Consider the following 57,671-nt stretch of genomic DNA (forward strand, 5'->3'; position numbering starts at 1 on the left):
TAGGGACCTTAAAGTCCGCCGAAACAGCAAAACCTGCCGATATTCGGCCGCTACAGGGTCGTTAAGGTCCCTAAGGGACCCTAACCTAGCGAAATAGCTGGCTAGGTAGGAGGATAAGGTCCCTAAGGGACCCTAACCATACCACTTTAAACGATAAGACCCTGCCAGGGTCTTATCCAACTCAAAAAGCCAACAGATAGCTGGATAGAGATCCCGCAGGGTCTTATTTCATGCGAAATTGGTGCAAGTGGGGATGTCTTAAGCCAGCTACATTTTCCCGAAGAAGCCGATCACAAAGTCGCGGAAATGAACAGCCGCCTGCGACAGGTAATGCTTGCGGTTCCAGGCGATGCCGAAGGTGCGGCGGCAGACCGGATCCGTGATCTTGAGCTGCACGGTTCCCGGGCTGGATGCCCGATTGCCCAGCGACAGCGGAAGCGTGAAGGTAATGCCAAGGCCCATCTCGACAAGCGTCTGAATGGAGCTGGCCTCCTCCAGTTCAAAGGCGACCCGTGGCTCGAAGCCGGCCTGTCGGCAGAAGCCGTCCGTTATTTCACGGAAGTTGGAGCGGGAGGAAAGCGCGATAAACGGCTCGTCCGCCGCTTCAATCAAGGAGATGCTCTCCCGCGCGGCAAAGCGATGTCCCTTCGGCACGGTCAAGCAAAGCTCTTCCTCCGCAAGAGTCAACCACACGATGTCCGGCCCGTTAATGTGAGTCGTGGAGATGCAAAAATCGATGTCGGCATTCTCCAGCTCGCTTCTCATCTCCGAGACGGAGCCTAACTGCTGTTGGATAATTCGAATATGCGGATGCATCGTCAGAAACTCCTTCAGCATCAGGGGCAGCACATAGGGCAGTGTAACGGAAATCGAAACGGTGCCGTACTCGAGCCCGGCCATATCCGTAATTTCGCGTTCGCCTTCTTCAAGCTCAAGAAAAGCCCGTTCGACGCGATTGAGATAGGTTTTGCCGAAGGCATTCAGCTTCACATGCCTGCCCTGCCGTTCAAAGAGCGGCACGCCGAGCCGCTTCTCCAACCGGTTGATGGAGTTGCTGAGCGACGGCTGCGAGACGTTGAGTTCCTTGGCGGCTTTCGTAATATGCTCATGCCGGGCGACGGCTTGAAAATATTTTAACTGGAGAAACTCCAAGCGGGTCACTCTCCTTATATAACTTTCATGTGATGATTTCATTATAAAATAAGTATTATACTTTATAAATTTGAGATTTTATAATGATTCAGCATATACAGAAAGTTTCAAACAGGGATTGGAGAGCGTTGACCTTGCTAAGAGATAAAATCTGGACGAGAAACTTCGTCACTATTTGCGTGAGCAGTTTTTTTATGTTCCTGACCTTCTACGTCCTGACGACGGCTTTTCCGCTGTATGTCCGGGATAGTCTGCACGGCGGCCAGCAGCAGATGGGTCTTGTCATTACGATTTATGTGATTGGCGGCGTGTTGATCCGGCCATTCTCCGGCCAGTGGGTCGACCGCTTCGGCAAACGGAAAATGGCGATTATCGGAATGGTTATTTTCCTGCTCGCCTGCCTTAGTTATTTCGGAACGAAAGGCATTATTCTGTTCCTTATTGTCCGCTTCATTCACGGCATGAGCTACGCGGTTGCCTCAACGGCGATGAGCACGGTTGCGGCAACGATCGTTCCCGTATCTCGGCAGGGTGAAGGAATGGGCTATTATACGATGTTTATGAGTATCGCTATGGTCGTGGGACCGGCGCTGGGGCTGTTCCTGTGGAAGGACCAGAATATTAACGTGCTGCTGCTTGCGATATGCATCATCGCGGCATTGTCGCTTGGCTTTGCTTTTGTCTTGAAGATGCCGGGCGAAAAAGGGCTGAGGACATCGGCCATTCCTGCCGCAGCCGCTGAGCCGATTGCCCAAGAACAGCCGGAGAAAAAAGGCTGGCGCCTAAACCATTTCCTCGAGCCTGCGGCACTGCCGATCTCGCTTGTCGGCTTTATTCTTTCATTTGCCTATAGCTCTTTATCCAGCTTTATGGCCTCGTTTACGGATGAGATTCACCAGTCGCAGGTAACGGGCACCTTCTTTATGGTGTTTGCCGTGATGATCGTCGTTTTCCGGCCGGTTATCGGCAAAGTGTTCGACCGTTACAAGGAGCATTATCTGTATTATCCGGGCATTGGCCTGTTTGCGGTGGGCATGTTTCTGCTGAGCCAAGCGCATTCCGCGGCAATGGTATTGTTCGCCGGCGTCATTATGGGAATCGGCTACGGCGCCTTGCTGCCGTGTTTCCAGACGCTTGCGATCAAGCTGTCGCCGGAGCACCGGCGGGGCAGCGCCAACGGCACGTTTTTCCTCATGTTTGACCTTGGCTACGGGCTCGGCTCGTATTTCATGGGGATGATCGCTTCCTTGACGGATTACCGGATGATGTACCTCGTGGCGGGTATTATAGCTGTTATTTGCGCCGGAGGTTACTACATTCTTCATCATCGTCCCCGGGCAAGAGAAGCTGTTCGCACTCAACAAGCAAATGTTGCGTAAGGCATTGGATAGACAAAAGAAGAGGCCATAACGGGCCCGATACAAACGGAAACGGACTAGCGTGATGCGAGCGCTAGTCCGTTTTTATTTCGTTTCGGCTTCCTCCAGCTTGCGGCCTTCGCCGTACAGCTCGCTTAAATGCTGAATATGCATGGTGCCCCACTTATTGATCTCTTCCAGGAGAGGCGTCATTTTCATCCCGTATTCCGTAATGGAGTATTCGACCTTCGGAGGGATCTGCATATAGATTTTCCGGTGCACAATGTCGTGGTATTCCAATTCTCTGAGCTGAGAGGTCAGCATTTTCTTCGTAATGTCCGGCAGCGCCCGTTGGAGCTCGCTGAACCGCATCGTACCGTTAGTGAAAAGCTGATATAGAATAACAGGCTTCCATTTGCCGACTAGAATTTCTAATGCGGTTTCCACCCGGCTGCAGTTTTCGTCTGTCATAATTCCTCCAATCCCATGCGGGGCTTAAGGTTTCTTTTTGGATACTAGGTTTATTTGATGTGCCTACTTCCGCCTTGTGACCCTTGGGTTTATTATATCGCTATAAACAACACGTAATCAAGGAGGGCGTATCTTATGAATATTGCATTGTGGATCGCGCAAGCATTGTTAGCATTAATGTTTATTCCGGCAGGTTTCATGAAAACCTTTCAGCCCCATAAAGTAAAAAGCACGATGCCGTGGGCAAAGGACGCTTCTACAGGCTATGTTGCTTTTATCGGCCTGTCCGAGCTGCTTGGCGGTTTGGGGTTGATTCTCCCGTGGGCAACCGGTATCGCGCCGGTGCTGACGCCAATCGCGGCAATCGGCATCGCGGTCATTATGCTGCTTGCCGCCGTATTCCATGCCAGACGCGCGGAATACAGCAGCATCGGCATGAATATCCTGATGCTGGCCGTGGCTTTGTTCGTGGCAATCGGCCGTTTCTAAACGCCGTGCCGAATGAAAGAGAAGGAGGGTACTGCCTCATGCAGTACCCTCCTTCCCTTTTTTAAATATAAGAAAGTATAAGTTTGCGCGGCCGTTTACGCTTGTCGCTACATCATAATGGAACGCACAACGCTGTAAATCTTCGCATCAAGCAGCTTGCCGTATGGCGCAAGTGCCGGCTGGTGGAGCGCGCCGAGAAACGAGGACGGCCGGTCAAACGATATGATCGCCCCGCGCGGGCCGCCGTTATCGTATAAAGTGACGCGGAAAGGAACGTAAAGGCTGGCCCTTCTGTCGATAGCAATAATGGGCTCCGCGATGAGCGGATTGCCAACCAGATAGAGGCGGCTTTGCTTGATGCCGTTATGAAGCGACAGGAGCGCGCCCTGATTCACTTCCGACAAGATCATCAGTCCATGCGGGCCTTCCAGCTGCTTCACAGCAGCCTCTACATGTTCCCAAGAAGCTTGCTGCAGAGCGAGCTGATCCCCGAGCTCAGGCTCCCATCTTCCCATTTGCCGTTCAAATGCGGCGACAAGCGCTTCATAAGAAAGCCCTGTCGGAATGTCTTCTCTTACGATCACCGCATAACCAGCTGTTATTGGCTCTCCGTGTCTCATCCGCGATCCTCCTTTTTGCCGGGATAAGCAGTCAGCAAATTGTATGAGAGGAAGCGGAAGCATATGACAGCAAATTACGAAAGTCCAAGCATCCGCAGGGCAAGCTTGACGCTGCCATGCTGCTGCTGGTCGGTCAAGTAGGTGGCGTATGCCCGGATGGACGGAGACTTGACGGCGCAAGGCAGCTCGAACAAAGCCTGCGAATCGAGATAAGGCTGCGCGATGGACCGGGGCAGGAAGCCAAAGAAATCCCCTTGCAGCAGAATCGTCAGCATGATGGAGGAATGATCGATCTCCAGAGAGGGAACATAACCCGTACCCGCGAATTCCGCGAACCACTCCGGAAAAGGGGTGCCCCAAGCAAGGTGGCAATAACCCGCCGAGCGGAAATCCTCTTGCTGTATAACGCCGAGTTTAGGCTGCTTGGACACGAGAAGGAGCTCATCCTCGAACAGCAGCTGCCTTGTCACCTTCGGATGCTCGGGCGGATCAAATCGGATGGAGAGATGCACCATACCATCCAGGAGCAGGTCCCGGACCATATAGCTGGGGTCAATATGACTGTAGAATTTCACGGCGACCTGCGGATTATCGTTTTTGAAGGCGAGAATCCGGGACAAATATCGGTAATGCCAGACCGAGCCGGGACCACTCATTACAACCGAATGCTCGAACGTATCCGACAGCGTCAGCTTGCTTTCCTCGAATAACCGCAGCATTCTTTCGGCATAAGGGTAAAAGGCGATGCCCCCCTGAGTTAGGCTTACGTTCCGGTTATCCCGCTGAAACAGCTCTTTGCCGACAGCGGCCTCAAGCGCCTTGATTCTTGCGGTTATGGCCGATTGCGAGATATGAAGATGCTCGGCCGCCTTCGTAAAGTTAAGGAGATGAGCGATTGCGATAAACGCTTCAAGCTGCGAGAAATCCATGCGAATGAGCTACGTCCTTTCATGATCGAAAATATGAATCATAATAACCTATATTATTCGTTATACAAATGATAATCATGCCATTATGATGGGGTATAGGCAAGCTTTGAAGAAGGATGGAGGGAAAGCAGCATGAGCAATAATATCGTTATCGAACGTTTAACTTCGCTAGAGACCTCGATAGAGGAACTGGCAAGCGTGCTGGTTCAAGTCGTGGAGGACGGTGCATCCGTCGGGTTCCTGCCGCCGCTCAGCCAAGAGGAAGCGATACGATACTGGAGGAGCGTACCGGATCCGGAGGTCCTGTTGTTTGTGGCCAGGCTTGACGGGCGAATCGCTGCTGCCGTGCAGCTTCAGCTTTGCGGCAAATTGAACGGCTCGCATCGCGCGGAGATTGCGAAGCTAATGACTCATCCGCAGTGCCGCCGCAGGGGGATTGCCCGGAAGCTGATGCTTGCGGCCGAGGAGGCGGCGCTTGAGGAGAATCGGTCGCTGCTTGTACTGGATACCAGGGAAGGAGATCCGTCGAATCTGCTGTACGCGTCTTTGGGTTATCAGCTGGCGGGCCGTATTCCGGGTTTCGCGAGATCGGCTGACGGAAGCCTGGACGCGACGATGATTTATTACAAGAATATCGGCCGCTGACGGAGGAAAAATCGAAACCCCGGATCTTATAAGGCCGGGGCTTTTCGTTTGCCGCCCGGCTTCCACACGGACAGCACATACATAACGATAAGGGATACCGTCTGCAAGGCGATGCCGATCATAAGCCAAGTATGATGGACGGTCAGGCTTCCATCGTCGTCGAGCCCCCGCAAGGTCCATTCGTATAAGCCGATGAACCCGATACCGATCGCAAGCAGGGTAAGGGCCTCTTTGGCGATCACCCAATAATAACGGAACAATCCCCAGGAGGTTAGCACCGACAGCGCAATGCCGGTTACCGTGGTGCCAATCGTGGAGGCGCGTACGCTGGAATCGGCCAACAGATGCATAATGCGGTAGCAAGACCTTAGCGTGTCGGGATCATCCGTAACGGATGCGGTTAAGGCCAGGATAATAAACACAACCTGCACGCCAAGCATAATTGCCGCAAAAAGAATATGAAGCAGGAGTAAGATTCGCCGCTGCTGCAACGTAATTTTTTTCAAGCGCTCCATTCCTCCCTCTTAAATATTGAACCGGTACCCGACTCCCCAGATCGTCTCGACATATTGAGGCTTCGACGGGTCGCGCTCGATCTTCTCACGCAGCTTGCTGATGTGAACGGTGACCGTTGCATGGTCGCTTCCGATTGCGTCCATTCCCCAAATCTGTTCGAACAGATCCTCTTTTCGGAAGACACGGTTCGGATGGGTGACGAGATAGAGGAGCAGATCGTATTCCTTGGCCGTAAAAGGCACTTCGCGCTCGTTCACGAACACCCGGCGGGACGGCTTCTCGATCCGGATCCCGTTCAGCCGCAGCTCATCCCTGCGCTGCTTGTTTTGACCTTGTCCGACCAGCCGCTCATAGCGCGACAGATGGGCTTTTACCCGGGCTACCAGCTCGCCAAGGCCAAACGGCTTGAGAATGTAATCATCCGCTCCAAGTCCAAAGCCGCGGATTTTATCGATCTCTTCCTTCTTCGCCGACACGATAAGAATCGGAACATTGCTTGCTTCGCGAATCCGGCGGCATACCTCGTAACCGTCCATGGACGGTAGCATCAGGTCCAGCAGGATGAGGTCATATTCGCCCTGAAGCGAAAGTTCCAGGCCCGAATCGCCGCGCTCGGCCATATCGACCTCAAAGCCGTGGGCAACCAAATAATCCTTCTGCACCTCGGCAATAACCGGATCGTCCTCAATTATCAAAATCCGCTTCATCTTGCGCCTCCATTCCCCGGCTTCGTTCCGTCCCGTTTCCATGCAGGGAACCGAAGCTGTATCGTTGTTCCTTCACCTGTCTTGCTGGCAGCCGATGCGGTTCCGCCATGCGCTTCTATAATTTGCTTCACAATGGCGAGCCCAAGTCCGCTGTTGCCTTTGCCGGGGCTTCGCGAGGACTGCGCCCGGAAGAACCGGTCAAATACGCGGGGCAGAGCATCGGCGGGAATACCTTCGCCGTTATCCCGTATTTGCAGGAGATAGATGCCGCCGGGCTCCTGATCAAGCGAGAATTGCAGCTTTTTCGTCTCGCCCTTCATATATTGAAGGCTGTTGTCGGCCAGATTCATAAGCGCGCGGTGAAGCTTTTGCCGGTCTGCTTGTATAAGGACCTGCTCCATGCCGGCGCTTGGCGTAAAGGTAACCTCCGTCCCGCTGAAGCGGGGATCAAGCTGCAACTCGTTAACGTACTGAATCATATAGGCCGTTAAATCAACCGTCTCCCACTGAAAAGGCAGCTTGCCCGTATCCAGCGTCGAATACAGCTGCAGCTCCTCGATCATCCGGTTCATCTCGGTTGTTTTGCCGGCAATCATCTGCACGTACTTCTGCCGCTTTTCTTCCGTATCGGCAATGCCGTCGCTGAGGCAATCCGTGCAGCCTTGAATCGCGGTGATTGGCGTCTTCAGATCATGGGAGATGTTCGCCAGCAGCTCCTTGCGGCCATGCTCCAGCTCAAGCTGGGCTCCCAGGGAGGCCTGCAGGCGAACGCGCATTTCTTCGAAAGCAGCCCCAAGCTGTCCGATCTCATCCTGCCTTCGCAGCCGAATGGGATGCTCCAGATCGCCTTCCCGGATATGGCCGGCTGCTTCCTTCAAGGCGTAAAGAGGCTTGACGATGCTTCGCGAGACGAGATAAGTAAGCAGACCGTTGGTGACGATAAGCGCCCCGAGCAGGGTGAGCAGCACCAGCGGAACCAGCCGCTTGAAGAAGTCCGCTACCGGCTTCATGTCGGAGACGATGACCAGCTTGCCTCTGCTGCCGTCGGGGCTTGAGAAGGCAATCGTATTCCATTGGGTGCCGCTTGGCGGACCGGGATTCTCCGCTTTCATGCGACCATTGGCCAAGTCGGTTGGAATTTGATCGGCGGACAGCCCGGGCGAGACATACGTTGCTTCGTCATCTCGGATGACGATCATCCCGGACTCCACCTCCCGGAGCCTTGCTCCCGTGTCGGTCAGAAATGCCGGATCGGCCAGCAGCTTGGGGTCATGCTCGGCGATGAACTTCAGGCCGGAGGCCAGCTCACTCCGTTCCGCGAACAGATCGCGTATAGAGCTGAGCGGGAACGAATGCCCGGATTTACCGCCTCCCCCGGCACCGGGAAGGGCGTCTTTTATAAGCAGATTCCCCAGCAGCGCGATGGTCAGCCCGAACAAAAGGATCGGAACGGCGATCATGGCCGCATAGGAGAGTATCAGTTTTTTTCGGATGGACATAACTCCATGCACCTCATTTCTCTATCATTGTAGCCTGCCCGTTCAAATTTTCTATAAAATAAACCTGAAAAAAGTATAAATTAGTGAGGTATACATTTGTTTCGCACCTCCGTTATACTACAGTCGAATGCATCCATTTACGCAAATACCATTGGCAATGGCCTTATATTTAGGAGGATTCTCATGAGCGAGTTGAAGTGGCGGATTTCGAACTGGACGTTTAAGAATAGCGAAGAGCAGGAGTGGAAGCCGGCTTTCGTACCGGGCTGCGTGCACACGGACCTGCTGAAGAACGGCCTTATTTCCGAGCCTTTTGCCCAGACCAACGAGAGGGACTTGCAGTGGATTGATAAAAAGACATGGGAATACGAAGCCGTATTCGACGCCCCGGGCGAACTGCTTGCGCATGCCAAGCTCGAGCTGGTGTTCGAGATGCTGGATACGTACGCGGACGTGTACTTGAACGATGCTTTAATCCTGTCGGCGGACAATATGTTCCGCACTTGGACGGTTGACGCGAAGCCTCATGTCCGGGAAAAGGGCAATCGCTTGTACATTCGCTTCCGTTCCCCCGTTGAAGAGGGGTTGGCTAAGCTGGAGTCTTACGGTCCCGGATTGCCGGCACCGAATGACGACTCCGTTACCGGAGGCCTTGAAGGCAAAAAAGTAAGCGTATTCTCGCGCAAAGCGCCGTATCATTACGGCTGGGACTGGGGTCCGCGCTTTGTAACGAGCGGGCTTGGCCGGCCGGTTTATTTGCGGGGCTGGAGCGGCGCGCGAATCACGGATCTGTACGTGGGGCAGGACGAAGTGACGGCTGCCGAGGCGAAGTTAACGGTTCAGCTCGCGGTGGAATCGGAGAACGGCGGCGAGTTTGAGCTTAAGCTGCATACCGATAACGGACGGGAATGGACGCGCAAGGTCGTTCTTGAGAGCGGTGCGCAGACCGTTGCCTGGCCGCTTACGATTGAGCAGCCGAAGCTGTGGTGGTCCCGCGGTCTTGGAGAGCCTCATTTGTATACGTTTACGGCAGCGCTCTCGCAAGGGCAGAAGGAGCTGGCTCAAGCCTCCGCAGTGACCGGACTTCGCTGCGTTAAGCTTATTCGCAAGCCGGACGAGCATGGATCGTCGTTCTACTTCGAGGTGAACGGCATTCCGGTCTTCGCGAAGGGCGCTAACCATATTCCAAACGACAGCTTTTTCGCCGAGGTGACCGAGGAACGCTACCGCCACGAGATTGCAAGCGCGGTGGAATCGAACTTTAATATGCTCCGCGTATGGGGCGGGGGCTTCTACGAACAGGATATTTTCTATCGGCTATGCGACGAAAACGGTCTCCTGGTCTGGCAGGACTTTATGTTCGCCTGCAGCATGTACCCGGGCGATGAAGCGTTCCTGAGCAGCGTTCGCGCGGAAGCGGAGGACAATGTGCGCCGTCTGCGCAACCATCCAAGCATCGCATTATGGTGCGGCAACAATGAGATTGATGCGGCTTGGTCGCAATTTGAGGAGGATAAGGGCTGGGGCTGGAAGCAGCTGTTTACCGCCGAGCAGCGGGAACGAATCTGGGCGGATTACGAGGCCGTCTTCCATCGGGTGCTGCCGGAGGTTGTGGCGGCGATGGCGCCGGATGTTGCATACTGGCCATCATCGCCGATGCAGCGTCTGACGGGCAATAGCGAGCAGCATGCGACAAACAACTCATCGCACGGCGATATCCATTATTGGGCGGTATGGCATGCGCAGGAGCCGTTCGAGCAGTACAACGAGAATATCGGACGCTTCATGAGCGAGTACGGCTTCCAGTCCTTCCCCGAATATAAGACCGTACGGGCTTACGCGGAAGAGAAGGATATGGCGCTGGATTCCGAGGTGATGCTGCATCACCAGAAGAATGGACGGGGCAACTTCCTGATCAAGGATTATGCGGACCGGTATATGAAGCAGCCGAAGGATTTCCCTTCCTTCCTCTATATCAGCCAGGTGCTGCAGGCCGAAGCGATGAAGCAGGCGATTGAAGCGCATCGCCGGAGCATGGACTATTGCATGGGTTCGTTATATTGGCAGATCAATGACTGCTGGCCGGTTGCGTCCTGGTCGAGCATGGATTACTACGGCAGATGGAAAGCCGCTCAATACCTGATCAAGAACAGCTTTGCCGATGTTCTTTTGTCCTTCGATCAGAAGGAAGACGTGACGAACCTCCATGTGGTGTCCGACCTTGGGCATTCCATTGACGCGGTGCTGGAGTGGAGCCTGCATGAGCTGGACGGCACGCTGCTGAAGTCCGGTTCCGAGACGGTTGCCATTGGCGCCCGTTCGGCTAAGCCGGTTCTCTCTTTGTCCGCCGAGCAGCTGGGCGAGTTTAATCCGGGCTGCGTGGTACTGGCCGGCCGTTTGATTCAAGCGGGCCGGGAGCTGGCAAGCTCCAAGCATTATTTTGTCTACGCGAAGGAGCTGGCGCTTACGGATCCCGAGATCGCGGTGGAAGAAGCAGCCGGCAGCGAGGGGACGGCCTTCGTATTAACGGCCAAGCGACTGGCCAAGCAAGTCTGGGTGCAAGCGGAGGAGGAAGGCATCTTTACGGATAACTTCTTCGATCTGATTCCGGGTATCCCCGTAACGGTTCAGTTCAAGAAAAAAGCGGCGGACCAAGCGTTGTTCGTCCCTGCGGCGCCGGGACAGGTAACGGTGCAGTCGATGTTTAACTACGCGAAATAAAGGATGAACGATAAGATACGATGCTCCATCGCTTTCGTTGGCGATGGGGCATCTTTTTTGTAGGCACAGGAGGAGGACGCGCATAAGACCCTGTCAGGGCCTTATGCGGCACGGGATCCGATGGAGCGCAAACCATGCATGGACGGCAGAAAGGCAACCGATAAGACCCTCGCAGGGGTCTTATTGGTTGCTGAAGTGGCGGTCCCGAGACGCCGAAGCGGGCGTAGTCATGGAAGTTAAGGTCCCTAAGGGACCTTAAGCAAGCGAAAGGAGTAGCTAGATAGACGGTTAAGGTTCCCTGAGGGGCATTAACATCACTGGAGTGGCGGTCTCGAGCGCCGAAGCGGGTGTAGGCATGAAAGTTAAGTCTTCTAACTCTTCTTTAAGGTTCATCCTGTACAATGGGGCAAGTCATTATGTTAGAAGAAGGGGCAGAGAGCCTTGCGGATACTCATTGTGGAAGACGAAAAACCGCTTCGCGACGCCGTTGCGACGGTTCTGAAGGAAGAAGCTTATCAGGTCGATGAAGCAGACAACGGACTGGAAGGTCTGTATTTGGCCGATCAACGCATTCATGATCTGATCATTCTGGATATTATGCTGCCTGGCATGGACGGGGTAGCCGTTCTTCGGGAGCTGCGCGGAAAAGGCCTGACCACGCCAATTCTGCTGCTCACCGCAAGGGATGGAGTAGAGGACCGGGTACTGGGGCTGGATGCGGGCGCCGATGATTATATGATTAAGCCTTTTGCGATGCGGGAGCTCTTGGCCCGTCTTCGCGTGCTTATGCGCCGCCAGCTGCGGGGAGCGAAGGACGGGGAGCTGAACTACGGCAGTCTTTCGGTAAAATGCCACGCGATGGAGGGCTATGCGAGCGGAGAACCTCTGAAGCTGACGGCCAAGGAATTCGAGCTGATGGAGTTTCTGCTGCTGAACCGGGAGCAGATTCTGACCAAGGAGCAGCTGCTTGACCGCGTCTGGGGAATCGATTCGGATGCTAGCCCCGGCGTGGTGGATGTATACGTCCATTATTTGCGCAAAAAGCTTACGCCCTCGGGCTGCGACCGTTATATCCATACCATCCGCGGTGTTGGTTATATGCTGAAGGAGAAGACGTCATGATCAAGCGCACCCGAATGCAGCTGACGATCCGCAACGCCGCTGTTTTATCCATCATACTTATATCGCTGAACGCGCTTGTGTACTTCGTGATGAAGGATATGCTGTTCTCGCAGATCGACAAGTCCCTGACGGGAGTAAGCAATCAGTTGACGGTGGCGGGCGTGAGCTCGAAGATAACCATGCAAGCCTTGCCGTCGCTGCAGATGAAACCAACCGTTATTTATCAGGTAGGCCAGATGAACCGTCCCGTGTTTCAGCTGTACTGGACGAAGGACAATCAGCCGATCCAGCTGCCCGCGGCATCCATGTTCGGGGAAAAAGATCTGAATCACCTCCGCCCGGATAACTTCGGAGACCGTCCCGAGACGGTCAAACTTGGCGACCAGTATTACCGCGTGTTCAACGGCAGTAAGGATTCGGCATCACCGGTGCTCTACAGCAGCATTAGCGGGGAGGTGCAGGTTGGCGTGAAGCAGCAGCTGCTGACGAATATTTCGGCAGAGGTGAGCATGCTGAACCGGCTGCGTATGATTCTGCTCCTCGGCGGGTTTATCGGGCTGCTGGTCGCCGTTGCGGCGGGTTATTATTTGGCTAACCGTGCGCTTATCCCGATCCGCAACTCGATGGAGAAGCAGCAGCAGTTCGTCTCGGACGCCTCGCATGAGCTGCGCACGCCGTTATCCGTCATTCAAGCTCATGCGGAGCTGCTGCTCCGTCATCCGGAGCATACGATTGAGCAGGACAGCAAGCATATTTCCATGGTGCTGCAGGAGACGAGGCGGCTCGGCAAGCTGGTCAGCGGGCTGCTGACGCTGGCGCGCTCCGATTCGAATCAATTAGAGCTGGATAAGAAGCTTATCTCGATGGAGCGGATCGTGCAGGACGGCATCAGCAAGATGACGATGCTGGCGGAGGTTAAGGATATTATTTTGCGCGGCGAAGTAGAGTCGCCTATTCAGCTGCAAGCCGATGAGGAACGGCTGCATCAGCTCCTTATGGCGTTAATGGATAATGCCATTAAATATACGCCGGAGGGCGGAGTCATCCGGGTAGCCTGCCGCAAGCTGGCGCATACCGTGTACCTCGAGGTCGAGGATACGGGAATCGGCATCCCGCCGGAGCATCTTCCGCATATTTTCGACCGGTTCTATCGCGGGGATAAGGCGCGGACAAGGCAGGAAGGCGGAACGGGCCTTGGACTGGCCATCGCCAAATGGATTGTCGAACGCCACGGCGGCAAAATCCGCATCGAGAGCAAGACCGCTGTAGGCACGCGTGTACTGGTCACTTTACCCGTGGGATAATTTACGAACAAGAGAACGCCCTTACTGTCCAAGCTGACGGTTAAGGGCGTTTTTGTGATGGAATTAATAGTTGCGCATACGTTGCACGAAATGCAGCGTAATAGCTCGTTCAGCTCTGTAACGTCAAATACGCTGCATGGATTACAGGATATCGAAGGAAAACAGCACAAATAAGCTCCCACCGGCGTGTTATCCTGCATTTGCTGCACTATATGTTCCCCAAGCGACCCCAAGCGGCTCATTATCCTGCAATACATGCAACGTGTAAGATGAGAGCGCCTCCCAACGGGAAAACTGCGGCAGAAGCCATGCAAAATAGAGCCTGCGCTTGCAAGGGGTGCCGCCTCTGCGCTTGGAGCATGCAGCAGCGAAATGCCGCCTTGCGGTAATCCCCGCCACTTTTTTACCTCCCTTTAATCGTCCTTTAAGCTTGCTTTCAGCTTCTCTAACGGTTTTCTAAGAAACGCGAATCATACTTACCGTTGAACCTATTAAACGAAAGAAGGGTGATCGGCAGTGAGACGAAATAGAAGAGGGCTTGCCACAAGTTTGTTGGCCTTGTCCCTAACCTTAACGGCCTGCACTTCGGGGGGCGGCAAAGAAGGCAGCGCCGCGTTCGGCAGCCTGGACAGAGAGGATAAAGGAACGCTGAAGGTCGGCTATTTCAACGAGGAAGCCTTCTACATGCAGTACGGCAACGCCTTTCAGGCGATGTTCCCGAATGTGGAGCTGGAGGTCGTGTCGACGGAGGAGGCGATGTCGGCGGATGATCCGGTAGCGGCGATGGAGAGCTTTATCGAGGAGCAGCAGCCGGACGCCGTTCTGCTGACGGAGGATCAATACGCGGAGCTCGCAAAGGACGGCAAGCTGTACGATTTGGATGCCGCGGTCAAGCAGGACAGCTTCGACCTCGATTCGTTCCTGCCATCCGTTATCGATCTGCTGAAGGCGCGCGGCGGCGGCAAGCTGTACGGGCTTAGCCCAACCTTCTCGAGCCAGGCGCTTTACTACAACAAAGACCTGTTCGATAAATACGGCGTTCCGTATCCGACGGACGGCATGAGCTGGGAGGAAGTGATGCAGCTGGCGGCAAGGTTCCCGGCGAAAAAGGGCAGCGATAACGTATCCATGGACAAGGTAGGAGCGGATGACGCATTGTACGGGTTATCGCTTCCTATGCAGACGCAGGACTCGTTCGAGCTGATCCGGGAGATTGGCGAGGCCAAAGGACTTCTGTATGCGGACAGCGAGGCCAAGACGGTATCCTTTGACACGCCGGAATGGAAGGCCGTTGTCCAGTCGGTGGTGGACGGATACAAATCGGGCAGCATTTCCACGGTTGCATCGCAAGGAGGAGGCGGTCAGGGAGGATTGATGATCCGCGGAATGGGCGGCGGGAAGACGACCTTTTCGTTTGGTCCGGCTACCATGCGGTTTATGTCCGGACAAGCGGCTATGACGGTGGATGGTCCCATGCTGATGAACATGATGGGCATCAAGGGCGTAAAGATGGCCACGGCAACCAAAGCGGCGGGAAGCGGCGAAGGCGGTTCCGTTAAAGCACCGGGTCAGGACGTGAACTGGGATCTCGTCACGATCCCAACCGACCCTTCGCAGCAAGGGGTTACCGGCAGCATGAGCCTCGATACGATTTTTGCGATTAATGCTTCTTCCGAGAACCTGCCCGCTGCATGGGAATTCCTGAAGTACGCAAACGGCGAGCAGCTCGCAAAGACAAGCTCCAAGTCCTCGCCGGCTCTGTCGGCAAGAACGGCCTACAAGAACGAAGCGGACGGCAAGAACATTGACGCTTTCTACAACGAGAAGATCAATGAGCAGGCATTGCTGCAGGAGGAATCGCTGCCGGATGGCTTTGCGGCTTCCTTCGAGGAGATGGCCGCCGGTCAAATTAATCAGGCGGTTCAAGGTACGCAGTCCGTTGACGATGCGCTTAAGGCCATCCAGTCGCAAGGGCAGGATCTGCTGACGAAGGCGCTGGCGGACGAGGCGGCGGAATAATGGCCGTTCAGCTTATACAGCCTGGGGGTCCGTTGCTTGAGGTGCACGGCGTTTACAAAAGCTTCATTAGCGGCGGCAGCCCCCTTCAGGTGCTGAAGGGGATCGACCTCGCCATCGAATCCGGTAAGCTGACCATGCTTCGGGGGCGTTCCGGCTCGGGAAAAACAACGCTTCTTAATCTGCTCGGCGGATTGGACCAGCCCTCCGAGGGAGAGGTTCTCTTCAGGGGGCGGTCGTTCCGGAACCAAAGCGATAAGCAGCTGACGATGCTTCGGCGCAGGCAGATTGGCTTTGTTTTTCAATCCTTTGCCCTGCTGCCGCTCTTCTCCGCCTGGGAGAATGTCGAGCTGTCGCTCAGAATGGCCGGAGCACGCCGCTCGGAATGGAAGCCAAGGACGGCCAGATGCCTGGAGCTGGTTGGGCTGACGAAGCGGGCCAATCATCGTCCTTCCGAGCTGTCGGGCGGCGAGCAGCAGCGGATTGCGATTGCCAAGGCCATTGCCCATAAACCGGCGCTGCTGCTCGCCGATGAGCCAACGGCGGAGCTGGACTCGCAGATGGCGGCAAAAATCATTGCCATATTTCGCGACATCATCGAAGCGGAGGGAATCGCCATCTGCATGACGACACATGATTCTACGTTATGGGAGGCGGCGGATGTTGTCTATCAGATGGCGGACGGCCGGCTGCAAGAGCCGGAATAAGAAAGGACGCGCGGCAGGCCTGCTGCTTGCGGTGGTCGGCTTTACTCTGCTTGCAGGCTGCTCGCTGATGCCGCAGGAGGAAGAGACGGAGGCGCTGCCGCAAATCAAGGTGCCGAAGATTTCGCAGAAGCCGGAATATCCGGTTCAGCGGAAGACGCTTGAGCTGAAAGCGACCGGCTCGGGCAAGCTGTTGTCCGTGCGGGAGGAGAACTTGTTTTTCGAGACGGATAACCGGAGGATTACGGACGTTCATGTTCAGGCCGGGGATAAGGTGAAGAAGGGACAGGTGCTGGCAGAGCTGGATCCGGGGGACTTGAATAGCCAGATCCGGCGCAAGGAGATCGATATCGAGAAGACCGAGCTGGATTTGAAGGAAGCGATGCGGGGCGACTCCGAAGCCGCGGACAGCGTAATCCTGCGCAAGCAGCAGCTGGATTACGAGCTGATGAAGGAAGAGCTTGCCGAGCTGAGGGAGGAGCTGAACAGCCTGAAGCTGGTGGCCCCTTATTCGGGAACAATCGTCAGCTTTACGGCGGAAAAAGGGGATCTGGCGCGGGCATACGAGGCGATTGGCCGCATTGCCGATATGGATTTGCTGGTCGTTGCCGTACAGTTCAACACGAGCGATATGGACAGCATTGCTCCCGGCATGGAGACGCTCGTGGACATTAACGCCGTGGGCGAATTTAAAGGCAAGGTCAAAAGGCTTCCGGTCGATGACGGGCAGTCAGGCGATAACGGCGGCGAGGAGTCGCTTGATGCCTATGCCCTAATTGAACTCGATAAGCCGCCTGACGGCCTTGGCCGCGGAACGCCTTTGTCGGCCTCCGTCATTGTTCAGCGCAAGGAGAACGTACTTACGATTCCCATAGCCGCGCTCCGGACGCAAAACAGCCGGCATTACGTGCTTGTCGCGGGCAAAGACGGCAGCAAGGGCGAGGTGGACGTCGAGACCGGCATCCAGACCTCAACGGATGTTGAGATTATTAAAGGGCTGGAGGAAGGCCAGAAGGTTGTGGGCAAATAATGCGCATTCTCCAGTTTCTATTTCTGAAAATGTGGCAAAACCGCTGGTTTACGCTCAGCACGCTGCTGGGCTTAACCGTCGCGGCTTCCTTCGCCATGAGTATTCCGATGTATGCGGACGGCACGCTGAAGCGTGTTGTCGCAAAGTCGCTGCAGGAGGAGACGGAAGGTCTCCCCGCCGCTTCCTTGTACATGAAATACCAGTCGGACGGCAGCACTGACGCGGATTGGTCGGGTCTTAACGGACTGGACGAGTGGATCAAGGAGGCTTTGCCGGATCGTATCGGGTTCCCGGTCGAAGCCTACTCCAGCCGAATTAGCCTTCCATCCTCCACGATTCGGAGCAGCGGCTCCGCGCAAGCCGGACGTTTGGTCCGCATGGAGCTCGCCACGCAAAGCGGCGTGCCGGATGCGGTGAAGCTGACGGAAGGGAAGCTGCCAAGAGACGGCATCCAGGACGGTGCAATCGAGGTGCTGGTTCTAAGCGACGCGATGGAACGGTACGACTGGAGGATTGGCGATACGTTCACGTACGATGCCAAAAACGCAGACGGAAAAACAAAGCGGCTGACCCTTCGCATCACCGGTTCCTATACGCTGAAGAACGAGACGGACTTCGGCTGGGCGATTGAAGGCAAGGACAAGCTGGCGGATACGCTGTGGGTCAGCCCGAAGACGATGTTCGGCACCTTGCTTGGCGGCAATAAGCTTATGCCGGGCGAAGGCGGCTGGTACTATGCGTTTGATCTGCAAAATATCCGGATTCGCGACCTGGCCCCTCTTATCGGCGAGCTCGGAAGGCTGGACATTACGCTGCACGGCATGCTGGCAGGCACGAAGATAAATCTCTCATTCGCGGCCATGCTTCATGAGTTCCAGAAGCAAAGTATGCTGCTGCTTGCCATGCTGTTCGCGCTAGCCGCACCGGTGCTGGCAATGGTGCTGTATTTCATTACGCTGAACGCGCAGCAAGCGCTGGAGAGGCAGCGCAGCGATATTGCCGTGCTGCACAGCCGCGGGGCAAGTCCCCGTCAGATTACCGCTTTATATGCGTTGGAGTCGGTTTTGCTGGGATTCACGGCACTCCTGCTTGGCCTGGCGCTGGCCTGGTTTATGGCGAAGGCTATCGGATCGTCGAGCGGCTTCTTGTCCTTTGTCGGGCGAAAATCGATACCGGTCGGCCTGACCGGAATGTCCCTGCTCTTTGGGGGTGTGGCGACGCTGCTGGCGGTAGTGGCGTCTACCGCTCCAATCCGGAAATATGCCGAAGCTTCCGTGGTTGAGCATGCCCGGAAGCGGGCCAGATCGGCAGACAAGCCGTTATGGCAGCGGCTGTATATGGACGCGGCCTTGGCCCTTCTGTCTGCGGCCGGTTGGTACTTGCTGCAAAGCGGCAGCCTCGTGCCTGCGGGAAGCGGGGGAGACACCGCGCTGCAGACCGTTATTTTCGTCCTGCCCGCGTTAATGATCTTCGCCGCCGGTCTGCTCTGTTTAAGGCTGTTCCCGCTGTTGCTGCGGTATTGGAACAAGATCATGCAAAGCCGCATGCCGGTTACCCTGTACGTCACGCTGACGCAGCTGTCCCGTTCGGCGGCAAGCTTTTACCCGCTGATGATTCTGCTCATTCTGACGATTGGGCTTGGCGTGTACAACTCTGCGGCCGCCCGGACCATGGATCTGAATGCCTCGGACCGCACGAAGTATGAATATGGTGCCGACGTCGTGCTCGAGACGGCCTGGGAAGGGGTTCAGGACGAGAATGACCAGAACAAAATTTATTATACGGAGCCGTCGTTTGGGGCATTCCGGAACCTGCAGGGCGTAGAGGCCGCCGCAAGAGTATGGAAGGCAACCGGCAAGGTTGAGGTAAGCGGCAAGTCGGCGGGAAGCGGGCAGGTCGTCGGAATCGACAATGCGGCTTTTGCCGGGACTGCCTGGTTCCGCAACGATTTGTACAAGGTGCATCCTTATTATTATTTGAACGCGTTAGGCACGGCTGAACAGGCTGTGCTTGTATCCGAGGCGTTTGCGAAGAAGCATAGCCTGAAGGAAGGCGATCCGCTTACCATTCAGATCGGCTACGACAATACCCCGGTGGAGTTCGTCGTGGTGGGTGTTGTCCCGTATTGGCCAAGCTTGTACGAGGATGAAGCGCCTTTTTTTATCGGGAATCTGGATTATATTTATCAGCAGGTGGAGAAGACGCCATACGAGGTGTGGCTGAACATGAAGGACGGCGCGAAGCTGGCGAATGTGCTCGATTCGCTTGCTGACCGAGGAATCGAAGTAAGCTCGGTACGGGACGCGCGGGCTGAGCTGATCGACCGTCGCAATCATCCCGCCCAAGGCGGCTTGTTCGGGATCCTAAGTCTCGGCTTTCTGATCTCGCTGCTGGTGTCCTTGCTTGGTTATCTCATCTTCTGGTTCTTCGCGTTGTCGCGCCGGGCGGTTCAGCTTGGCATCCTGCGTGCGATGGGGCTGTCCCGTCTGCAGCTGACAAGCATGCTGCTCCTGGAGCAGCTCTTCACCATGGGACTGTCCGTTGCTGCAGGCATCGGTCTGGGTCAGCTCGCCAGCCGGTTGTTCCTGCCGTTCCTGCAGGATAAAGGCCTGGAGAATGCCAGGCAGGTTCCGCCGTTTAGGATCGTGTTCGAAGCGGGGGATATGCTGAAGCTCTATGCGGCAATCGGCTTTATGCTGGCGGCAGGCGCCTGTCTCCTGCTCTGGCAGCTAAGAAGCCTGCGCATTACGCAGGCCGTTAAGCTTGGGGAGGAACGTTAATGGAAGCAGCAGTCGGAACGACGCCAATGATTTATTGCGAAGGCCTGGTCAAAATCTATAAAACGGACGAGGTAGAAGTCGTTGCCCTCCACGGGCTGAATCTGACGGTAGAGCAGGGCGAGATGATGGCGATTATCGGCAACAGCGGCAGCGGCAAATCGACCCTGCTCAACATATTGGGCGGGCTTGACCGCCCTTCGGCGGGTCAGGCGCATGTCGGCAGGTGGAATCTGCTGAAGATGACCAAGGAGCAGCTGATAACCTATAAAAGGGAGACTGTCGGGTTCATCTGGCAAAACAACGGGCGCAATCTGGTTCCTTACCTGACCGCCCTGCAAAATGTCGAGCTGCCCATGCTTATCCATGGCAAGCTCGATCGGGCTTACGCGAAGCAGCTGCTTGCGGCAGTCGGGCTGGAGCACCGGATGGGCAGCCGTCTTACCCAGCTGAGCGGCGGCGAGCAGCAGCGCGTCGCGCTTGCCATTTCCTTGGCGAACCGGCCGCAGCTGGTGCTGGCCGACGAGCCGACGGGCTCGGTGGATCATGCAACGGGCGAACGGATCCTTGAAATTTTTCGCCGCTTAAACCGGGAGATGGGGGTGACGATCGTTATTGTTACCCATGATCTGTCGGTTGCGGATCGGGTCGACCGCGTCGTGGCAATCCGCGACGGTTTGACCAGCACGGAGTGGATCAAGCGGGAGGGGGACGGACTAGGGAATGAGTCCGAGATGTCGGCGCGACCTGAGCAGGATGCCCGGTTTGGCTCCCGCCACGAACGGTTTGTCGTCCTCGATCAAGTCGGGCGGCTGCAAATCCCGAAGGATTATTTGGAGCAGATGAAGGTGGAGGGCAAAGCCGTGCTTTCGTTCGACGGGAAGCGGGTGACGATTGGGCCGCCTGAAATTGTCGAGGAAAATAGCGATTCCTCATAGAGTTGAGGATCTACTCCTGTTAATATGAGATTAAATAATTATCGCTTATGGACAGCGCGATGCTATTGGTTAGCAACTCGTCAGAGAGAGGAATATGGGAAAAGCAGCTTGCGGATATGGGGCAGGAAGACAGTGGATCATTTTTTACAGAGCATGCTGCTGAGCTTCGTTATCATGTTATTCAAAGATTTGACGGAGAGCGGGAAGCGAATCTGTACTTAGAACAACATTTAAACTTCGCGATATTCCGAGAGATGGCTATTAAGCATCAAATCTTGAATGTTTTACTCCTTATTCGTCGACTGGATTAAAATATCAGCTGCCCGCGCCTCAAATCGAAAGCAATATAAGAAAGTATGCGGAACAATCAAGCATCTTGCAAAAGCAGGCGGAATTACTCCAGCTAAGCAGATTGTCGAGCAGCTGCTCCGGGATTACCAAGGACGAACTGGTTAATCTTAAGCTCGCCTAAAAACAAGACCCTGCGAAGGGTCTTGTTTTTTGTCGTCCCATCCCGTTGCGCGGTCCATCTCCAGCACTTTTATAAAATATTAATGGATCAAGCCCCCCATCCCGGCAGATAAACGTTCTTAGAACGACCGTCAAAGCCATATATTTGCTATATAAGCTTATTGGGGGGTGTGAGACATGGGGGTATTGATCACAGCCTTACTCGTATGCGCCTCAGGCATGGGGTTTGTGTTATTTCGAAGGAATACGGTGCCTGAGAGCGGCGATGGTCCCTTTCAGGAAAGAAAGCTGTCGGTTATTATTCCGGCCCGTAACGAAGAGAGCAATTTGCCTTTTTTGCTGGGTTCCTTGAAGGCTCAGTCCTATAAACCGTATGAGATTATCGTGGTAGATGATCATTCCGGGGACCGGACGCGGGAGATCGCGGAAAGCTACGGCATCACCGTCATCTCGAACCCGGATCTCCCATCAGGATGGACAGGCAAGAACTGGGCGGTATGGAACGGTTATCTGCAGGCCGGAGGCGATATGATCCTGTTTCTGGATGCGGATGTCCGTCTTGCGCCCGACGCGGTACGCTCCTTGCTGGCCGTTAGAGAGAAGGAGAGCGGAGTCCTCTCGGTTGTACCTTTTCACGTGGCGGAAAAATTCTATGAGCGGCTGGCGCTTATCCCGAACCTGCTGGGCTTGTTCGCTTTTACGTCTCCCATGGAGCGGACAAACCCGGATAAAGGCTTATACGGCTCCTGTATTCTCGCCGCAAGGGAGGATTACGAGCGGGCGAAAGGGCATGAGAGCGTCAAAGGCGAGGTGCTTGACGACCTGAATCTGGGAGCCAGGTTTATCCAGGCCGGGGTGAAAGTAACGAATTATATCGGCCGGGGAATGGTATCCTTCCGCATGTATCCCGGCGGGATCAAAAGCGAGATTCAAGGCTTCAGCAAAGGGGCCGTGCTCAGCACAAGCAAGCTGCAGATCCGGACTACATTGCTCGTCGCCGGCTGGCTGCTCGGGCTGATTGCGGCGGAAGCGGCTCCTTTTGTCATTGGAACGTCCGCGTTGCTGCCTTTAGCCATCGGTTATGTGCTCTACACCTTGCAAATTTATTATTTTGTCGGTTATACGGGGCGCTTCGGTATCTGGCTTCCCGCTGTTAATCTGTTAAGCACAGTTTTCTTCTTGTACATTATGCTTTATTCGCTGTATCAGGTGGTTTTTCTGCGGAAGGTGGCCTGGAAGGGCAGAAGCATTGAGGTGGGGGGGCGTGGCAATCCATGATTATCGGATGGACGGCACTAGCGTTTCTGGCGGGGTCCTTGATGTTCTCGTATTGGATCGGCAGGATAAAGAAGATTAATCTGAAAACCTACGGAGACGGCAATCCGGGTGCGATTAACTTGTGGAAGGCAGCGGGCTACGGCTACGGCTTCGCCGGCATTGCGCTGGACTTTGCGAAGGGTTACCTGCCGATGGCCTTAATGCATCACGGCGACTCGGTTACCGGCTTCGCTATAATATTTCCCGCTGCGGCAGCTATCCTTGGCCATATGTTCTCGCCGTTTACCGACTGGAAGGGCGGCAAGGCGATTGCCGTAACCTTCGGGGTGTGGAGCGGGCTTACCGGCTTCGCTGCTTCTCTTGCCTATGCGATAATATTGGCGGTGCTGCTGTTGGCATCCCGACGGCTGAGCAAGGGCAGGCCTACCTCCCAGGAGACCGACGCCTTTCACGTGGTGCTGGGGATGCTGCTCTTATCCATCTATCTGGTGCTCGACCATTTTTCCTGGCCCTATGTGCTTTTCGCTCTGATTAATTTTCTTCTGCTGGCCTATTCGCATCGGAAAGAGCTGATAGGCGTTAAGGATACGAGCTAATTCAATTCAAGAAGCGAATATAAACAAAGCCCTTCTGCGATATCGCAGAAGGGCTTGTGCCGTCTTTTATTTTTGCTGAGGCTTTTTGAAGGTAAAGGCCTTGTGCCAGGTCTTGCCTCCGTCGGAGGATGTGTTCAGTACGGCTGCATTGGTTCCGTCCGTCGTGATGAACCAGATATGGTTCGCATCCGACGCGCCGATAAATTGCGTGCCGTAGCCCGTAAATTCAGACTTGCTGATCGTCCAATGCTTCCCGCCGTCCGTTGTTTTCATAATGGTGTTTGGTTTGTCGCAGGCCGAGCATTGTCCGCCCATAATCGCGGTTTGCGGATTTACGACATACAGGGCGCCAGGGGCTGCGCTGGTCATGCCTTTCGGAACCGAAGCATCGTTCATTGTAAAGCCCGGTGCCGGACCGGAGCCCGCGCCGTTCCTCACGATCGCCGGGAGCCAGGTTTTGCCGCCGTCCGTTGTGTGGAACAGCGAGTACGAGGTTTGCGACATGCCGGAGTCTCCGATGAGCTCTATCCAGGCATCGGTTGCCGCCGTGGAACGGATAATCACGCCGTTAGGCGCTGCTTCGGTCTTGCGTGTCATCACGGTGTTCCAAGTCTTGCCGCCGTTCCCGGTATGCATGAAAAGAAGACGACCGTTCACCACTTGCACAGCCCAGCCGTTGTTCAGGTCATGGAAGTAGGCTTCACCGATCTCTTTGCCCGGCGTCTGCAGCTCCGTCCACGTTTTGCCGCCGTCCTTGGTCATCGCGTTGCCGCTGAAGGCCGTTTTGTCGTTCGTGAAATGAAGGAACCCGTGATTAGGCACGGTGCCTGCCTTCGTCCAGGATTTTCCGCCATTAGTCGATTGGATGAGAATCAGGCTTTTGGCATTGCTGTCGCCGATTGTCGCCCATACTTTATTGCTGCTAAGGGCAAAAATCTGGTTAATCGTCTTGCTGCCGGAATATTGCAGTTTCCAGTGAGCTCCGCCGTCATCGGTTCTTGCGATTTGGCCGTTGCCTGCTACCCAGCCCGTCTTCGAATCGGCAAGACGCAGAGCCGTAACATCGCCAATCTGAGCGGTTTGCTCATTGGTGCTGATTGGAGTCGGATTCCCGGAAGTACTGCCTCCGTCATTGCTTGGCTGCTGCGAAGCAGCGTTATCCGGTTCCGTGCTAGGCGCATTCGTGCTTGGAGTGGCCGAACCTGTGTCATTATTATCAGAGTTTGACGTCTGGTTGGTGGCGTTGTTTGCGGGTGGTGTATTGGCCGAGTTATCAGCCTTCGAACAGCCTGCCAGAAGCAGGGTGAGACTTAGCGTTACAAGCAGAACAAGGGTGCTGATTTTTTTCATGATGTTCACCGCCTAATTTTTTATTAATAGCTTAACCTTCTCCCCCATAGACGAACCAAATTTCTTTAGTGTTGCAGGAAATTTTAGTGATAAAGTATTTTGGTCATTCGGTAGGGGGAATTCGACGGTAAAGTATTCGTTATCAGCCGATTACCCGCGCGGAATCGGCCGTTATGATGAAGCGCGTGCTGGTTGCGGCCGGACTTATTAATTCCAAAGCAACAAGGCCATGAAAAGAAGGCTATCCCCTCGGCTGGGGATAGCCTTCTTTTCGCTTCATCAAGCCTTTTTCTTGATCGGGATATAGATGTCCATCTGAATCTCCGGCAGCTCAGGACTGCTGCGCTCGTCGTACAGCTCGAACTCCGGCGTTCCGGCATGCTCATAGCCCGAATGAGGGAACCATTCGCTAAAGACCGTCATCCACGTATTCTGAATCGAGGAGGAGAACTGCTCGCGCGGCACCTTTGGCGTGGTGAACACGGCGTATTCGGCCCCATCGAACTCGCGGCACACAAGACCTTCGCCTTCTACGCCGTCAAAGGTTTCCGCTTCCATCCCTATCAGGTAAGAGAAGCCGTCCGAGCCCATGTCGAAGTTGTAACAGATGCCAAGCTCGACCGGAGATTCCTTGTGCACGCGGTTCGGGATGTTTTTGTACAGCTCTTTCCGAATATACTCCTGCCAGAATGCCGGAATCTCTTTATGATTATCTCCGTTTGCTCTTGTGCGGATCTCGTAGCCGATGACCTTGAAGGCAGGCTTGGTTATGATCTTGTATTCCATTCGTATTCCTCCTAAATAGGGATTGTACTTGCGCTGCAGCACGTTCAGCCTGGAGTAGGCAGGAGGCTTGATCGCCCGCTTGCGGTACTCGGCCGGCGTCATTTCGAACATGCGCTTGAAGGCGCGGGTAAAGGTCTCATGATTCTGAAACCCGGCATCGAGAGCGATATCAAGCAGCTTTGCATCCGAATAAGCCACCTGGTAAGCGGATATAGCGAGACGCCGCTTACGCACGTATTCCATCACGGTCTCTCCTGCCATGGATTGAAAGACCCGGTGGAAATGAAAGTCCGAGAGCCTCGCGACCTGCGCCAGCCGCGATAAAGAAAGCTCCTCGCCTATATGGGCTTCAATGTAATCAATCGTCTGCTGAATCTGCACCAGATAGTCCTGCTTCACTCGAATGCTGCCTCCTCGTTCTCCGGGTGACCTTATTGTATACGAATGGAAACCCATGTTCTTGATGATTCTTGCTATAGAAAAAGAAACAGCCTCCGGCGTTGAACCAGAGGCTGCTTTAAGCTTATGAAAGCTTCTTATGGCAGGATGTTGCCTGCCGCGCGGTAGATTTCGTACCACTCTTCGCGGGTAAGCGTAATGTCGGCTGCTTTCACGCAGTCCTTCAGACGCTCGATGTTCATCGAACCGATAACCGGCTGCATCTTGGCAGGGTGGCGGAGCAGCCACGCAATGGCGATCGTCGTGTTGCTCACGTCGTATTTGCCGGCAACCGCGTCGATCGCTTTGTTCAGCTCAGGGAACTTGTCGTTATCGAGGAATACGCCTTCGAAGAAGCCGTATTGGAATGGCGACCAAGGCTGAATCGTAATGTCGTGCAGGCGGCAGTAGTCCAGGATGCTGCCGTCGCGGTTGATCGCGGAGCTGTTCTCCATGTTGACGTTAATGCCGTTCGAGATCATGTTCGCGTTCGTGATGCTGAGCTGAAGCTGGTTCGCCACGATCGGCTGCTTCACCGATTTTTTGAGCAGCTCGATTTGCATCGGGTTCTGGTTCGATACGCCGAAGTGGCGTACTTTGCCGGAGCTTTCCAGTCGGTCGAACGCTTCCGCCACTTCGTCCGGCTCAACCAGCGCATCCGGACGGTGCAGGAGCAGAATGTCGAGGTAGTCGGTTTTGAGACGCTTCAGGATCGCATCCGTCGAAGCAAGGATATGCTCCTTCGAGAAGTCGAACATAACGCCAGGCTTAATGCCGCATTTGGATTGCAAAATAATATTTTCACGAACGCTGTCGTTCATATGAATCGCTTCCGCGAAGATTTCCTCGCATGTGCCGGCTCCGTAAATGTCCGCATGGTCGAAGAAGTTCGCCCCTTGCTCCAGTGCCGTTTGGACAAAACGCTCTGCCCCTGCTTTATCCAAGGAATTGATACGCATGCAGCCAACCGCAACTACCGGTACTTCAAGCGCCGTGCTTCCGAGTTTGATGGTTCTCATTGATAAGTCCCTCCTAAAATGGATGTTTACACAATTAGCGCGAATCGCGCTATTCGTGATCAATCTTCGTGCTGAATCGGACTGGATTGCCGCCAACTATGTAATCGGTTGCAAACTGACGGGATACAGACAACTGTCCCGCGTATCCTTCTCGATTGTGACACAGTTGATGGCTGGTTTCAAGGCATGGACTTAGGAAAGTTTGTTAAGTTTCTTTAGCGTTTACGATACAATGTAAGGAGCGATAAGAGACAAGCAAACGACTTGGCGGGGGGCGGAAAGCATGAGTACGGCGCAAAATATCGGGCTGGTACTGGAAGGCGGAGGCATGCGGGGCGTGTATACGGCCGGGGTGCTGGAGTATTTTTCGGAGCATAACGTGTATTTTCCCTATATGATCGGCGTGTCGGCGGGCGCTTGCATGGGGGCGAGCTATCTGTCGAGGCAGCTTGGGCGCAACCGGACCGTCAATGTGGAATGGGTAAGCGATCCGCGGTATATTTCTTGGAAAAACCTGTGGAAGAAGGGGCAGCTCTTCGGCATGGACTTTATCTTCGACGAGATTCCGAATAAGCATGTGCCGTTCGATTACGCGGCTTTCGAGCGGAGCCCGGAGGAGTTCGTCATTGGCACGACCGACTGCGAGACGGGAGAGACCGTCTATTATCGGAAAAGCGAACCGGAATTTGACCTGCTGCAGCTGCTCCGGGCATCCAGCTCGCTTCCTTTTATCGCGCCGATTGTGGAATATGGCGGGCGGAAGCTGCTCGACGGCGGAATCACGGATCCTATTCCTCTGCGGAAGGCCGAAAGCGACGGCTATACACGTAATGTTCTGATCCTGACGCGCAACGAGGATTACCGGAAATCGGCTGGCAAGTTCGGCTGGATCGCGCAGCGTGCCTACCGCAGCTACCCGAAGCTCGTAGAGAGGATGCTTGGACGGTATAAGCTTTACAACGAGACGCTGGATTATATCGCCGGGCAGGAGAAGAGAGGCGCCGTTTTCGTGATTCGTCCGCAAGAGACGCTTGCAGTGGGACGGATGGAACGGGATCCGGCGAAGCTGGATGCCTTGTACAAGCAGGGCTACGAGGATGCGAAGCGGTTGATGCCGCGGCTGCGGGAATGGATGGAAGGCTAAGCCGCGAGGATTGCGGGCGGAGCCGGATTTATTTTATAATCGAGTAGTAAAGGGAGGCGGTAACAATGGCAAATCAATTTGCCGGATTACGAATCAGCTTCATGCAGAGCCTGAATTAGGGGCGATACTTTGCATGGGGCGTACTTGAAGGATGGTCGCCCGGCTATCGTTTCTAATAATGGGCTTTGCACCTTATTTGACAGTAAGTCGATCAAATAAAATAAGGGGCTGACAAAGCAATGTGTACACCATTTATTAGAAACCATCAACTGAATTTGATTAAGAAGCAAGTAGGAGAGCTGCAGAAGGCTTGCAGTACGGTATCCGATCCGAAGGTTATTGCGTCGGTACGTTCCAACACGCCTTTTAAAGTGATGGAAGCATTCCCGGGGGCAACGGAGGCTGAGCAGAAGCTGCTCGAAAGCTTCGCGTCGTTGAATACCCCGCTGGAGTTTCAAGGTTATCTGAGGTCGCTTGAGGAATACGTGAAGCCGTTTGATGCCGTCGAGGAGAAGCAGCTGAAGAAGCTGTTCCCGAAGGCGAAAAAGCTGAAGGTTCCCGATCTCGCGGCAATCGATCTGCGTTACGTGACTTATCTCGGCTGGACGGATATCGCAACGAATAAAATGTATCTCGCGTATCATCTGAACGGACGGCTTGTAGGCGTGGAAGGCAGATTTACGCCCGTGCAGAAGAAGAGCGTATGCTTCCTGTGCAACCGGCATGAGGATGTGGCATTGTTCTCGGCCGTAACGAAGTCGAGGCCGGCTAATGCTTCGCCGGATTACTACAAAGCCATCGGAAATTATATGTGCGTGAACAGCGGGAGCTGCAACAACAATATTACCGATGTGACGGTGTTGGAGCGCTTCATTTCCGACATTGTTCTTTAATCGAATAGAGAGAAAGCCCGCCGGAGACCGGCGGGCTTTTGTTTGTTGTTAGGATCTCCGATGGCGCAGGCGGAACTGCTTGTATTGGAAGTACATGAAGCAGCCGAGGCAGAAGCCGCTTAAGGCGGCTATAACGGCGGCGGCCAGCATGCCAAGGGCGATGTAAGACAGAACCGTCAGCCCCCAATAATGCCCGGCAAGGGTGACAACAAGGAACAGAATCGCGAGCAGATTATTGAAGCGCAGAAGCTCGCGGGCTTCGGTTCGCCGGCTCTTCGGGAGCATGGGGGCGAACAGGCGGACAAACAGATTATATTTGACACCGTACGTACGGCTGACGAGCTGAACGGCCAGCGGCAGAATCAGAATCCACCATTGCTGGGTGATAACCGTTGCAATCACGCTTAAGAGAATGCCAAGCTGATTGCCGCGGACGCGATGCAGCGGCACTTCCTCGACACATTCGTAACTGAAATTAATCGTAGGTTGAGACATCATTAATCCTCCATTCACGCGAAATGGTTTTACGTCCTAATTATCCTCAGTATATAATAATTCTTAGTTTTCTTGTAGGTATTTAGGAAATTAATTTTGCTGAGAATATTTTGAGATTGACGCTCTTTCCAAAACTCATTAAAATGGAACGAGCGCAATTTTGTACGGCAGCTGACTGGAGGTATAACAAGAAGCTTATGAACTTGAAAACCATAGCAATTTGCCTGTATGTAATGCTTATTTATTGGCTTTCCCTGCACTTTTCTTTCCTGGACACCTTATTTTTTCCAACGCTTGGCGCGTTTAGCTTTCTGTTCTTATCCCGTTCTTCGACGATATCCGAAGTGGGCAAAGTCACCTTTGGCGCGGTTGTATCCTCTGTCATCGGGACGGTATTGTACTACGTTTATCCAAGCCCGATTTCGCTGTTTGTTAACGTCATTATCACCATCTGGTTAATCAACAAATTCAAATGGAATGCCCCGCCGATTGTGGCTGTGGCGCTGATCCCGTTCTTCTCGCACTCCACCCATCACTGGGCGATTCCGCTCTCCGTAGGCGTGGCGCTGCTTGGTCTCATGCCGGTGCTTTACCTTGCCCAGCAGCTTGAGAGCAGAAGAGCGCAGACGTATGAATCCTCCGAATCCACGGCCGCTTAAGGCAGGTGGATTTTTTGTGCCGTTAACCGGAAATCCGTCATGGACAAATCATGGCGATAGTAGTAGCTTAGTAGGTAGTTTAAAGCTTTACCAATCCAACGAGAAGAATGAGATGATGATATGGGTATAGGACGACCCAGACTGAGAGGAAAGCATGAGGCTTTCCTGGAACGGCACTTCACGGGAGTGTCGATTGATTACCGGCAGATTATTGCCTTGTTTATTCCGATTTTGATCGACCAGGCGTTTATCGTTGGTCTCAACCTCGTGAACACGGCAATGGTCAGCTCGTCGGGCGTGGATGCGGTCAGTGCCGTCAATATGGTCGATTCGCTGAACATCTTCCTGATCAGCGTCTTTATCGCCGTATCGACCGGGGGGACGGTTGTTGTCGCGCAGTACAAAGGCAGCGGCAATCATCAGATGGTATCGAAGTCTGCGGCAAGCTCGGTCTCTTCGGTTACGCTTGTCGCGCTTTTGATCAGCCTAATTGTTGTGGTATTCCATAACCAGATGCTTAATCTGCTGTTTGGCGCGGCTTCGCCGGAGGTGTTTCAAGAGGGCCGGACGTACCTGATCGGCAGCGGCTTGTCTTACGTCGGCATCGCCATGATGGAGGCGGTATGCGGGGCGCTTCGCGGCATCGGAAGAAGCCGGGCGTCGCTGATGCTCTCGCTTGTCATGAACCTGTCGTACGTACTGCTGAACATCATCTTTATCAACCTCATGCATATGGGCGTGCTGGGCTTAGCCGTCTCCGTCAATATTTCGCGGTACGCGGCAGCCATTCTGGCTATTGTCTACCTCGTCAAGATCGATACGAACCTGCGGCTTCGCCTTCGGGATATGCTGTCGGTCAATTTTTCGATGCTGCGTAAAATCCTGTTCGTCGGGCTGCCGTTTGCGGCGGAGCAGATGTTCTTCAACGGCGGAAAGATCGTTACCCAAACGTTTGTCGTAAGCTTGGGTACGTTTGCTATCGCAACCAACGCCATTAGCGGCTCGCTCGCTAACGTCCTGCAGATTCCCTCCAATGCGCTGGCGATTACCGCCATTACGGTTATTGGCCAATGCATGGGGCAGCGGAACATAGAGGATGCTCGGAAGTTTACCCGATCCTTCCTATGGTTGTCCACGGCTTGCCTGTTCGTGATGGCTTGTCTGATGCTCCCGCTCTTCTACCCGCTGGTTGGGCTGTTCCATCCTCCGGCTGAGATTGTGGACGATATCTTCATCATTACGATTATTAATGCTCTTATGCAGGTTATTTTCTGGTCCATCAGCTTTATTATGCCGTCGGCCCTTCGGGCGGCGGGCGACTCGAAGTTCACTTCGGTCGTATCGCTGCTGTCGATGTGGCTGTTCCGGATTGTGCTTGGTTATCTGCTTGCGATCGTATTCGACTTCGGCATCCTGGGAGTCTGGTTTGCGATGAACCTCGAGTGGGGCGTAAGGGGAGCGATCTTCCTCTGGCGCTTCCGCGGCAAGAAGTGGTACCGGCACCGGTTGATTGACTAGCTATTATAGATGAAAGGGGCTGTCCCATAAGCTGGGACAGCCCCTCAAGCTGAAGAGGCTAGGTCCAGGCCCAGAAGAAACCGTCCCGATCCCAGGCGATCCGTCCCTTGTGAAGCTTGCGGAAAGCCTTCTTCACTTCTTTTTCCAAGGAAACGTTCCCGTTCTCGTTCACGAAGATGTACTGCTCGCCAAAATGCCGCTTTACATGCTCGATCGCTTCTTCCTGGCGCATCATTCCCCTAAACTTAATTTCATTAACCATCCACTCCGCGATTTGCTGCTCGGTTGTTGTTTCCAATTTCTTATGCGACCCCCAATACCTGATTGGCGTTATTATAACATGACTGGGTTAGAGCTCAAACAAATGCAAATTGTAGTTGCAAAGCAACCATGGAAATCCAACGTACCGCGAAAAATAAGGGGCTGTCCCGAAAGTCATGATCATGACGATGGGAAAGCCCCTTAATATTTAATCACGCAAATCTTAACGCTGGATCGGCTCGATCCGGTAAGTGCCCGCCGCGCCCGCAACCGGCTCGATGGACCAGCCGAAGGACAGCGCCGTTCTCAGACGCTCCAGCTGCTCGGGCGTAAGCTGTGCGGTTACGGCTTCTTGCCCGGCTTCAAGCTCGAGCTGAGGCTCGTCGCCGAAGGCGACCCAGATCCAGCTGCGGAGACCGCGCACGGTATTGTATTTGATCTGGTAGCCGCCCCGGACAGCCGCTTCGAACGTCTCCGGCTCTTTCTGGGCAAAAGCCGCCAGATCGCTATAGTTGAATTGGAAGATGCTATCATCCTTAGGGAGATCGGATCCCGCCTTCACTTTGGCAACAATCTCGTCATCCGACCAACCATGCCCCTTGCGTAGGGACTCCACAAGCAATGCATCCCATTGCGACAGCTTTACGATATCCGTCATTTGATTTCATCCTCCCTTAACGTAGCTCTATGAATGATCTTAAGGTAAAGCGACCCAATGTCCCGGGCTTGCTTCTCGCAGCACCGCAGCTTCTTCGGCGGCAGCATCCGGCTTATAGATGACCCGTTCAACCGAAGCGCGAGGATCCGGTACCGGAATAGCGGACAGCAGCGCCTTCGTATACGGATGAAGCGGATTGTCGTACAGCTCATCGCTGTCTGCAACCTCTACGAGCCGTCCGTGATACATCACGCCGATCCGGTCGGAAATATGCCGAACCATGGACAGGTCATGGGCGATAAACAAATAGGTCAGACCGAATTCAGCCTGTAAATCCTCAAGCATGTTAACAACCTGCGCTTGCACGGATACGTCGAGAGCCGAGATCGGCTCGTCGCAGACCACGAAGTCGGGGCGTACCGACAATGCGCGGGCAATGGAGATCCGCTGGCGCTGGCCGCCGCTGAATTCATGCGGGTAGCGGTACAGATGCTCGCGCTTGAGTCCTACCTTTTCGAGCAGCGAAGCGATCACTTCCTTACGCTCCTCCGCATCCTTGTACAGGCCGTGAATATTCATCGGTTCGCCGATCAAATCCAGCACGCTCATGCCGGGGTTAAGCGAAGAGTAAGGATCCTGGAAAATCGACTGAATCCGCCGGCGGAACGGCTTCAGCTGCTTCTCGTTAAGCTTCGAGATATCCTGGCCGTCAAACTTGACCGTCCCGTCCGTGTAGTCGTACAGCCGCAGAATAGAACGGCCAACGGTGGATTTGCCGCTGCCGGATTCCCCAACAAGGCCAAACGTTTCGCCCTTGTTGATCTGGAAGCTTACGCCGTCAACGGCCTTCAGCACTTCCGAGGTGCGGCCCCAGGCATCGCGGCTCTTCACGAAATGCTTTTTCAGCTGCTGGACATCCACCAGCACTTTTTTATCCTCTAACATGGGCAGCGCTCCCTTCAAGCTCCGGATTGCGCTCAAGTTCGGCCTGAACCTCCGCATCGTTCAGCCAGCAGAGGGCGCGATGGCCTTCGCCGATCTGGAAATGCGGCGGAAGCTCCGCGCATTTCGGCATCGCATGCGGGCAGCGATCCATAAACGGACAGCCCGGCGGCGGGTCGAGAAGATCCGGCGGAGAGCCTTCGATCGGAACCAGACGCTCGCGCGAGCCGCCTTGCCGCTGCGGTACCGAACGCAGCAGTCCCTGCGTGTACGGATGCTTCGAGTTATAGAAAATATCCTCTACCGTGCCTTCTTCCATCACCATGCCGCCGTACATGACGATAACGCGGCTGCATACCTGCGCCACTACGCCAAGGTCGTGGGTAATAAGCGCGATAGAAGCGCTCGTCTTATCCTTTAATTCCTTCAGCAGATCGAGGATCTGCGCCTGAATGGTTACGTCGAGAGCCGTTGTCGGCTCGTCGGCGATAAGCAGCTCCGGCTGGCAGGATAACGCCATCGCGATCATCACGCGCTGACGCATGCCGCCGCTGAATTCATGCGGATACTGCTGGACGCGGCGCTCTGGCTCGTTGATGCCGACCTGGCGGAGCATCTCAATGGCTTCCTTCAGCGCGGCTTCCTTGCTTAGACCGCGATGCCGGCGGATAACCTCCGTCATCTGATCGCCAATCTTTTTGACCGGATTAAGCGAGGTCATCGGATCCTGGAACACCATCGCGATCCGGTTGCCGCGGATTTGGCGCCATTTGCGCTCCGGCAAGCCGTTCAGCTTCTCGCCGGCAAAGGTAATGTCGCCGCTGATGATTTGTCCCGGAGGCGGAATCATCGCCATAATCGCTTTGGCGGTGACGCTCTTGCCGCTGCCGGATTCGCCAACGATGCCGATCGTCTCGCCTTGATCGATATGAAGGCTGACGCCGCGAACCGCTTTATTTTCTCCGCTGCGGGTATGGAATGATACTTGTAGGTTATTGACGGTTAGCAGCCTGTCTGCCATCTAACGTTCACTCCTTTCGGAAGGGGATCCCTTCGATTACCGCTTGCCAAGCTTCGGTTCGAAGCCAACGCGCAGGATATCGCCTAGAATATTAAAGCTGAGCACCGTCAGCAGAATGAATAAACCCGGGAATAACGCAAGGTAAGGCGCTTGCGCGATATAGCCCTGCGCATTGTTCAGCATGCTTCCCCATGTCGCGTTTGGAGCCTGCACCCCGAATCCGAGGAAGCTGAGCGAAGATTCCATCATAATTGCGGATGCCACGTTGTTCGTTGCGGCAACTATAATGACCGGAACCAGGCTCGGGAAGATATGACGGAAAATAATACCCAAATGATTCTGACCGGAGGCCTTCGCATACAGCACGTACTCGCGCTCCAGAATCGTCATCGTCTCGGCCCGTATGATGCGGGACATGTTCATCCACATCAGAAGTCCGATAATGAGGACGATACTGGTCAGGTTCGGCTTCAGGAAGACGCTGAGCAGGAGCATGACCAGGAAGGTCGGAATCGACAAAATGACTTCGAGCAGACGCATCAGCAGGTTATCGATCCAGCCGCCGAAGTAGCCGCTGACAACCCCGACGATCGTGCCGATCGTGGTTGCCAGAACCATGGCCGAGAAGCCGACCATCAGGGAGACGCGTCCGCCGTACAAGGCACGGGCGAAGTAATCGCGGCCGTAGTCGTCGGTTCCGAACCAGTGCGCGGAGCTAGGCGGCTTTAGGCGCTGCAAAGCATCCAGAGCATTGGGATCTTTGGGGGAGAGAAAAGCGAAGATCGCTCCCAGTATGAAAATAACGAGAATCGCGATTGCGACGATCCCCATTTTGCTTCGAACGAGCTCGAGGCCCGCATTTCGCCATTTGGTCCGATTCATGAGCTCACCTCGTTGATTTGATTCTCGGATCGGCGAATCCGTATAAAATATCCGCAAGCAAGTTGCCGATGATCAGGAACAAGGCGGAGAACAGCGTAATGCCCATAATAACGGGATAATCCATCCCCTTGACGGCCGTCATGCCAAGCGAGCCGATACCCGGCCAGGAAAAGACGGTTTCCGTCACGATTGCGCCGGTAACCAGATCCGCCATGGACATGCCGAGCAGCGTAATAACCGGCAGCAGAACATGCTTCATGACGTGGCGGAACAGCACTTGCCGGCGAGAAGCGCCAAACGCGTATTGAATCTGAACGTAATCTTCCTTCAGCTGGCCGATCGTACTGGAGCGGATGTACCGCACGTAGACGGACAGGAAGCCGAAGGCAAGAACGACGCATGGCAGAATGCCGTGCTTGATGACATCCCACGCCGAATGGACGCCAATCGTCCGCATGCCCATAATCGGAAGCCAATGCAGCTCAATCGCAAATAAATAGATAAGTAAAATAGCCAGGTAGAACAGGGGGACCGAGATACCGATATACGAGATCATGTTAATAATCTTGTCCTGCCAGCGATTACGGTTCGCTCCGGCAGTCAGGCCAAGCGGAATAGCAATCAGGACGGACAGGGCGATGGCGCTGCCCATCAGTCCCGCGGTTGCGGGCAGACGGTCCAGGATCTGATCCATTACCGGCTGGTGATTGACGAGCGAATAGCCCAGATTGCCTTGGAACAGCTCTTTGAGCCACAATAAATATTGAATGTAAGCAGGCTTGTCGAGCCCGAGATTATGACGGATGCGTTCAATATCCTCGGGATGCATGTTTGGCGTCACGAAGGATAGAACAGGGTCTCCAGGAGCCAGCTTGATTAAGGCAAAGCAGGCGATCGAGACGAAGAGCAAGAGCGGAATCGTCTGCAGTAAGCGTCTAGCGATGAGTTGTCTCATGCGATTGTCTCCTATGCTGTTTACGGCAAAAAATAATACCCCCAATGTCATTAAGTTAGAGCTTAATGACATTGGGGTAGCCTGAGCTATTTTTGCCTATTCCATATTTAATTCTTTTGAAAAATCATTTCATGTACAGCTTGGACGGATCTTCGAAGATAACGACCGGTTTCAGAACGGCTTCATTCAGGCCGCCGAAACGTTTGTCGATCGCAACGATTGTTTTGGTGTAACCGACAGGGTAGATAACGGCGTCATCCGCGATAATTTTTTGCAGCTGCTGATAAGCTTCGCCGCGTTTCGTTGCGTCAGCTTCGCCGGCGCCTTGGTCGAACAGCTTGTCTACTTCAGGGTTGGAGTAGCGAGCATAGTTGGAGTTCGAGCCTGTTGTGTAAAGAATACGGTAAGCGTCCGGATCATAACCCATGATGTAGCCGGCATAGGACAGCTCGTAGTCTTTCGATTTAAGGTCCGTGAACTTCTGGCCGTACGCGGAAGCGTCCATGCTTTGCAGTTCAACCGTGATGCCAACGGCCTTCAGCTTTTGCTGAATGTACAAGGAAGCCGCTTCTTGCGCTTTGTTGCCGCTCGATACGATGAAGCGGAGCTTCAGGTTGCTTTCGCCGGCGGAAGCCAGCAGTTCTTTTGCTTTATTTACATCGTTGTCGTACGAAGGAACGTCGTTGGTTTGGAACAGGCCATCCGGCGTTACGAACGATTTGGCAGGGTCTGCGTATTCGCTCGAGCCGTATACCGTCTGGATCAGCTCATCGCGGTTCAGAGCGTAAGAGATCGCTTGACGAACTTCTTTTTTCTTCAGGGCGCCAGTGTCGCTGTCTTCATTGAAGAGCAGGTAAGCCAGACGGCCTTCGGAGTAAGCTTGAATATCGAAGTTGCCGGTGCTTTCGATGGTGGATACGTCCTGCGGATCCAGGTATTTCACGTTGATTTCGCCGTTCTGCAGAGCCAGGTTGGCTGCATTGGCATCCTTCGCGATACGGTAAGTGATCGAATCCAGATGCGGCTTGCCGCCGAAGTAGTTATCGAAACGCTCAAGCGTTACGTACTCGCCTGTTTTGTACTCTTTGAACTTGAATGCGCCGGAACCGACCGGTGCGTTGTTTTTCGTGCTTTTCTCGATATTCGCTTCGCCTTCGAAAATATGCTTAGGAATAGGAGTCAATTGCACGAGAGTTGCCTCGAACGCCGGGTTTACTTGCGGAAGCTTAAATTCAACCGTTGTGTCGTCAACCTTAACCGCTTTGATCGGCTTACCATTAAGGATCAGGTTTTCGCGGAAGAAGCTGTTTTGTTTCTCGTCGAGAATCGTATCGAACGTGAAGACAACGTCGTCCGCCGTCAGCGGTTGCCCGTCATGCCATGTCAGGCCGCTTTTCAGCTTCAGGGTATAAGTCAGGTTGTCAGCCGAAGGCTCAAGGCTGTCGGCCAGGTAGAAGGTTTTCTTGCCGTTGTTCACTTGGAACAGCGGAGCGTAGAGAGCTTGGTCGATTGTCAGGCTGACGCGGTCGCCTGCGTAAATCGGGTTAAGAACGACAGGGTCGGCTTGTACGCCCAGAATCAGGTTGCCGCCGTCCTTCGCTTGATCGGCTGCCGCCGTATTCGAAGGGGATGCCGAAGAATTGTTTCCTGCAGTGTTGCCGCCGTTGTTGTTGCCGCTGCAAGCACTGATGATTACTGTTAGAATAATGAGGGTAAGTAAAGCGGGAATGCTTTTGCGCATGTTTCTATCCTCCAGTTTGTCTGTGGTGTTCTAATGTATTATATAATACATCGGATTACTCGGAATTACAATCTTTAAATTTCCACAACTCAAATTTTCAAAATCAAAAATTTAGTTTGGCAATAAATCCTTCCATTAAGCGAGGTCGCTCATCGTGAATAAGCTTCGATAAAGGATTTATTATATTTCTCTCATTATGCTCCAAAATGCTGGAACTGTCGATGCAAGAAACCTCCTGTTATTCCTGGATATGACAAGGTTTCCCTAATGCTGGGTGATGTTATTCAGAAATTTAATGTAACCTTTACAACGGCTCCAACGTTTGTAATAACGAGCAATGCTTGCGAAGCAAGCTTTGGGCAAGTGATAGGGGTTAGTCAATTAAAAAAGAGCAATTTCCTTTTAGGAGGTAAAGTATGAAAAACAAGAGCATCACAACGAAATGGACCATTCTGCTGAGCAGCACAGTGCTGGCGGCCTGTCTATTATCGGCCTGCAACAACAATAACTCGAATACGAATGCGAACTCTTCGCCAAGTCCAACGGTATCGGCATCGCCAACCCCGTCGGAATCTGCTTCGCCTGAGGTTGCAACCAAACAAGGCAAAGGTGAATTTGTCGGCTTGGCCGATTCTCATACGGTTGAGATCACGGTGAACGGCGAATCGGCGGCTTACCAGCTGGGGGAAGGAACGGACAGCGCGGTGGCTGCCCTTAAAGAAGGCGATAACGTAAGCTTCGAGTATACGGAAGCGGCTATCGAGGGCGACGCGACGGCCAAGCTGCTCACGATCACCAAGATCGAGAAGATGGAGAAGTCGGCTGAAGACATGCCGGCGCAAGAGCTTCCTGCGACAAAGGATTTCAAGCTCCAGCTCGAAGGCAATGAAGAGACGCGCACCGGTACGCTTGCCAAGGGCGACGGCTATGCGCTCTACATCTTCGAGCAGTTCAAGTTCGACGCGGCTGCTAACAAGCTGATCATGAATGTAGACAACAACTATTATGTAGAGATCAGCAAGCTGCCGGAAGGATTCAAGCTGGACGATGTGAAGACGGATGCGGAGAAAGAGCTCAAAGCCGTAGGCGATGTGCAGACGATGGATCCGAAGGAAGTCAATTCCATGATCGGCGGCGTCGACCTGATGGTCATTGGCCGCAGCGATAAGCTGACGAAGGAAGTTATCGTGAAAACGGTAGACGGCGCAAGCTTCCTGTTTAAAGTGAACATGCCGGTAGGCGAGCCGAGTGAAGGCTTCGGACCGCTGGCGTTTGCCTCGATGGGTTCAATTGCGGCGCAATAAGGGTAATAGGATAGGAACAGCCTCCGGGGAGCTTAGCGCTCTTCGGGGGCTGTTTTTAAGTTGCAATCGCATTCATTTCCGTGTAGAATACGCCCAAGTTAAGGTATAATGACCTAGGAAGTGAAGGGGGGGTGTGGATGGAATATCAAATAGACATCGATTTTAAGCCGCTGAACGAAGCGATCAGCAGTTTGCATACCTATATTTGCCGGAAATCGCATAAGAAGCTTGATCTTTCGGCAAGCTGGGCACAGGAAACGCGTGCTAGGCTTACGCCGGAACTTGCTAATTGGCTGGACGAGCTTTCTATTGACCAGGAGTGGAAATTTGCGTTTCTGCTTGTTTATTTGAGTCCGGAGGCTGATGTTCCCGGCTTTGTGAATTGGCTCTCTAAACAAAGCACAGGTGAGCTGTATGAAAGGATGTCACCCTACAGCAGCAGTTTTCCCGTAGACATGAATGCTTTTAAAGCTAAGCTCCTGAAGCTGTTCACTCTATGGCAGAACCAATACTTCGAGGGGATCAGCCCGGAAATATTGAGGAGCCTGGAGGAAGTTGCGGCGGAGAGAAGAGCGGTCCAATCCACTACTCCGGCCTGGCAGTTCGTGGACGAGACAACGAATGGACTTATATTTGAACCTATAACGGATCTTAATAAGCTTGTTCTGATTCCTCAGTATCATTTTCAGCCTATCAATATCGTATCGCACTTTAATCAGCTAACGCTTTGCTACTACTCCGCGAGAGTGGATCTTAGCGATGACGATTTCATGTCAGCCCATGATTATCGGATATTAAGAAGTCTGGGAGAGAAGAGCAGGCTGAAGATTCTGCGTTACCTGCATCAAGGACCGCGGACTTTCATCGAGATACATCGTTATCTAAAGCTATCCAAGGGGATCACGCACGATCATATCTCCAAGCTGCGCAGCGCGGGACTGATTCATGCTCATTTCGAAGGCGAGAACCTGACGCTATACAGCTTGCGTGCCGGTGCTCTTGATCGGTTGCAGCATGTGATTATGGATTATATAACCGGTAATTAGCGAAATTTATAATGCCGCTTTCCCTAACTGGGGGAAGGCGGCATTTTTGTTATTTACTTTATTTCTTTTTTGGAAGAAATATTTTTTAGTTCTCTCTTTACAGAACTGTCTCAGGTTTCTATAATAGGGACTAACGATTCCAATTCATAGTTCTTTAATCGGAATTAAGAGGAGACTCTATTGTACATTATGGGAGGGTATTTATGAAGAAGTTAACTTTAGCCACTACATCGGTCGTTCTTGCCGGGACCTTGCTCCTGGCTGCGTGCTCCAATAATGGCAACGGGGGCAGCGGCAACCAAGCGCCGGCGAATTCGCCGGCAGCCAGCAATACTTCCGCTTCGCAAGATTCGGCAGAGACGATTCAGGCCAGCGACATCGGCAAATTGCCCGATCAAGCGAAGAAGCGGACGGATACGATTATCGTCGGACTTACCGACCCTAGCGGTGCGTTTACTCCTTATTTCCAACAAAGCGGCTATGACGGGAATGTTTCTTCGCTTCTCTATACCCCGCTTGTTACCGTGGATGACAAAGGCGCCCCTCAGCCAGGACTGGCCGAGAAATGGGAAGTATCGCCTGACAGCTTGACCTATACGTTCCACCTGCGCAAGGACCTGAAATTCAGCGACGGCTCTCCGCTTACTAGCGATGACGTAGCTTTCACGTGGACGATCCTGAATGACAAGTCGTATGACGGCGATTCGCAGGTTAATACGCTCGGCATTAAAGGAAGCGCGGCTTACAAAGACGGAAGCGCGACTTCTATTGAAGGAATCAAGGTAATTGATCCGCAGACCATCTCCGTCACGTTGGAAAAGCCGAATGCCGCTGCTCTTGTGCTGCTTGGTTCCGATGTTCTGTCCAAAGCTTACTACGGCAAGGACTACAAGCAAGGCGATCTGGGTTATATGAAGCAGCTCAGCTCGAAGCCGCTTGGCACCGGCCCGTACAAGCTGGAGAAATTCCTTCCTGGTCAAGAGGTTCGTTTCACGGCCAATGACAACTATTACGGCGAGAAGCCAAAGACCAAAAACTTCATTTACAAAACATCCGAAGGCGACACGTGGCAATACCTGGAGACAGGCGAGGTTGACTATGCATCCTTCAGCGCTACTACCGAAAATATAGACAAGCTGAAGTCGCTCGGCTTCGTTAATATCGTTCCGTATACACCAAGCACCTACAGCTACCTGCAGCTTAATTTCGAGCACAAGGCGCTTGATGATAAGAAGGTACGCCAAGCTTTAACCTACGGTCTTGACCGTCAAAGCATCTACGTCGATGCCAACCAAGGGGCAGGCGTTGTGGCTAACATTCCGTCTTCGCCAATCTCGTGGGCCTATACGGAAGATAACATTAACCCTTACAAATTCGACACGGAAAAAGCGAAGTCGCTTCTCGATGAAGCCGGTTGGACCGTTGGCGCGGGCGGCATTCGCGAGAAGGACGGCGAGAAGCTGAAAATCCATTATCTCGGCACAAAAAGCAAGAACACGGATATCTTCATCGCGGTTGCCAAAGAAAACTTTGCGGCGCTGGGCGTCGAGTTTGAGCCTGAAGTATTCGCCGATTTCAACTCGCTGGTTTCCAAGGTCGAAGGCGGAGACTATGATATGGTGTCCTTCTCGACACCGCTTCTGACGGATCCTTCCGACGGTTTGTTGCAATTCGTAGACGGCGAGATTAAAGGATACGATAATCCGAAGTTCAAGGAGCTGTACGAGAAAGGCCTTGCTACAACCGACATCGAGGAGCGTAAGGAGATTTACAAAGAAATCTTCCAGCTGCTTAACGATGATCTTCCCGTTATTTTTACCAACTACAAGAAGAGTGTCTATGCTTATAACGCAAGAATTGAGAACCTGTCCATCAGCCCATTCTACGGATTGGCGTCAAGCCTGCCGAATTGGAACCTGAAGTAAAAATAATGTCCCCTGCCCGGACCTGTTGCCGGGCAGGGGATGTGAGGTTAAGGAGCCGATATGAGCACTTATTTCGTAAAGAGATTGTCCTACATGGCCATTATATTGCTCGCCGCTTCCTTTCTGATTTTCAGCTTGTACGCCATGACGCCGGGTGATTTCATCACCGGCAATATTAAATTAACCCCGGAACGAAAGGCGGAGCTGCGGGAAATTTACGGGCTTAACAAGCCATTGATCGAGCGGTATCTCACTTGGATGAAGAATGCCATACATGGAGACTTCGGCTATTCTCTTGCCCAGCAGAAGCCGGTGCTCACCTTGTTCAATCAATACATCTGGAACTCGTTCCTGCTTGCGGTTGTTTCCACTTTCTTTACTTGGCTGATTGCCGTTGTGGTTGGGGTAATCGCGGCTTATAAACAATATTCCTGGTTTGATACGCTTGTGATGGTGCTAATCTTCGCCGCGATGTCCATCCCGTCCTTCTTCATTGGATTATTCTTGATTAAGGTTCTTGCCGTTGACTTAAAGTGGCTGCCGCCGGGAGGAATGATTACGACGGGGAGCAATGCCCAAGGATTTGCCTATGTGAAGGAAGTTATTCATCATATGACGCTTCCGGTCATCGTTATGACGCTGCTGGGCGTTGGCTCGCTGACGCGTTACTTCCGCAGCAATATGATTGACGTCATTAAACAGGACTATATAAGAACTGCCCGGGCAAAAGGGCTGACCGAGCGCAAGGTGTTATTCACCCACGCGCTTCGCAATGCGTTGCTGCCTGCCATTACGCTGGTTGGCTTCGAGCTTCCGGCTTTGTTCGGCGGATCTCTTATTATAGAGAAGATCTTTAATTGGCCGGGCATCGGACAGCTGTATATGCAATCATTCGGGCTGCGCGATTATCCGCTGCTTATGGGCTTTACGATGTTTATCGCCGTGCTGACGGTAATCGGAACGCTGCTGTCCGACATTCTATATCATCTCGCGGATCCGCGGGTGAAGCTTTAGGAAGGGAGGACTTATAGATGACGGTTGCTAGCGGTGAAACGGCTCGGGGAATAAACGTCAATAAAAATCAGTCGCATGCAAGATCTTCGCTGTGGCGGCAATCCTTCCGGAGGCTTGTACGCAATAGATTGGCGATCACGGGATTTGCCGTTGTCGCCATTATGTTTTTGGCTTGTTTTATCGGCCCTTTCTTCTCGCCTTATACGGATAACAAGATCAATATGGCGTTAATGAATCACGCGCCAAGCGCCAAGCATTGGCTTGGCACCGATACGCTTGGCCGGGATGTCCTGACCCGTGTGCTGTTGGCAGGTAGAATCTCGCTGACGGTTGGACTTGCTTCGATGGTATTGTCCGTGTTTATCGGTACCCTGCTTGGCATTATTGCCGGTTACTATCGCGGCGTTGTCGACCAGCTCATTATGAGGCTGGCTGACTTGCTGCTTACGGTGCCAAGCCTTCCGCTTCTATTCATTATCGGTGCTTTGCTGTCCGAGTGGAAAGTGCCGCCGGACTACCGGATGTATATCGTTATGCTGATGCTCAGCGTGGTCAGCTGGCCGGGCTTGGCCCGGATGATCAGAGGTCAGATGTTGTCCTTGCGCGAGCGGGAGTTCATGCAGGCGACGATCGTGCTCGGCCTCAGCGATAGAAGGAAGCTGTTCCGGCATCTGCTGCCGAATCTGGTGCCGCTTATTATCGTTATAGCGACCCTAAATATAGGCGGAGCGATTCTTAGCGAATCCGTACTAAGCTTCTTCGGTTTAGGCGTTATGCCGCCAACGCCGACTTGGGGCAATATGATTGACGCCGCTAATAATATGATCGATTTCCAAGAGCGGCCATGGCTGTGGCTGCCGCCGGGCTTCTCGATATTTGCGACGGTTATTGCCATTAATATTTTTGGTGACGGCCTGCGCGACGTGCTGGATCCGAAACAGAAAAGGTAGGTGGGCTTCTATCATGAAGGAATTGCTAACCATTGATCATCTTCAGACCTTCTTCAAGACGGAAGCGGGGACCGTCCGGGCTGTGGACGATGTCAGCCTGCAAATCAAGCCGGGCGAGACGGTCTGCATCGTAGGGGAGTCCGGCAGCGGCAAAAGCATTACGGCCATGTCGATCATGGGACTCATTGAAAGTGCGGGCGGCAAGGTGGAAAGCGGAAGCATCCAGTTCCAGGACCGCGATCTGCTGAAGCTGTCGCGCAATGAGCTCCGCACGATACGCGGCCACGAAATCGCGATGATCTTCCAAGAGCCGATGTCTTCGCTTAATCCGGTCCTGAAGATCGGGGAGCAAGTGATTGAGCCGCTGATGGAGCATCAGAAGCTTGGCAGAAAAGCTGCGCGCAAGCGTGCAATCGAGCTCATTAAGCAAGTGGGCATCTCCAGAGCGGAACAGATTATCGATGCGTATCCGCATGAATTAAGCGGCGGCATGCTGCAGCGCGTTATGATCGCGATGGCGATCTCCTGCGGTCCCAAGCTGCTTATTGCCGATGAACCGACCACCGCTCTCGATGTGACCATTCAGGCGCAAATCCTGGATTTGCTTCGCAGTCTGAAGGAAGAGAGCGGGATGTCGATCCTGCTTATCACCCATGATCTTGGCGTAGTGGCGGAGATGGCGGATTACGTAGCGGTTATGTATGCCGGCAAAATCGTTGAGCAAGGGGAAGTGGAGGCGATCTTCGCTAATCCGAAGCATCCTTACACGAAGGGATTGCTGCGTTCGAAGCCGATTATGAACCAGCTTCAGGATGAGCTGTATTCCATTCCCGGGCAAGTCCCGAATCCGCTTGAGCTGACGGAGTCGTGCTACTTCCATGACCGGTGCGAGCAGTGTATGGCGATCTGCCGGACCAAGCAGCCAGCGCTGGTTCCGGTAGGCGATTCGCAGCAAGCGGCGTGCTGGCTGTACGAGGAGGAGAAGCGGTATGCCTGAAGCTTTGCTCGAAGTACGCAATCTGAAAAAATATTTCCCCATCCAATCGGGTCTTCTGAATCGGACGGTTGGTCATGTGAAGGCCGTTGACGACCTTAGCTTTACGATCCACAAAGGCGAGACCTTTGGTCTTGTCGGCGAGTCGGGCAGCGGGAAGAGCACGGTTGGGCGTTCCATTGTCCGTTTAAACGAAAAGACCTCGGGTGACGTCTTCTTTAAAGGGACCGATATCTACTCGCTTTCGAAGGAAGAGCTTCGCGCCATGCGGCCCTCCATGCAGCTGATTTTCCAGGATCCGTACAGCTCCTTGAATCCGCGCGTACGCGTAGGCGACGCCATTGGCGAAGCGCTGCTCGATCATCAGCTGGCTGACAAGTCGGAGATTCGGAGCAAGGTGCTGGAGGTACTGGAGCTATGCGGATTGTCGGATTACCATATTGACCGCCTTCCGCATGAATTCTCCGGCGGCCAGCGTCAGCGGATCGGAATCGCAAGGGCGCTAGCGCTGAATCCCGAGCTTATCATCGCCGATGAGCCGGTATCCGCTCTCGACGTATCCATCCAGGCACAGATTATTAATCTGTTCCGGAAGCTGCAGCAGACGAACGGTCTATCCTATTTGTTCATCTCCCATGATCTTAGCGTCGTCGAGCATCTATGCACGCGGATCGGCGTCATGTATCTCGGATCCCTGGTCGAGACGGGAACAAGGGAGGACCTGTTCCTCCGCCCTCAGCATCCGTATACGAAAGCCTTGCTGTCGGCGGTTCCGGTACCGATTCCGAAGCTGAAGCGGGAACGAATTGTATTAAGCGGCGATATCCCGAATCCCGCAAATCCGCCTTCCGGCTGCAAGTTCCATACCCGCTGCCCTTTCGCGACGGAGCGCTGCAAGGAAGAGGTGCCGGCCCTTCGGACCATTGGCACCGACCATATGGTAGCTTGCCATTTGGTGTAATGGCCTTTAAATAAAAGAACCCGCTCGACGGTTATTGTGCGTTAACCGTTGAACGGGTCTTTTTGGTTATTTAGTAGAGAAGGGTCTATGTTTTGCTATGTAGACGAAATGGAAACTTGTGCGAGGAACGAGAAGGTAGCGGGGAGTAGCGAAAGGCCTTGAGTGAGCGTGCATAGAAAAACAGCGTCCAAGGAATAAGAGATTCCTTGGACGCCGTTTCACGCCGTTAATGATTCTGCCGGAACTCGCTTGGCGAGATCTGAAAGTGCTTCTTGAACACGCTCGAGAAATAGGTGGAGTCCTCGAAGCCGACGGTCTGGCAGATTTCCGAGATTTTCATCTCCGTGTTGCGCAGCAGCACCTGGGCCTTCTGCAGCTTAAGCTTGGTGACGTAGCCGGTGAAGGTCTCGCCGGTTTCTTTTTTGAACAAAGTGCTCAAGTAGCTTGGATTCAAATGAATGTTCTCCGCCACTTGCTTAATCGATAGATCACTGTCCAAATAATGCTCTTCGATATAATCAATCGCCTGTTGAATGCTGTTCACATACGGGTTCGCCTGCTGCTTCCAGCGGTCCAGTCGGGTCTCAAAGTCCTGGCAGGCTTCCTTGAACCAGCTCTGTAGCTCCTTGCTTCCCGGCAGCTGGTCAATCGTCTGCAGCAGCGCCTCGGCCGGCTTGCGCTGATGGCTGAACAGCCCCAGTACCTCGGAAATCTGGCCCAGCGCAAGGGAGTGGTTGATCGCCAAAATCTTGCCGTCCGTCAGCTGGAGAGAGCAGGCATGCCTGCCAACCTTCTCAAAGTAGTCGTGCAGGGCTTGGAAATCCCCTGAGATAATAAGCGCCATGATCTTGTTCTTTACCGCTTCAATCGCTTGATGCCTGCCCGTGCGATGCACTGACTGAGGCGCCAGTGCCGGCTGCACGCGCTGTTCATTATAGGCGGCATAGGCCGACATCAGCTGATTGACGTCGGAGCTTGGGCCAAGTGGGATGTTTTCGATCTCAATGCCTAGATATTCGCGTACGGCAAGCTCCGCGTTCTCTCTCCAGCAAGCTGTCGCCAACTCCGAGGATACCGACAGGACAAACTGGTCCTCCTTCAGAATAAGCAGCTTGGCATCCGCGTCTTCGCTCAGTGCCAGCTCCTGGACGATGTTGTAGATTCCGTATTGCAGCACGTACAGATCGTCGGATCCGTAGTTTTTGCCTTCCGGAAAATAATCCGTTATCGTCACCAGCCACAGCCGGCTGCCTTCGAACATACGGAGGAAATGCGAGGTCAGCTCCTGGTTCATCTGGTATTTGAGCAGAATCGAGCGGAGCAGATGCTCCCGCGTCGTCTGTTGCTCCTTGCGCTTTGCCTGCAGCTTCTTGGAGGCGCTGCCCAGAATACCTGAAATATCGTCATCCGAGCAGGGTTTGAGCAGGAAGTCCATCGCTCCGTACCGTATGGCGGATTGCGCATATTGAAAGTCCTGATAGCCGGTAATGATGATGAACAGCGTATCCATCCCGTGCGAATGAATGCGCTCCGCAAGCTCAATCCCATTCATAACGGGCATGTGAATGTCCATCAGAATGAGGTCGGGCCTCAGCTCCAGCGCCTTCTGCCAACCTTCCTCACCGGTATCCGCTTCTCCGATGACGGTCCAGTTCCTGCTCTGCGAGATCATAAACTTCAGCCCTTCGCGGAAATTCGGCTGATCCTCTACAATTAAGACGGTTCCCTTCATACGGAGTCCTCCTTGCTGATCGGTAAAATAAAGCTGACGGTTGTTCCGGCATCAGGCCAACTCTCGAAGCGGAGCCCGTATGGCGTGCCATAGACGAGCTGAATTCTTCGTTCCACGTTATGAATGCCCAGATGATTGCCGTGAACATCGCGTTCACCTGCCGCCAGCTTGCGCAGCATCTCGGGCTCAATCCCTTTGCCGTTATCCGTTACATCCACCCTTAGATGCTCCTGCTCCCGATAAACGTGAATCCTCAGAAGCTTCTTATCCGCTTTGGTTTTATCGGCAAAGGCATGGACAAAGACGTTCTCCACCGCGGGCTGCAGAAGCAGTCTTTGCATTTCCATGCAGAGCAGATGCTCGTCCGTCCGGATATCCAGCTCCAGATCGGGGTGAAAGAGGGACATCTGAATATTAATGTAGCTCCGCAGCTGCTCCAGCTCCTCGCGCAGCGTGCTTGGCTGCTGGATCGGCTTTAAGGAATACTGCAGAATTTTCGAGAGAGATTGGATGATGCCGGCCGTATCCTTGGCATTCTGCAGATACAGCTTCCAATAGATTTCGTTCAATATATTGTACAAGAAATGCGGATTAAGCTGCGCCTGGATCGCCCTCAGCTCCGCTTCCTTCTCCCGCAGCTGCTTCAGCAAAACCTCATCCACCAGCGTCTGAATGTTATCGGCCATGTCATTAAACGACTCCCCGAGAAAAGCCAATTCGTCCTTGGAGCGGACCTCGACGCGGGTGTTCATCTGGCCCGAACGGAGCCGCCTCATCCCGGACACGAGATTGCCGAGCGGCCTCAGCAGCCTGGTGCTGGTGAGTGTCAGCAGCAGGCCGGTCAATAGGATGCTGGACAGGCCGGATATCGCGATGGTTTTCAAAATATCGGCATTACGCTTATCCAGCGCGCTTAGACCCAATCCGCTGATCAGCTTGAAGATGCCGGAATCGGAGGTGTTTTTCACGAACAGATAATTGCCGCGATTGGTAGACTGAACAATGGATGCCCTTTCTTCCCGATCATGCTGCAGAGGGATCGTCTCCGGATAATCCGATTCGGCGGAAGCGTCATCCTGGCTCCGCTGGCTAAACAACAGCCGGTCCTTGCGATCCAGCAAATAGACGATGCCATCATCTTGCCCGATATCGTCAATGACCTCGGAGAAAAAACCCTCGTCCAGCACCAGCACCAGCGTGCCGTACGTTTCCTGGAAGGTGCTCTTCATTTGGCGGGCGGCAATAATCATATAGCGGTAGCCGCTTGGGTCGGCCGAGCTGACCAGCTTGAGACGGAACCAGGTCAAGGCGCCGTTCGTGCCTTCCAGCTCCTGATTAATAATGCTGCGGGTAGGCTTGTCCAGCATGGAGACGGCGCCGTAATTCGCATTGTAGTAGCTGTCGCCACGCAGATTGAAGATGAACATGGCCCGGATATGGGGCGCGTCAAGCTTCGCCTGCGAGACCATGTCGTACATGAGCTGCAGCTGCTCGACTTTATCTTCGTTATTTAAGGAATTCGTCAAGATCTTCACGACGGTCGGATGGAAGACGATGGACTGCGAGATCCGTTCAACCTCATGGATATTCTGGTTGATCCGCTGGAGCGCCTGCTTGTTGTTTTGCAAGAACTGGCTGCGGATTTCCTCGCGGAACATGTTCTGATTGGACCGGTACACGATGATTCCGGTTATAGAGGAAGTTAGGATAACGATCAGCGACAGGCTGAGAATCAGCTTGACGACAAGACTTCGGGTATGAAACGGCATAATAAAGCAAGCCTCCTTGAAAGATCTAATTTTAGCTAAAGTTCCTCCAATTAAAGTTAAAGAAGTACCCTTTGCAAACGGATACACTGGTAACAGGTCAAAGGTTAACAGTAACTTGAAAGGAGGGAATAGCTTGAAATCAGCATCTAAGAAAGCCTTGTTCAAGAAAAATGTGCCTCTAATGTTGATGTTTGCTCCGGCACTTGCATATTACTTGATTTTTAGATACTTGCCAATAGGCGGGCTTGTCATCTCCTTCGAGAATTACAACTTCTTCGACGGCGTGTTCCATAGTCCTTGGGTAGGGTTCAAAAATTTCGAGATGCTCTTCAGCAACGACAAGACGCTCCGGATTATTTGGAATACGTTATGGCTCAGCGTGCTGAACCTGGCGGTTGGCTTCCCGGTACCGATTATTCTGGCGCTGATGATTAATAGCGTTAGACGTTCATGGTATAAAAGATTCGTTCAAACGGTCGTCTATCTGCCGCACTTTTTCTCCTGGGTTATCGTAGGCGGCATGGTCATTACGCTGTTCTCGATGGAATCCAGCTTCTTGAACCATTGGATTGCGAACAAGTATGGCGAGCCGTACCCGTTCCTGTACAAAACCTTCTCCTGGGTGACGATCTTCGTCGGATCGGGCGTATGGAAGGAGATGGGCTTCAGTACGATTATTTATCTGGCTGCGCTCACGTCGATCTCGCCGGCCCTGTACGAAGCGGCGGCACTGGACGGGGCAAGCAAATGGAAACAAACCTGGCACGTAACGCTGCCCGGCATCAGAGGCACGATCATCCTAGTGCTCATTCTCTCCATGGGACGAGTCTTAGAGGTTGGTTTCGATCAAATCTACAACCTGCGGAATGCCATGGTATCGGATATCTCCGAAGTGATCAGCACGTACATCTATACGCTTGGCATTCAAGGCGGACAATTCAGTCTGACAACGGCGCTTGGTTTGTTCGAATCGGTGGTGGCCTTTATTCTTATTCTGGGCGCAAACCTGATTGCCAAGAAATTCAATAGCAACTTGTTCTGAGGTGAAGCGAAGATGAGAGAATCTTACGGAGACAAAATAACAAGAATAGGGATTTCGATTCTCCTGCTGCTCATTTCGATCTCGTGTCTGGCACCCGTCATCAACATTCTATCCATCTCCTTCAGCGGTAAGCAGGCGGTCGAGTCGGGGCAAGTCTTGCTCTGGCCGATTGACGTCACCCTGCAAAGCTATTCCGCTTTATTCGAAGGAACGCGGGTGCTGGCTTCACTGTGGAACGGGGTGGTTATGACAGTTGGCGGCGTCCTGATCTCGATGGTGTTTACGATCTGTGCGGCTTACCCGCTCTCGAAGGGCTATTTCTACGGCAGAAGAACCTTTACGCTGATGCTGCTCTTCACGATGGTTTTCACCGGCGGCTTAATCCCGACTTATCTGGTAGTCAAAAGCTTAGGCATGATCGACTCGTACTGGGCGATATGGATGCCGGGTGCGGTCAGCACGTATAATATGCTCATTATGCGTTCCTATTTCGAGGGCATCGAGCCGGAGATCGAAGAGGCGGCCCGAATTGACGGCTGCAGGGAGATGTCTCTGCTGTTCCGGATCGTTCTTCCTCTGTCCATGCCGGTGATTGCAACCTTAATCCTGTTCTACGGCGTAGGCTATTGGAACAACTTCATGAACGTACTCATTTATATCAATTCGACCGAAAAATATACGATTACCGTTCTTATTCAGCAAATGATCGCAAGCCAGTCGCTGCTTACCGAATCGCTGGCGAACGATACGTCTGCTCTGGAATTAGTGCCTGAAGGCATCAAATCGGCTGGTATTATCGTCCTTATCCTACCGATGGTCGCGATCTATCCGTTCTTGCAGAAATATTTCGTAAAAGGCGTCATGCTTGGGTCTGTGAAAGGTTAACTTTACATTATGGCGATGGGGGAATAGAGATATGTTAAAGATGACGAAGAGAAATGTCTTGCTGGCTGGCACATCGTTAACCCTGCTTGGGGTTCTGGCGGCCTGCGGAAGCAACGACAATGCAGATAACAGCGGCGGCAAATCGGCCGACGGCGGCAGCGGCAAAAAGCCAACGATCAGCGCAACCGTCTACGACCGCGGATTAATTGCGGCGTCCGAAGGCACGATGGAGAAAAACCGCTGGACCCAGTGGATTAACGAGAACAGCCCGACAAGCGTGAAATTTACGGCTATTCCGCGGACGGAGTCCAAGCAGAAGCTGAATACGCTGTTCGCATCCGGCAGCGCGCCGGATCTGATCTTCGAGTTCGATCCTAACATCAAGAACCCTCTCTATGACCAGAAGCAGCTGATGCCGCTCGACGATATGATTAACCAGTACAGCACGACCTACAAGAAGCTGCTGGAGGACAACCCGATTCTGAAGCAGGTATCCGTCAAGTCGGATGGCAAAATCTATGAGTTCGGCAAGCTGAACGAAGCGATTCCGCAGTTCATTATCGCGATCCGCCAAGACTGGCTGGACAAGCTGAACCTCGCCATGCCGAAAACAACGGAAGAGATGTATCAGGTGGCGAAGGCGTTCACCGAGCAGGACCCGGACGGCAATGGCAAGAAGGATACGTACGGGCTTAACGTAGGCCCGGGGCTTGGGGATATTTTCGGCGGAACCAACCTCAGCAACTCCTATAAAGACGAGAACGGAACCCTGGTACGTACTTGGGATAACTTCGAGGAATACATCGACTTCACCAAACGTCTCTATGACGAAGGCATTATCGATAAGGACTACATTACCGACAATAACGGAGCGAAGGCGCGCCAGGACTTCCTGAACGGCAAGACGGGCATGTTCCTTGTTCAATCGAATTACAGCTTCTGGAACCGTCTGTGGATTACGGATTATGCAACGCTTCAAGCGAATGCGCCGGGCGCCAAGCTGGAAATCATGCCTTATCCGAAATCCCCGCGCGGCCAGTTCATTAACTGGATTAACAATCCGGTGCAGCTGACGGCCGTTGTGAACCGCAATACGAAGAATCCTGAGGCGGTCATGAAATACGTGGACTTTCTGTCCGAGCCGGACACCGGCAGAACGCTGACGAACGGTATCGAAGGCGTGCATTGGCAAGCGGGAGCAACAGGCTGTCCGAATCCGATCGACCAAGAGAAGAACAAGACGGAGCTTGGCTACCTGGGCCAGGACTACAACATGATCTTCTCGGTTGTAAGCGGCGGCAAATGCTCGTTCACGGCAAGCAGCTTTAACCCGGATAAGCCGGATGAGAAGCTTGCGAAGGATAAGTTCAAGGAAAACATGGACATCTTCTACAGCATGATCGATCAAGGTGCCGAGTTCCCTGGACTGACTCACCTGGAGCATCTGCCTACCGTTCCGCAGGACCTGCTGGTAGACTTCCAAAATGCCAACACCGAGATCGGCAACCTGATGAGCAAAGCGATTGTAAGCGGCGCAAGCTATACCACGGATAAAGCGTTAACCGAGATGCAGGCGCTCTGGAAGAAGTACAACGGCGAGAAGCTGGACGCGTTCTATCAAGAGTGGTACACGGCCAACAAAGATACGGCGCTGATGCCGGACGATATCTTCCAGATCGTGAAGGATCAGAAGGCGACGCAGGAAGAGATTTTGAAATAGTTTGATTTGAAATATAGAATGGCCCCCGGGAGCTAATGCTCTTCGGGGGCTGTTTGTTTTCTAATCGCTCGATGGCTGTCATGAGCTATATCGGTCGTCTGAGGCTGATTATGCTGTAATCAAACCAACGTAATCCAAGTTGTTGGGCAAAAACGCCTGATTTTGCTGCATGCAATCCAATGTAGCTAAAAAGCTGCCGGGTGACAGGCCCGTTTAACCTTACGCTACGAGCTTCTCAAGCTCGCCGCACCATTTGCTCCAGCCGTACTTGGCGCCATGCAGCGCTTGTTCATTGGTGATTCCGGCTTGCTCGAGATGAAGGTTAACCTTGCCGTTACCCGCGTCTTGCAGCGTCCAAGTGACGGTATGCTTCATCCCGCCGCTGTTCCACGTATAGGACAATTTATCGTAAGCGTCCACCGTAAGCACTTCGCCGTCAATAATGCCGTCCCAATATTCGGATGGCTGCGTGCGGAACTGGAATTGATGGCCGACCTCGGGCTTGAAGTTGTTTTCCATCGCTTCGCCGGTATGGATATTAGCCACCCACTTGCCAAGCTTGGCGGAATCGGTCAAAGCCGACCACAGCTTCTCGATCGTTGTTGCGTACTGAAAATCCATGGATAACGTTAAACTCATTTCTCTTCTTCCTCCTCTAATAGTTGATTAAGGCGCTGCAAGTTTGTGTTCCAGGACTTGCTGTAGAAGGCTACCCAATCCTGGATTTCTTTGATGGGGGAGGCGTTCAGACGGTATCGCGTCTCCCTGCCGATTTTCCGGTCAAGGACAAGTCCGGCGCTTTTTAGAATGGCCAGATGCTTGGATACGGCTGTACGCCCCATGGGAAACGGTTTCGTTAACTCGTGAAGAGGGATTTCGTCGTTAGCCTCGGCTAACAGGCGGATTAACCGGCGCCGGGTTGGATCGGCAATGGCTTCGAAAACATCTTTGAACGGATCGTTCTCGCCCACAACACTCCCTCCAATAGAGTAAACCTCGAATGATGTGACCCTAGAGCTTGCGGCTCTCCGGACGCAGCGCCCACGATGCGATATTTAATCCAGCGTAGAACAGCGGAAGAATCACGTTAAACCCGCCGGCGCCGTAGTCGTGATCAAGCAGGTGGGACATAGCGGCGCCTGTCATCAAGAAGAAGATTCCGGCATGCGTCCATTCCTTCAGCCGCGGAAAACGCGGTGCGAGAACGGCGATCACTCCGAGCAGCTTCCAAGTTCCCAGAATCTGCATGATGTACAGGGGGTAGCCCAGATTTGCGACGAGATCAACGTTGCCGCCTATTTTCATCAGCTGCCCGAGACCGCTCAGCGTAAGAGCCGCCGCAAGCAGCGACGTTACGGACCAATAGGCCATTTTTTTTCCTTGAAGCTTCGTTCCTGCATTTGCGGCGGTTACCGCGCCAACTGTTTTACTCATTTTCATTTCCTCCTCGAATGGGTTTTGTTTTATGCGAGCTGCGACTTGGCTGATAGACGTTTGCGTTTATTTGACACCATTTGGTGTCGGTTTATGTGTTTAGTATATGACACCTTTTGGTGTCGTGTCAACGGCATTTTGGATAAACTTTGTAAAAAGTTTTAGAAAGGGCGGGGGAATACAGTTGCGGCTTATTTATGGAAGGAATGCAAACAAACGAAAAAACCGGAAGGGAAATAGAGTCCCTTCCGGTTCTGCTGAAGATACGAATGGCTATGTTCCCGGCGAACCGGGCTTACAGCTTGTTTATGATTCCGTAAAGCATTTGGGCGGCTTCCGCGCGGGTCGAGGTGCCAAGCGGAACGAATTCGCCCTTCGCACGTCCTTGAACGATACCGAGCGATGCGGCTTTCTTCACGTTATCCAGCGCCCATGCAGAGATGGAGGCCTCGTCCTTGAATGGCTCGGAAGCCGTAACCGGCGGTTTGCCTTTCATTAATTCGTAGCCCCGCATCGCGAGCGTAACCATCTCCTGACGGGTAATGTTGGCGCCCGGAGAGAACGTTGTGCTGCTTACGCCTTGCACGATGCCCGCTTTGTACGCCGTGGCAACGTCGGCCGCATACCAGGCGCCTGCGGGAATATCCGTGAAGGCAGGCGTTCCTTCCGCCTTCAGGCCAAGCGCCCTGACAAGCAGCGCCGTGAATTCGGCGCGGGTAATGCTGCGGTTCGGCTCGAAGGTGGATGCCGTCGTGCCGGTTACGATCTGCTTCGCGAAGAGCTCCTTGATGACGCCGGACGCCCAGTAGCCGCTAGGGACATCAGAGAAGTTCTTGTTGATCTCAAGCACCGCATAAGCACTGAAATGCGAGAGCAGCGCGGCATAAACGCCATTCTCGTACGTCCCGCCCACGAACTCGGGGGTTCCGCCGTCCGGGAGATAGAAGATGGACGCCAGCTTCGGATCAGTCGAGGCATCAATCGGCAATCGAAGCGTCACGGGCTCATTGAATTGATGCAGATCGTACGTTTTGCCGTCCGCAGCGATCCACTGCAGCTTCAGCTCGTAGCTGTATCCGCTTAGCTTGGTATCCGCTCCGAGTGTTGGCTTGGCTCCTCCGTCAACTGGCTTGATGGTTAAGGAGATCGAGCCGCCCTGCAGCTGCGCGGCGGTTAAGGTCTTCTTCAATTCGCTGAATACGCCTGAAGGAATGTCCAGCGCGGCTTTGCCGGAGGTGACGATGCTCAGCGTACCTTTCCCAAGCAGCTCGTCCGTATTGGAAGGCAGCTTGATCAAGGTGGCGGATGCCGGCACCTCAATCGGTTTGCCGTTTTTCACTTGATCGGCTGTTACCGTTAGCGTGCCTGCCGGCTCGGCAGGCACGCTGCCCGAGGATCCGCCGGATCCCCCTGAACCACCTGAAGGCCCGATTTGAACGGAGGTGCCATAATGACTGTCAATCGTGCTTGCGGCCAGTTCCGAATCGACGAGCCGGATCTTTCTAACCTCAACGTCGGCTTTTCCGTTAGCTGCTGCCGTAAAGGTGAAGGAGGCAAGATCCAGATCGCCGCTGTCGCCTGGCGAGCTTCCCGACTTCGTGTGGGCGAATACGAGATGGGATTCGCCTCCTCCGTCTGCGACAACCTTAGCCGGTGTGCTGAAGCCGACCAAGGCCGTCTTTTCGCTGCCTGTCTTGAACGTCAGCAAGTCGGAATCGTAATATACATGTAATTCGTAAGCATATAAATCCTGCAGCGTGCTTCCTTTTACCGTCACGGTTACCTCATCGCCGCTGTTCAGGGCGCTTTTGTCGGTTGAGACGGAAAAGGAGGGCGGATCAGCCGCGGCCATCGCGTATTGGGGGACGAGCATGGCTATCGCCAAGCAGATCGTCGCAAGCAAGGAAAGTCGTTTACGGGCCATAACAGATTCGTCCTTTCTCGTATATTAAAACGCCGGCGAAAACGAATGCCTTGTGCTTTATTTGCCGGTCAAAGCAGGAACCGACTTCGGCGCTTCACGGTGATGCGTTGCTTGCTCGTAGGCATAGCCAAGCTTGATCAGCTCGCCTTCCTCGTAAGGGCGTCCAAGCAGCTCGATGCCAACCGGCAAGCCGCTGGATACGTAACCGGCCGGAACGCTGATTGCCGGGAAGCCGGAGAATGGGCTGAGCCGGTTCGCGTTGCCGGAGCTGGAACCGGCAGGTCCCGAGGTCGAAGGATACAGGATCGCGTCAAGATCGTTGTCGGCCATCAAGCGAAGCAGCGACTGCTGCGTCGTGCGCGGACGGAACAGCACGATATCCTTGTATTCCTGCGTATCAAGCGACTCGACGCTGTTCCGCGTGGTCAACGTGCTCTTCAGAACCGACAGGAAGTCGGTGCCCGAGTTGATAATGTCCTGCAGGGAATGATAGCGGACCACGTTAGGGTCGACAAACCTGGAATTGGACAAGTAGTCGTTCAGGTTGAATTTGAATTCATAACCGCTAAGGCTCGGATATTTCAAAATATCGGCGACATTCGGAATGTTAACGCCTACTACCGTCGCGCCTTGATCGCGCATATCCTGGGCGGCTTGATTAAGCAGAGCCAGTACTTCCTGGTTGCTGCCTACAACGCTGCTGTCCAAGACAAGGCCGATACGGGCGCCTTTAAGTCCGTTCTTGTCCAAAAACTTCGTGTAGCTGACGGGCTTTCTTCCGACGCTTCCGGCTGTGGCGATATCGTTCGGATCGTAGCCGCTGACCGCGTCAAGCAGAATGGCCGCGTCGGATACGGTTCTGGCCA

General features: G+C 53.6%; 52 protein-coding genes (1 of these 52 running past the window's edge). 27 read left to right on the top strand and 25 right to left on the bottom strand.

What is annotated here, in order from left to right:
• Window positions 1-267 precede the first annotated feature (267 nt).
• Window positions 268-1,152 (bottom strand): LysR family transcriptional regulator, encoded by an 885-nt coding sequence (locus tag EV294_RS27210; RefSeq protein ID WP_132312714.1) that lies wholly within the window; start codon window positions 1,150-1,152, stop codon window positions 268-270.
• A gap of 134 nt (window positions 1,153-1,286) precedes the next feature.
• Here EV294_RS27210 and EV294_RS27215 point away from each other — a divergent pair, with 134 nt between their 5' ends.
• Entirely contained in the window at window positions 1,287-2,531 is a 1,245-nt protein-coding gene (locus EV294_RS27215) for an MFS transporter (protein WP_165930828.1), read from the top strand.
• Window positions 2,532-2,615: 84 nt separating this feature from the next.
• Here EV294_RS27215 and EV294_RS27220 read toward each other — a convergent pair whose 3' ends face one another.
• Window positions 2,616-2,981: a winged helix-turn-helix transcriptional regulator gene (locus EV294_RS27220; protein WP_132312718.1), complete on the bottom strand. Its 366-nt coding sequence runs from the start codon at window positions 2,979-2,981 to the stop codon at window positions 2,616-2,618.
• 135 nt (window positions 2,982-3,116) lie between these two features.
• On the opposite strand from EV294_RS27220, the gene EV294_RS27225 reads away from it, so the two are divergent.
• Window positions 3,117-3,470 (top strand): DoxX family protein, encoded by a 354-nt coding sequence (locus tag EV294_RS27225; protein WP_132312720.1) that lies wholly within the window; start codon window positions 3,117-3,119, stop codon window positions 3,468-3,470.
• 107 nt (window positions 3,471-3,577) lie between these two features.
• On the opposite strand, the gene EV294_RS27230 is transcribed toward EV294_RS27225, so the two are convergent.
• Together EV294_RS27230 and EV294_RS27235 are read right to left on the bottom strand one after the other, a co-directional pair.
• Window positions 3,578-4,090 carry a DUF302 domain-containing protein gene (locus EV294_RS27230; RefSeq protein ID WP_132312722.1) on the bottom strand — a complete coding sequence of 171 codons (513 nt, stop codon included), beginning with the start codon at window positions 4,088-4,090 and terminating at the stop codon, window positions 3,578-3,580.
• A gap of 74 nt (window positions 4,091-4,164) precedes the next feature.
• Window positions 4,165-5,019, bottom strand: a complete 855-nt coding sequence (locus EV294_RS27235) for a LysR family transcriptional regulator (RefSeq protein ID WP_132312724.1) — start codon at window positions 5,017-5,019, stop codon at window positions 4,165-4,167.
• Between the two features lie 132 nt (window positions 5,020-5,151).
• Here EV294_RS27235 and EV294_RS27240 point away from each other — a divergent pair, with 132 nt between their 5' ends.
• A complete protein-coding gene (locus EV294_RS27240; protein ID WP_132312726.1) occupies window positions 5,152-5,664 on the top strand; it encodes a GNAT family N-acetyltransferase in 513 nt (170 codons plus the stop codon).
• Between the two features lie 26 nt (window positions 5,665-5,690).
• Here EV294_RS27240 and EV294_RS27245 read toward each other — a convergent pair whose 3' ends face one another.
• Genes EV294_RS27245 through EV294_RS27255 form a run of 3 tightly spaced genes read right to left on the bottom strand, consistent with a single transcriptional unit; the run spans window position 5,691 to window position 8,386 of the window.
• Window positions 5,691-6,170, bottom strand: coding sequence for a hypothetical protein (locus EV294_RS27245; protein WP_132312728.1), 480 nt, complete (start codon window positions 6,168-6,170; stop codon window positions 5,691-5,693).
• An 18-nt stretch (window positions 6,171-6,188) separates the two neighbouring features.
• Window positions 6,189-6,887: a response regulator transcription factor gene (locus EV294_RS27250; RefSeq protein ID WP_132312730.1), complete on the bottom strand. Its 699-nt coding sequence runs from the start codon at window positions 6,885-6,887 to the stop codon at window positions 6,189-6,191.
• Window positions 6,884-8,386 carry a sensor histidine kinase gene (locus EV294_RS27255; protein ID WP_132312732.1) on the bottom strand — a complete coding sequence of 501 codons (1,503 nt, stop codon included), beginning with the start codon at window positions 8,384-8,386 and terminating at the stop codon, window positions 6,884-6,886. The genes EV294_RS27250 and EV294_RS27255 overlap by 4 nt, the downstream gene beginning before the upstream one ends.
• Before the next feature lie 183 nt (window positions 8,387-8,569).
• Between EV294_RS27255 and EV294_RS27260 the strand changes: the two genes are divergently transcribed.
• From EV294_RS27260 to EV294_RS27305, 10 genes are all read left to right on the top strand, one after another.
• Window positions 8,570-11,107 (top strand): beta-mannosidase, encoded by a 2,538-nt coding sequence (locus EV294_RS27260; protein WP_132312734.1) that lies wholly within the window; start codon window positions 8,570-8,572, stop codon window positions 11,105-11,107.
• Between the two features lie 441 nt (window positions 11,108-11,548).
• Entirely contained in the window at window positions 11,549-12,229 is a 681-nt protein-coding gene (locus EV294_RS27265) for a response regulator transcription factor (RefSeq protein WP_132312736.1), read from the top strand.
• Window positions 12,226-13,533, top strand: coding sequence for a sensor histidine kinase (locus EV294_RS27270; RefSeq protein WP_132312738.1), 1,308 nt, complete (start codon window positions 12,226-12,228; stop codon window positions 13,531-13,533). Before EV294_RS27265 ends, EV294_RS27270 begins: the two co-directional genes overlap by 4 nt.
• Window positions 13,534-14,049: 516 nt before the next feature.
• Window positions 14,050-15,552, top strand: a complete 1,503-nt coding sequence (locus tag EV294_RS27275) for an extracellular solute-binding protein (protein WP_132312740.1) — start codon at window positions 14,050-14,052, stop codon at window positions 15,550-15,552.
• Window positions 15,552-16,256, top strand: a complete 705-nt coding sequence (locus EV294_RS27280; protein WP_132312742.1) for an ABC transporter ATP-binding protein — start codon at window positions 15,552-15,554, stop codon at window positions 16,254-16,256. The genes EV294_RS27275 and EV294_RS27280 overlap by 1 nt, the downstream gene beginning before the upstream one ends.
• Window positions 16,210-17,283, top strand: a complete 1,074-nt coding sequence (locus tag EV294_RS27285; RefSeq protein ID WP_132312744.1) for an efflux RND transporter periplasmic adaptor subunit — start codon at window positions 16,210-16,212, stop codon at window positions 17,281-17,283. The genes EV294_RS27280 and EV294_RS27285 overlap by 47 nt, the downstream gene beginning before the upstream one ends.
• On the top strand, window positions 17,283-20,063 hold the full coding sequence (locus tag EV294_RS27290) for an ABC transporter permease (RefSeq protein WP_132312746.1): 2,781 nt from the start codon (window positions 17,283-17,285) through the stop codon (window positions 20,061-20,063). Before EV294_RS27285 ends, EV294_RS27290 begins: the two co-directional genes overlap by 1 nt.
• A gap of 26 nt (window positions 20,064-20,089) precedes the next feature.
• Window positions 20,090-20,998, top strand: a complete 909-nt coding sequence (locus tag EV294_RS27295) for an ABC transporter ATP-binding protein (RefSeq protein ID WP_132312867.1) — start codon at window positions 20,090-20,092, stop codon at window positions 20,996-20,998.
• A gap of 648 nt (window positions 20,999-21,646) precedes the next feature.
• A complete protein-coding gene (locus EV294_RS27300) occupies window positions 21,647-22,747 on the top strand; it encodes a glycosyltransferase (RefSeq protein WP_132312748.1) in 1,101 nt (366 codons plus the stop codon).
• Entirely contained in the window at window positions 22,744-23,343 is a 600-nt protein-coding gene (locus EV294_RS27305) for a glycerol-3-phosphate acyltransferase (RefSeq protein WP_132312750.1), read from the top strand. The genes EV294_RS27300 and EV294_RS27305 overlap by 4 nt, the downstream gene beginning before the upstream one ends.
• A 66-nt stretch (window positions 23,344-23,409) precedes the next feature.
• On the opposite strand, the gene EV294_RS27310 is transcribed toward EV294_RS27305, so the two are convergent.
• The 3 genes from EV294_RS27310 to EV294_RS27320 all read right to left on the bottom strand — a co-directional run bounded on the left by EV294_RS27310 (window position 23,410) and on the right by EV294_RS27320 (window position 26,936).
• On the bottom strand, window positions 23,410-24,693 hold the full coding sequence (locus EV294_RS27310) for a WD40/YVTN/BNR-like repeat-containing protein (protein ID WP_132312752.1): 1,284 nt from the start codon (window positions 24,691-24,693) through the stop codon (window positions 23,410-23,412).
• A 279-nt stretch (window positions 24,694-24,972) separates the two neighbouring features.
• Window positions 24,973-25,878: an AraC family transcriptional regulator gene (locus EV294_RS27315; RefSeq protein WP_132312754.1), complete on the bottom strand. Its 906-nt coding sequence runs from the start codon at window positions 25,876-25,878 to the stop codon at window positions 24,973-24,975.
• A 137-nt stretch (window positions 25,879-26,015) separates the two neighbouring features.
• Window positions 26,016-26,936, bottom strand: coding sequence for an aldo/keto reductase (locus EV294_RS27320; protein ID WP_132312756.1), 921 nt, complete (start codon window positions 26,934-26,936; stop codon window positions 26,016-26,018).
• Window positions 26,937-27,219: 283 nt separating this feature from the next.
• Between EV294_RS27320 and EV294_RS27325 the strand changes: the two genes are divergently transcribed.
• Entirely contained in the window at window positions 27,220-28,080 is an 861-nt protein-coding gene (locus EV294_RS27325; RefSeq protein ID WP_132312758.1) for a patatin-like phospholipase family protein, read from the top strand.
• 239 nt (window positions 28,081-28,319) lie between these two features.
• Window positions 28,320-28,973 (top strand): FusB/FusC family EF-G-binding protein, encoded by a 654-nt coding sequence (locus tag EV294_RS27330; RefSeq protein ID WP_132312760.1) that lies wholly within the window; start codon window positions 28,320-28,322, stop codon window positions 28,971-28,973.
• Between the two features lie 48 nt (window positions 28,974-29,021).
• On the opposite strand, the gene EV294_RS27335 is transcribed toward EV294_RS27330, so the two are convergent.
• A complete protein-coding gene (locus tag EV294_RS27335) occupies window positions 29,022-29,468 on the bottom strand; it encodes a DUF4395 domain-containing protein (protein WP_132312762.1) in 447 nt (148 codons plus the stop codon).
• A gap of 203 nt (window positions 29,469-29,671) precedes the next feature.
• On the opposite strand from EV294_RS27335, the gene EV294_RS27340 reads away from it, so the two are divergent.
• Together EV294_RS27340 and EV294_RS27345 are read left to right on the top strand one after the other, a co-directional pair.
• Entirely contained in the window at window positions 29,672-30,127 is a 456-nt protein-coding gene (locus tag EV294_RS27340) for an HPP family protein (protein WP_165930829.1), read from the top strand.
• A gap of 120 nt (window positions 30,128-30,247) precedes the next feature.
• Window positions 30,248-31,645 carry an MATE family efflux transporter gene (locus EV294_RS27345; protein WP_132312766.1) on the top strand — a complete coding sequence of 466 codons (1,398 nt, stop codon included), beginning with the start codon at window positions 30,248-30,250 and terminating at the stop codon, window positions 31,643-31,645.
• Between the two features lie 58 nt (window positions 31,646-31,703).
• Here the strand turns inward: EV294_RS27345 and EV294_RS27350 are convergent, their stop codons facing one another.
• The 7 genes from EV294_RS27350 to EV294_RS27380 all read right to left on the bottom strand — a co-directional run bounded on the left by EV294_RS27350 (window position 31,704) and on the right by EV294_RS27380 (window position 38,105).
• On the bottom strand, window positions 31,704-31,943 hold the full coding sequence (locus tag EV294_RS27350) for a DUF6953 family protein (protein ID WP_481856097.1): 240 nt from the start codon (window positions 31,941-31,943) through the stop codon (window positions 31,704-31,706).
• 186 nt (window positions 31,944-32,129) lie between these two features.
• Entirely contained in the window at window positions 32,130-32,564 is a 435-nt protein-coding gene (locus EV294_RS27355) for a hypothetical protein (protein ID WP_132312768.1), read from the bottom strand.
• Between the two features lie 39 nt (window positions 32,565-32,603).
• Window positions 32,604-33,509: an ABC transporter ATP-binding protein gene (locus EV294_RS27360; RefSeq protein ID WP_132312770.1), complete on the bottom strand. Its 906-nt coding sequence runs from the start codon at window positions 33,507-33,509 to the stop codon at window positions 32,604-32,606.
• Window positions 33,496-34,527 (bottom strand): ABC transporter ATP-binding protein, encoded by a 1,032-nt coding sequence (locus tag EV294_RS27365; protein ID WP_132312772.1) that lies wholly within the window; start codon window positions 34,525-34,527, stop codon window positions 33,496-33,498. Before EV294_RS27365 ends, EV294_RS27360 begins: the two co-directional genes overlap by 14 nt.
• 36 nt (window positions 34,528-34,563) lie before the next feature.
• Window positions 34,564-35,409: an ABC transporter permease gene (locus tag EV294_RS27370; RefSeq protein ID WP_132312774.1), complete on the bottom strand. Its 846-nt coding sequence runs from the start codon at window positions 35,407-35,409 to the stop codon at window positions 34,564-34,566.
• A 4-nt stretch (window positions 35,410-35,413) separates the two neighbouring features.
• Window positions 35,414-36,364 (bottom strand): ABC transporter permease, encoded by a 951-nt coding sequence (locus tag EV294_RS27375; protein ID WP_132312776.1) that lies wholly within the window; start codon window positions 36,362-36,364, stop codon window positions 35,414-35,416.
• A 124-nt stretch (window positions 36,365-36,488) separates the two neighbouring features.
• Window positions 36,489-38,105: an ABC transporter substrate-binding protein gene (locus tag EV294_RS27380; protein ID WP_132312778.1), complete on the bottom strand. Its 1,617-nt coding sequence runs from the start codon at window positions 38,103-38,105 to the stop codon at window positions 36,489-36,491.
• A gap of 416 nt (window positions 38,106-38,521) precedes the next feature.
• On the opposite strand from EV294_RS27380, the gene EV294_RS27385 reads away from it, so the two are divergent.
• The 7 genes from EV294_RS27385 (at window position 38,522) to EV294_RS27415 (ending at window position 46,299) form a co-directional block, all read left to right on the top strand.
• Window positions 38,522-39,409, top strand: a complete 888-nt coding sequence (locus tag EV294_RS27385; protein WP_132312780.1) for a hypothetical protein — start codon at window positions 38,522-38,524, stop codon at window positions 39,407-39,409.
• Between the two features lie 137 nt (window positions 39,410-39,546).
• The gene (locus tag EV294_RS27390; protein WP_132312782.1) at window positions 39,547-40,455 is read left to right on the top strand and encodes an ArsR/SmtB family transcription factor; all 909 of its coding nucleotides are present in this window, start codon (window positions 39,547-39,549) and stop codon (window positions 40,453-40,455) included.
• Between the two features lie 203 nt (window positions 40,456-40,658).
• Entirely contained in the window at window positions 40,659-42,380 is a 1,722-nt protein-coding gene (locus EV294_RS27395) for an ABC transporter substrate-binding protein (protein ID WP_132312784.1), read from the top strand.
• Window positions 42,381-42,440: 60 nt separating this feature from the next.
• The gene (locus EV294_RS27400) at window positions 42,441-43,394 is read left to right on the top strand and encodes an ABC transporter permease (protein ID WP_132312786.1); all 954 of its coding nucleotides are present in this window, start codon (window positions 42,441-42,443) and stop codon (window positions 43,392-43,394) included.
• A gap of 17 nt (window positions 43,395-43,411) precedes the next feature.
• Window positions 43,412-44,344 (top strand): oligopeptide ABC transporter permease, encoded by a 933-nt coding sequence (gene opp4C / locus EV294_RS27405; RefSeq protein ID WP_132312788.1) that lies wholly within the window; start codon window positions 43,412-43,414, stop codon window positions 44,342-44,344.
• 13 nt (window positions 44,345-44,357) lie between these two features.
• A complete protein-coding gene (locus EV294_RS27410) occupies window positions 44,358-45,341 on the top strand; it encodes an ABC transporter ATP-binding protein (RefSeq protein WP_132312790.1) in 984 nt (327 codons plus the stop codon).
• A complete protein-coding gene (locus EV294_RS27415; RefSeq protein WP_132312792.1) occupies window positions 45,334-46,299 on the top strand; it encodes an ABC transporter ATP-binding protein in 966 nt (321 codons plus the stop codon). The genes EV294_RS27410 and EV294_RS27415 overlap by 8 nt, the downstream gene beginning before the upstream one ends.
• Window positions 46,300-46,525: 226 nt before the next feature.
• On the opposite strand, the gene EV294_RS27420 is transcribed toward EV294_RS27415, so the two are convergent.
• Together EV294_RS27420 and EV294_RS27425 are read right to left on the bottom strand one after the other, a co-directional pair.
• On the bottom strand, window positions 46,526-48,031 hold the full coding sequence (locus EV294_RS27420) for a response regulator (protein ID WP_132312794.1): 1,506 nt from the start codon (window positions 48,029-48,031) through the stop codon (window positions 46,526-46,528).
• Window positions 48,028-49,800 carry a sensor histidine kinase gene (locus EV294_RS27425; protein WP_132312796.1) on the bottom strand — a complete coding sequence of 591 codons (1,773 nt, stop codon included), beginning with the start codon at window positions 49,798-49,800 and terminating at the stop codon, window positions 48,028-48,030. Before EV294_RS27425 ends, EV294_RS27420 begins: the two co-directional genes overlap by 4 nt.
• A 133-nt stretch (window positions 49,801-49,933) precedes the next feature.
• Here EV294_RS27425 and EV294_RS27430 point away from each other — a divergent pair, with 133 nt between their 5' ends.
• Genes EV294_RS27430 through EV294_RS27440 form a run of 3 tightly spaced genes read left to right on the top strand, consistent with a single transcriptional unit; the run spans window position 49,934 to window position 53,447 of the window.
• On the top strand, window positions 49,934-50,842 hold the full coding sequence (locus tag EV294_RS27430; RefSeq protein WP_132312798.1) for an ABC transporter permease: 909 nt from the start codon (window positions 49,934-49,936) through the stop codon (window positions 50,840-50,842).
• 12 nt (window positions 50,843-50,854) lie between these two features.
• Entirely contained in the window at window positions 50,855-51,727 is an 873-nt protein-coding gene (locus EV294_RS27435) for a carbohydrate ABC transporter permease (RefSeq protein WP_132312800.1), read from the top strand.
• Window positions 51,728-51,767: 40 nt separating this feature from the next.
• Entirely contained in the window at window positions 51,768-53,447 is a 1,680-nt protein-coding gene (locus EV294_RS27440; protein ID WP_165930830.1) for an extracellular solute-binding protein, read from the top strand.
• 219 nt (window positions 53,448-53,666) lie between these two features.
• On the opposite strand, the gene EV294_RS27445 is transcribed toward EV294_RS27440, so the two are convergent.
• The 5 genes from EV294_RS27445 to EV294_RS27465 form a co-directional block, all read right to left on the bottom strand.
• A complete protein-coding gene (locus EV294_RS27445) occupies window positions 53,667-54,086 on the bottom strand; it encodes an SRPBCC family protein (protein WP_132312804.1) in 420 nt (139 codons plus the stop codon).
• Entirely contained in the window at window positions 54,083-54,418 is a 336-nt protein-coding gene (locus EV294_RS27450; protein ID WP_132312806.1) for an ArsR/SmtB family transcription factor, read from the bottom strand. The genes EV294_RS27445 and EV294_RS27450 overlap by 4 nt, the downstream gene beginning before the upstream one ends.
• Window positions 54,419-54,458: 40 nt before the next feature.
• Entirely contained in the window at window positions 54,459-54,881 is a 423-nt protein-coding gene (locus EV294_RS27455; protein WP_132312808.1) for a DoxX family protein, read from the bottom strand.
• Window positions 54,882-55,176: 295 nt separating this feature from the next.
• The gene (locus EV294_RS27460) at window positions 55,177-56,805 is read right to left on the bottom strand and encodes an S-layer homology domain-containing protein (protein ID WP_132312810.1); all 1,629 of its coding nucleotides are present in this window, start codon (window positions 56,803-56,805) and stop codon (window positions 55,177-55,179) included.
• Between the two features lie 57 nt (window positions 56,806-56,862).
• Window positions 56,863-57,671, bottom strand: partial view of an amidase family protein gene (locus tag EV294_RS27465; RefSeq protein WP_132312871.1) — the final stretch only. 1,222 nt of this gene lie beyond the right edge of the window; 809 of the gene's 2,031 nt are visible here — the last part of the coding sequence; its start codon lies off the right edge, out of view; the stop codon is at window positions 56,863-56,865.

It is taken from the genome of Paenibacillus sp. BK033, from assembly GCF_004345425.1.
Classification (GTDB): Bacteria; Bacillota; Bacilli; order Paenibacillales; family Paenibacillaceae; genus Pristimantibacillus.

What these genes read in the sequence shown, in the direction of transcription:
- EV294_RS27390 (WP_132312782.1), top strand. Translation starts at nt 39,547, where the DNA reads ATGGAATATCAAATAGACATCGATTTTAAGCCGCTGAACGAAGCGATC.
- EV294_RS27240 (WP_132312726.1), top strand. Translation starts at nt 5,152, where the DNA reads ATGAGCAATAATATCGTTATCGAACGTTTAACTTCGCTAGAGACCTCG.
- EV294_RS27220 (WP_132312718.1), bottom strand. Translation starts at nt 2,981, where the DNA reads ATGACAGACGAAAACTGCAGCCGGGTGGAAACCGCATTAGAAATTCTA.
- EV294_RS27425 (WP_132312796.1), bottom strand. Translation starts at nt 49,800, where the DNA reads ATGCCGTTTCATACCCGAAGTCTTGTCGTCAAGCTGATTCTCAGCCTG.
- EV294_RS27335 (WP_132312762.1), bottom strand. Translation starts at nt 29,468, where the DNA reads ATGTCTCAACCTACGATTAATTTCAGTTACGAATGTGTCGAGGAAGTG.
- EV294_RS27270 (WP_132312738.1), top strand. Translation starts at nt 12,226, where the DNA reads ATGATCAAGCGCACCCGAATGCAGCTGACGATCCGCAACGCCGCTGTT.
- EV294_RS27260 (WP_132312734.1), top strand. Translation starts at nt 8,570, where the DNA reads ATGAGCGAGTTGAAGTGGCGGATTTCGAACTGGACGTTTAAGAATAGC.
- EV294_RS27310 (WP_132312752.1), bottom strand. Translation starts at nt 24,693, where the DNA reads ATGAAAAAAATCAGCACCCTTGTTCTGCTTGTAACGCTAAGTCTCACC.
- EV294_RS27230 (WP_132312722.1), bottom strand. Translation starts at nt 4,090, where the DNA reads ATGAGACACGGAGAGCCAATAACAGCTGGTTATGCGGTGATCGTAAGA.
- EV294_RS27440 (WP_165930830.1), top strand. Translation starts at nt 51,768, where the DNA reads ATGACGAAGAGAAATGTCTTGCTGGCTGGCACATCGTTAACCCTGCTT.
- opp4C (WP_132312788.1), top strand. Translation starts at nt 43,412, where the DNA reads ATGACGGTTGCTAGCGGTGAAACGGCTCGGGGAATAAACGTCAATAAA.
- EV294_RS27375 (WP_132312776.1), bottom strand. Translation starts at nt 36,364, where the DNA reads ATGAGACAACTCATCGCTAGACGCTTACTGCAGACGATTCCGCTCTTG.
- EV294_RS27235 (WP_132312724.1), bottom strand. Translation starts at nt 5,019, where the DNA reads ATGGATTTCTCGCAGCTTGAAGCGTTTATCGCAATCGCTCATCTCCTT.
- EV294_RS27360 (WP_132312770.1), bottom strand. Translation starts at nt 33,509, where the DNA reads ATGTTAGAGGATAAAAAAGTGCTGGTGGATGTCCAGCAGCTGAAAAAG.
- EV294_RS27415 (WP_132312792.1), top strand. Translation starts at nt 45,334, where the DNA reads ATGCCTGAAGCTTTGCTCGAAGTACGCAATCTGAAAAAATATTTCCCC.
- EV294_RS27355 (WP_132312768.1), bottom strand. Translation starts at nt 32,564, where the DNA reads ATGACGGATATCGTAAAGCTGTCGCAATGGGATGCATTGCTTGTGGAG.
- EV294_RS27460 (WP_132312810.1), bottom strand. Translation starts at nt 56,805, where the DNA reads ATGGCCCGTAAACGACTTTCCTTGCTTGCGACGATCTGCTTGGCGATA.
- EV294_RS27290 (WP_132312746.1), top strand. Translation starts at nt 17,283, where the DNA reads ATGCGCATTCTCCAGTTTCTATTTCTGAAAATGTGGCAAAACCGCTGG.
- EV294_RS27370 (WP_132312774.1), bottom strand. Translation starts at nt 35,409, where the DNA reads ATGAATCGGACCAAATGGCGAAATGCGGGCCTCGAGCTCGTTCGAAGC.
- EV294_RS27300 (WP_132312748.1), top strand. Translation starts at nt 21,647, where the DNA reads ATGGGGGTATTGATCACAGCCTTACTCGTATGCGCCTCAGGCATGGGG.
- EV294_RS27435 (WP_132312800.1), top strand. Translation starts at nt 50,855, where the DNA reads ATGAGAGAATCTTACGGAGACAAAATAACAAGAATAGGGATTTCGATT.
- EV294_RS27455 (WP_132312808.1), bottom strand. Translation starts at nt 54,881, where the DNA reads ATGAGTAAAACAGTTGGCGCGGTAACCGCCGCAAATGCAGGAACGAAG.
- EV294_RS27225 (WP_132312720.1), top strand. Translation starts at nt 3,117, where the DNA reads ATGAATATTGCATTGTGGATCGCGCAAGCATTGTTAGCATTAATGTTT.
- EV294_RS27420 (WP_132312794.1), bottom strand. Translation starts at nt 48,031, where the DNA reads ATGAAGGGAACCGTCTTAATTGTAGAGGATCAGCCGAATTTCCGCGAA.
- EV294_RS27295 (WP_132312867.1), top strand. Translation starts at nt 20,090, where the DNA reads ATGATTTATTGCGAAGGCCTGGTCAAAATCTATAAAACGGACGAGGTA.
- EV294_RS27365 (WP_132312772.1), bottom strand. Translation starts at nt 34,527, where the DNA reads ATGGCAGACAGGCTGCTAACCGTCAATAACCTACAAGTATCATTCCAT.
- EV294_RS27345 (WP_132312766.1), top strand. Translation starts at nt 30,248, where the DNA reads ATGGGTATAGGACGACCCAGACTGAGAGGAAAGCATGAGGCTTTCCTG.
- EV294_RS27325 (WP_132312758.1), top strand. Translation starts at nt 27,220, where the DNA reads ATGAGTACGGCGCAAAATATCGGGCTGGTACTGGAAGGCGGAGGCATG.
- EV294_RS27330 (WP_132312760.1), top strand. Translation starts at nt 28,320, where the DNA reads ATGTGTACACCATTTATTAGAAACCATCAACTGAATTTGATTAAGAAG.
- EV294_RS27255 (WP_132312732.1), bottom strand. Translation starts at nt 8,386, where the DNA reads ATGTCCATCCGAAAAAAACTGATACTCTCCTATGCGGCCATGATCGCC.
- EV294_RS27395 (WP_132312784.1), top strand. Translation starts at nt 40,659, where the DNA reads ATGAAGAAGTTAACTTTAGCCACTACATCGGTCGTTCTTGCCGGGACC.
- EV294_RS27445 (WP_132312804.1), bottom strand. Translation starts at nt 54,086, where the DNA reads ATGAGTTTAACGTTATCCATGGATTTTCAGTACGCAACAACGATCGAG.
- EV294_RS27400 (WP_132312786.1), top strand. Translation starts at nt 42,441, where the DNA reads ATGAGCACTTATTTCGTAAAGAGATTGTCCTACATGGCCATTATATTG.
- EV294_RS27385 (WP_132312780.1), top strand. Translation starts at nt 38,522, where the DNA reads ATGAAAAACAAGAGCATCACAACGAAATGGACCATTCTGCTGAGCAGC.
- EV294_RS27250 (WP_132312730.1), bottom strand. Translation starts at nt 6,887, where the DNA reads ATGAAGCGGATTTTGATAATTGAGGACGATCCGGTTATTGCCGAGGTG.
- EV294_RS27320 (WP_132312756.1), bottom strand. Translation starts at nt 26,936, where the DNA reads ATGAGAACCATCAAACTCGGAAGCACGGCGCTTGAAGTACCGGTAGTT.
- EV294_RS27285 (WP_132312744.1), top strand. Translation starts at nt 16,210, where the DNA reads ATGTTGTCTATCAGATGGCGGACGGCCGGCTGCAAGAGCCGGAATAAG.
- EV294_RS27305 (WP_132312750.1), top strand. Translation starts at nt 22,744, where the DNA reads ATGATTATCGGATGGACGGCACTAGCGTTTCTGGCGGGGTCCTTGATG.
- EV294_RS27380 (WP_132312778.1), bottom strand. Translation starts at nt 38,105, where the DNA reads ATGCGCAAAAGCATTCCCGCTTTACTTACCCTCATTATTCTAACAGTA.
- EV294_RS27280 (WP_132312742.1), top strand. Translation starts at nt 15,552, where the DNA reads ATGGCCGTTCAGCTTATACAGCCTGGGGGTCCGTTGCTTGAGGTGCAC.
- EV294_RS27410 (WP_132312790.1), top strand. Translation starts at nt 44,358, where the DNA reads ATGAAGGAATTGCTAACCATTGATCATCTTCAGACCTTCTTCAAGACG.